This is a genomic window from Shewanella sp. AS16, from assembly GCF_021412365.1.
Lineage (GTDB): Bacteria > Pseudomonadota > Gammaproteobacteria > Enterobacterales > Shewanellaceae > Shewanella > Shewanella salipaludis.
In genome coordinates this window covers 1-57,671 of sequence record NZ_JAKCLK010000013.1, presented here as the reverse complement: position 1 = coordinate 57,671, position 57,671 = coordinate 1, and the positions used below count along the sequence as shown (strand labels likewise).

51 protein-coding genes (1 of these 51 running past the window's edge) are annotated in these 57,671 nt (G+C 54.9%); 18 read left to right on the top strand and 33 right to left on the bottom strand.

Annotated elements, in window-relative coordinates; all coding sequences use genetic code 11:
• The 6 genes from LZP73_RS18115 to LZP73_RS18090 form a co-directional block, all read right to left on the bottom strand.
• Positions 1-117, bottom strand: partial view of a ParB/RepB/Spo0J family partition protein gene (locus LZP73_RS18115; protein ID WP_234236346.1) — the start only. Its footprint begins 762 nt before the window's first position; the window shows 117 of its 879 coding nt (coding positions 1-117); its start codon is at positions 115-117; the stop codon falls past the left edge of the window.
• A gap of 9 nt (positions 118-126) precedes the next feature.
• Positions 127-915: a ParA family protein gene (locus LZP73_RS18110; protein ID WP_234236345.1), complete on the bottom strand. Its 789-nt coding sequence runs from the start codon at positions 913-915 to the stop codon at positions 127-129.
• A 108-nt stretch (positions 916-1,023) separates the two neighbouring features.
• Positions 1,024-1,644: a 16S rRNA (guanine(527)-N(7))-methyltransferase RsmG gene (gene rsmG / locus LZP73_RS18105; RefSeq protein ID WP_234236344.1), complete on the bottom strand. Its 621-nt coding sequence runs from the start codon at positions 1,642-1,644 to the stop codon at positions 1,024-1,026.
• 105 nt (positions 1,645-1,749) lie between these two features.
• Positions 1,750-3,639, bottom strand: coding sequence for a tRNA uridine-5-carboxymethylaminomethyl(34) synthesis enzyme MnmG (gene mnmG / locus LZP73_RS18100; RefSeq protein WP_234236343.1), 1,890 nt, complete (start codon positions 3,637-3,639; stop codon positions 1,750-1,752).
• Between the two features lie 440 nt (positions 3,640-4,079).
• The gene (mioC, locus tag LZP73_RS18095) at positions 4,080-4,526 is read right to left on the bottom strand and encodes an FMN-binding protein MioC (RefSeq protein ID WP_234236342.1); all 447 of its coding nucleotides are present in this window, start codon (positions 4,524-4,526) and stop codon (positions 4,080-4,082) included.
• 498 nt (positions 4,527-5,024) lie between these two features.
• On the bottom strand, positions 5,025-5,366 hold the full coding sequence (locus LZP73_RS18090) for a zinc ribbon domain-containing protein YjdM (protein ID WP_234236341.1): 342 nt from the start codon (positions 5,364-5,366) through the stop codon (positions 5,025-5,027).
• Positions 5,367-5,511: 145 nt separating this feature from the next.
• On the opposite strand from LZP73_RS18090, the gene LZP73_RS18085 reads away from it, so the two are divergent.
• A complete protein-coding gene (locus LZP73_RS18085; protein ID WP_234236340.1) occupies positions 5,512-7,242 on the top strand; it encodes a SulP family inorganic anion transporter in 1,731 nt (576 codons plus the stop codon).
• A 4-nt stretch (positions 7,243-7,246) separates the two neighbouring features.
• On the opposite strand, the gene LZP73_RS18080 is transcribed toward LZP73_RS18085, so the two are convergent.
• The 6 genes from LZP73_RS18080 to rpmH all read right to left on the bottom strand — a co-directional run bounded on the left by LZP73_RS18080 (position 7,247) and on the right by rpmH (position 11,529).
• Positions 7,247-7,435 carry a ribbon-helix-helix domain-containing protein gene (locus LZP73_RS18080; protein WP_234236339.1) on the bottom strand — a complete coding sequence of 63 codons (189 nt, stop codon included), beginning with the start codon at positions 7,433-7,435 and terminating at the stop codon, positions 7,247-7,249.
• Positions 7,436-7,696: 261 nt separating this feature from the next.
• Entirely contained in the window at positions 7,697-9,076 is a 1,380-nt protein-coding gene (mnmE, locus tag LZP73_RS18075) for a tRNA uridine-5-carboxymethylaminomethyl(34) synthesis GTPase MnmE (RefSeq protein WP_234236338.1), read from the bottom strand.
• Positions 9,077-9,169: 93 nt separating this feature from the next.
• On the bottom strand, positions 9,170-10,798 hold the full coding sequence (yidC, locus tag LZP73_RS18070; RefSeq protein ID WP_234236337.1) for a membrane protein insertase YidC: 1,629 nt from the start codon (positions 10,796-10,798) through the stop codon (positions 9,170-9,172).
• Between the two features lie 3 nt (positions 10,799-10,801).
• Positions 10,802-11,056, bottom strand: coding sequence for a membrane protein insertion efficiency factor YidD (yidD, locus tag LZP73_RS18065; protein WP_169565524.1), 255 nt, complete (start codon positions 11,054-11,056; stop codon positions 10,802-10,804).
• Positions 11,023-11,379 carry a ribonuclease P protein component gene (rnpA, locus tag LZP73_RS18060; protein ID WP_234236336.1) on the bottom strand — a complete coding sequence of 119 codons (357 nt, stop codon included), beginning with the start codon at positions 11,377-11,379 and terminating at the stop codon, positions 11,023-11,025. The genes yidD and rnpA overlap by 34 nt, the downstream gene beginning before the upstream one ends.
• A gap of 12 nt (positions 11,380-11,391) precedes the next feature.
• Positions 11,392-11,529, bottom strand: a complete 138-nt coding sequence (gene rpmH, locus LZP73_RS18055; RefSeq protein WP_006083827.1) for a 50S ribosomal protein L34 — start codon at positions 11,527-11,529, stop codon at positions 11,392-11,394.
• Positions 11,530-11,975: 446 nt separating this feature from the next.
• Between rpmH and dnaA the strand changes: the two genes are divergently transcribed.
• The 4 genes from dnaA to gyrB all read left to right on the top strand — a co-directional run bounded on the left by dnaA (position 11,976) and on the right by gyrB (position 18,076).
• Entirely contained in the window at positions 11,976-13,361 is a 1,386-nt protein-coding gene (gene dnaA, locus LZP73_RS18050; protein ID WP_234236335.1) for a chromosomal replication initiator protein DnaA, read from the top strand.
• Between the two features lie 32 nt (positions 13,362-13,393).
• Positions 13,394-14,494, top strand: coding sequence for a DNA polymerase III subunit beta (dnaN, locus tag LZP73_RS18045; RefSeq protein WP_234236334.1), 1,101 nt, complete (start codon positions 13,394-13,396; stop codon positions 14,492-14,494).
• Positions 14,495-14,559: 65 nt separating this feature from the next.
• Entirely contained in the window at positions 14,560-15,642 is a 1,083-nt protein-coding gene (gene recF / locus LZP73_RS18040) for a DNA replication/repair protein RecF (protein WP_234236333.1), read from the top strand.
• 16 nt (positions 15,643-15,658) lie between these two features.
• Complete coding sequence (gyrB, locus tag LZP73_RS18035) at positions 15,659-18,076, top strand: DNA topoisomerase (ATP-hydrolyzing) subunit B (RefSeq protein WP_234236332.1); 2,418 nt, start codon at positions 15,659-15,661, stop codon at positions 18,074-18,076.
• 113 nt (positions 18,077-18,189) lie between these two features.
• On the opposite strand, the gene LZP73_RS18030 is transcribed toward gyrB, so the two are convergent.
• From LZP73_RS18030 to glyQ, 7 genes are all read right to left on the bottom strand, one after another.
• Entirely contained in the window at positions 18,190-19,374 is a 1,185-nt protein-coding gene (locus LZP73_RS18030) for an EAL domain-containing response regulator (protein ID WP_234236331.1), read from the bottom strand.
• Positions 19,355-22,807 carry an ATP-binding protein gene (locus tag LZP73_RS18025; RefSeq protein WP_234236330.1) on the bottom strand — a complete coding sequence of 1,151 codons (3,453 nt, stop codon included), beginning with the start codon at positions 22,805-22,807 and terminating at the stop codon, positions 19,355-19,357. The genes LZP73_RS18030 and LZP73_RS18025 overlap by 20 nt, the downstream gene beginning before the upstream one ends.
• 228 nt (positions 22,808-23,035) lie before the next feature.
• Entirely contained in the window at positions 23,036-23,815 is a 780-nt protein-coding gene (gene pxpA, locus LZP73_RS18020; protein WP_234236329.1) for a 5-oxoprolinase subunit PxpA, read from the bottom strand.
• Entirely contained in the window at positions 23,805-24,734 is a 930-nt protein-coding gene (locus LZP73_RS18015; RefSeq protein ID WP_234236328.1) for a biotin-dependent carboxyltransferase family protein, read from the bottom strand. The genes pxpA and LZP73_RS18015 overlap by 11 nt, the downstream gene beginning before the upstream one ends.
• 1 nt (position 24,735) lies before the next feature.
• Positions 24,736-25,401 carry a 5-oxoprolinase subunit PxpB gene (pxpB, locus tag LZP73_RS18010; RefSeq protein ID WP_234236327.1) on the bottom strand — a complete coding sequence of 222 codons (666 nt, stop codon included), beginning with the start codon at positions 25,399-25,401 and terminating at the stop codon, positions 24,736-24,738.
• A gap of 163 nt (positions 25,402-25,564) precedes the next feature.
• The gene (gene glyS, locus LZP73_RS18005; protein ID WP_234236326.1) at positions 25,565-27,634 is read right to left on the bottom strand and encodes a glycine--tRNA ligase subunit beta; all 2,070 of its coding nucleotides are present in this window, start codon (positions 27,632-27,634) and stop codon (positions 25,565-25,567) included.
• A gap of 13 nt (positions 27,635-27,647) precedes the next feature.
• A complete protein-coding gene (glyQ, locus tag LZP73_RS18000) occupies positions 27,648-28,553 on the bottom strand; it encodes a glycine--tRNA ligase subunit alpha (RefSeq protein ID WP_234236325.1) in 906 nt (301 codons plus the stop codon).
• A gap of 112 nt (positions 28,554-28,665) precedes the next feature.
• Between glyQ and LZP73_RS17995 the strand changes: the two genes are divergently transcribed.
• Positions 28,666-29,262: a DNA-3-methyladenine glycosylase I gene (locus LZP73_RS17995; protein WP_234236324.1), complete on the top strand. Its 597-nt coding sequence runs from the start codon at positions 28,666-28,668 to the stop codon at positions 29,260-29,262.
• A gap of 90 nt (positions 29,263-29,352) precedes the next feature.
• Here the strand turns inward: LZP73_RS17995 and LZP73_RS17990 are convergent, their stop codons facing one another.
• From LZP73_RS17990 to fadB, 5 genes are all read right to left on the bottom strand, one after another.
• Positions 29,353-32,529, bottom strand: coding sequence for an amidohydrolase family protein (locus tag LZP73_RS17990; protein ID WP_234236323.1), 3,177 nt, complete (start codon positions 32,527-32,529; stop codon positions 29,353-29,355).
• A gap of 186 nt (positions 32,530-32,715) precedes the next feature.
• Complete coding sequence (tusA, locus tag LZP73_RS17985) at positions 32,716-32,961, bottom strand: sulfurtransferase TusA (protein WP_169565509.1); 246 nt, start codon at positions 32,959-32,961, stop codon at positions 32,716-32,718.
• Positions 32,962-33,083: 122 nt separating this feature from the next.
• A complete protein-coding gene (locus LZP73_RS17980) occupies positions 33,084-34,244 on the bottom strand; it encodes a winged helix-turn-helix domain-containing protein (RefSeq protein ID WP_234236322.1) in 1,161 nt (386 codons plus the stop codon).
• 183 nt (positions 34,245-34,427) lie between these two features.
• Positions 34,428-35,591 (bottom strand): acetyl-CoA C-acyltransferase FadA, encoded by a 1,164-nt coding sequence (gene fadA, locus LZP73_RS17975; protein ID WP_234236321.1) that lies wholly within the window; start codon positions 35,589-35,591, stop codon positions 34,428-34,430.
• A gap of 20 nt (positions 35,592-35,611) precedes the next feature.
• Positions 35,612-37,762, bottom strand: a complete 2,151-nt coding sequence (gene fadB, locus LZP73_RS17970) for a fatty acid oxidation complex subunit alpha FadB (RefSeq protein ID WP_234236320.1) — start codon at positions 37,760-37,762, stop codon at positions 35,612-35,614.
• Positions 37,763-38,074: 312 nt separating this feature from the next.
• Between fadB and pepQ the strand changes: the two genes are divergently transcribed.
• From pepQ to hemG, 4 genes are all read left to right on the top strand, one after another.
• Positions 38,075-39,397, top strand: a complete 1,323-nt coding sequence (gene pepQ / locus LZP73_RS17965) for a Xaa-Pro dipeptidase (protein WP_234236319.1) — start codon at positions 38,075-38,077, stop codon at positions 39,395-39,397.
• Positions 39,398-39,420: 23 nt separating this feature from the next.
• Complete coding sequence (locus LZP73_RS17960) at positions 39,421-40,041, top strand: YigZ family protein (protein WP_234236318.1); 621 nt, start codon at positions 39,421-39,423, stop codon at positions 40,039-40,041.
• 106 nt (positions 40,042-40,147) lie between these two features.
• On the top strand, positions 40,148-41,605 hold the full coding sequence (locus tag LZP73_RS17955; protein ID WP_234236317.1) for a TrkH family potassium uptake protein: 1,458 nt from the start codon (positions 40,148-40,150) through the stop codon (positions 41,603-41,605).
• Positions 41,605-42,132 (top strand): menaquinone-dependent protoporphyrinogen IX dehydrogenase, encoded by a 528-nt coding sequence (hemG, locus tag LZP73_RS17950; RefSeq protein WP_234236316.1) that lies wholly within the window; start codon positions 41,605-41,607, stop codon positions 42,130-42,132. Before LZP73_RS17955 ends, hemG begins: the two co-directional genes overlap by 1 nt.
• Before the next feature lie 11 nt (positions 42,133-42,143).
• Here hemG and LZP73_RS17945 read toward each other — a convergent pair whose 3' ends face one another.
• The 6 genes from LZP73_RS17945 to def form a co-directional block, all read right to left on the bottom strand.
• Positions 42,144-42,461 carry an ArsR/SmtB family transcription factor gene (locus tag LZP73_RS17945; protein WP_267960242.1) on the bottom strand — a complete coding sequence of 106 codons (318 nt, stop codon included), beginning with the start codon at positions 42,459-42,461 and terminating at the stop codon, positions 42,144-42,146.
• Positions 42,462-42,529: 68 nt separating this feature from the next.
• Positions 42,530-43,972 (bottom strand): TrkH family potassium uptake protein, encoded by a 1,443-nt coding sequence (locus LZP73_RS17940; RefSeq protein WP_234236315.1) that lies wholly within the window; start codon positions 43,970-43,972, stop codon positions 42,530-42,532.
• An 8-nt stretch (positions 43,973-43,980) separates the two neighbouring features.
• Complete coding sequence (gene trkA / locus LZP73_RS17935; RefSeq protein ID WP_234236314.1) at positions 43,981-45,390, bottom strand: Trk system potassium transporter TrkA; 1,410 nt, start codon at positions 45,388-45,390, stop codon at positions 43,981-43,983.
• 15 nt (positions 45,391-45,405) lie between these two features.
• Entirely contained in the window at positions 45,406-46,689 is a 1,284-nt protein-coding gene (gene rsmB / locus LZP73_RS17930) for a 16S rRNA (cytosine(967)-C(5))-methyltransferase RsmB (RefSeq protein WP_234236313.1), read from the bottom strand.
• A 5-nt stretch (positions 46,690-46,694) separates the two neighbouring features.
• Positions 46,695-47,654 carry a methionyl-tRNA formyltransferase gene (gene fmt / locus LZP73_RS17925; protein WP_234236312.1) on the bottom strand — a complete coding sequence of 320 codons (960 nt, stop codon included), beginning with the start codon at positions 47,652-47,654 and terminating at the stop codon, positions 46,695-46,697.
• 8 nt (positions 47,655-47,662) lie between these two features.
• Complete coding sequence (gene def / locus LZP73_RS17920) at positions 47,663-48,175, bottom strand: peptide deformylase (protein WP_169565497.1); 513 nt, start codon at positions 48,173-48,175, stop codon at positions 47,663-47,665.
• Positions 48,176-48,300: 125 nt separating this feature from the next.
• Here def and LZP73_RS17915 point away from each other — a divergent pair, with 125 nt between their 5' ends.
• The 6 genes from LZP73_RS17915 to hemF all read left to right on the top strand — a co-directional run bounded on the left by LZP73_RS17915 (position 48,301) and on the right by hemF (position 53,287).
• A complete protein-coding gene (locus tag LZP73_RS17915) occupies positions 48,301-49,407 on the top strand; it encodes a LysM peptidoglycan-binding domain-containing protein (protein WP_234236311.1) in 1,107 nt (368 codons plus the stop codon).
• Positions 49,408-49,490: 83 nt separating this feature from the next.
• Complete coding sequence (dprA, locus tag LZP73_RS17910; RefSeq protein WP_234236310.1) at positions 49,491-50,510, top strand: DNA-processing protein DprA; 1,020 nt, start codon at positions 49,491-49,493, stop codon at positions 50,508-50,510.
• A gap of 2 nt (positions 50,511-50,512) precedes the next feature.
• On the top strand, positions 50,513-50,986 hold the full coding sequence (locus LZP73_RS17905; RefSeq protein ID WP_169565494.1) for a DUF494 family protein: 474 nt from the start codon (positions 50,513-50,515) through the stop codon (positions 50,984-50,986).
• A gap of 152 nt (positions 50,987-51,138) precedes the next feature.
• Complete coding sequence (locus LZP73_RS17900) at positions 51,139-51,702, top strand: DNA topoisomerase family protein (protein WP_234236309.1); 564 nt, start codon at positions 51,139-51,141, stop codon at positions 51,700-51,702.
• Positions 51,703-51,795: 93 nt separating this feature from the next.
• The gene (locus LZP73_RS17895) at positions 51,796-52,362 is read left to right on the top strand and encodes an L-threonylcarbamoyladenylate synthase (RefSeq protein ID WP_234236308.1); all 567 of its coding nucleotides are present in this window, start codon (positions 51,796-51,798) and stop codon (positions 52,360-52,362) included.
• A 10-nt stretch (positions 52,363-52,372) separates the two neighbouring features.
• Positions 52,373-53,287: an oxygen-dependent coproporphyrinogen oxidase gene (gene hemF / locus LZP73_RS17890; protein ID WP_234236307.1), complete on the top strand. Its 915-nt coding sequence runs from the start codon at positions 52,373-52,375 to the stop codon at positions 53,285-53,287.
• Between the two features lie 93 nt (positions 53,288-53,380).
• On the opposite strand, the gene LZP73_RS17885 is transcribed toward hemF, so the two are convergent.
• Both LZP73_RS17885 and LZP73_RS17880 read right to left on the bottom strand, forming a co-directional pair.
• Positions 53,381-54,994, bottom strand: coding sequence for a methyl-accepting chemotaxis protein (locus tag LZP73_RS17885; protein WP_234236306.1), 1,614 nt, complete (start codon positions 54,992-54,994; stop codon positions 53,381-53,383).
• A 94-nt stretch (positions 54,995-55,088) separates the two neighbouring features.
• Positions 55,089-55,523, bottom strand: a complete 435-nt coding sequence (locus LZP73_RS17880; RefSeq protein WP_234236305.1) for a group II truncated hemoglobin — start codon at positions 55,521-55,523, stop codon at positions 55,089-55,091.
• Positions 55,524-55,652: 129 nt separating this feature from the next.
• Here LZP73_RS17880 and aroE point away from each other — a divergent pair, with 129 nt between their 5' ends.
• Together aroE and LZP73_RS17870 are read left to right on the top strand one after the other, a co-directional pair.
• Positions 55,653-56,477 (top strand): shikimate dehydrogenase, encoded by an 825-nt coding sequence (aroE, locus tag LZP73_RS17875; RefSeq protein ID WP_234236360.1) that lies wholly within the window; start codon positions 55,653-55,655, stop codon positions 56,475-56,477.
• A 30-nt stretch (positions 56,478-56,507) separates the two neighbouring features.
• The gene (locus LZP73_RS17870; protein WP_234236304.1) at positions 56,508-56,774 is read left to right on the top strand and encodes a DUF1488 domain-containing protein; all 267 of its coding nucleotides are present in this window, start codon (positions 56,508-56,510) and stop codon (positions 56,772-56,774) included.
• A 10-nt stretch (positions 56,775-56,784) separates the two neighbouring features.
• Here LZP73_RS17870 and LZP73_RS17865 read toward each other — a convergent pair whose 3' ends face one another.
• Positions 56,785-57,357, bottom strand: a complete 573-nt coding sequence (locus LZP73_RS17865; protein ID WP_234236303.1) for a gamma carbonic anhydrase family protein — start codon at positions 57,355-57,357, stop codon at positions 56,785-56,787.
• Positions 57,358-57,671: the final 314 nt, after the last annotated feature.

Genomic DNA, 57,671 nt, shown 5'->3' with positions numbered 1-57,671 from the left:
CAAATCATCTTTCTTCTCTGTGCTATCGAAAGCCTGATCTTGTTTCTTGCTCGCCGCATGGCTGTTACTCAGGAGTGCGTCCAGGCCCTTGCCCAAACCCCGTTTCTTCAAAGTCATTATTAATCCTTACGCCAACTTGGCCTGGGTTTGTTGTTCCGAGCGCCGAATGATTTCCCCTGCCAGCGCCAGGTAGGCCTTGGCACCCGCGCTGGACTTATCGTAGTACATGGCCGGGGCACCGAAACTGGGCGCTTCGGCCAAACGTATGTTTCTCGGGATCACGGTACGATACACCTTGTCGCCAAAATGCTGTTTAAGCTGATCAGACACATCGTTGGCCAAACGGTTGCGGGGATCGTACATGGTACGCAGTATCCCTTCGATCCCCAGACCTGGATTGACCATGGCCGCCAGCTTGGTGATGGTGTCGATCAAGGCCGTCAGTCCTTCCAGGGCATAATATTCGCACTGCATGGGCACCAGTACTGAGTCGGCGGCCGACATGGCATTGACGGTCAACATGTTGAGGGAGGGAGGGCAATCTATGAAGATAAAATCGTAATCATCCTTGATGGGCGCCAGGGCGTTACGCAGCCGCACCTCGCGGGCGAAGAACTCCATCAGCTTGATTTCGACGGCGGTGACATCGCCATTGCCGGCGATCAGATCATATTTCCCTGTGGTATCCTGGATCACGACGTCGGCGAAAGGTTTCTCTTCGACCAATAATTCATAAGCCGTGTTTTCTACCTGATACTTATCGACACCACTGCCCATGGTCGCGTTGCCTTGGGGATCGAGATCTATCACTAACACACGTCGCTTAGTCGCCGCCAACGAGGCCGCCAAATTGACACATGTTGTTGTTTTTCCTACGCCACCTTTCTGGTTAGCCACGGCAATTACTTTACCCACAATATCATCCTGTATGTAAACTATGCTTGATTGCCCGATACTCAAGGTATCTGTACCAAGTTGCGTCATGAAGCTTGGGATTGCAACCTGATCCCTGGCCGGGAGCTGTTATTCTTCGACTATTTTAAGTAAATGGCGCTGCTCATCGAGTTCAGGCACCTTGAGTTCTATCACTTGCTTGAGCACGAATCCCGCAGGGATCTGAGTCAGTTCCTCCGGATTGAGTTGCCCCTTGAGCGCATAGAAACAGCCATCAGGGGCCGGCAAATGCCGACACCAATTGAGCATATCGGCAACTGAGGCAAAGGCCCTGCTCAAGACACCATCGAAACCCTGTTCGTCTTCGTAGGCTTCGACCCGGCTTTCCACCGAAGTAATGTTCTTAACGCCCAGCTCGAATTGCACCTGCTTCTGGAAACGTATGCGTTTTCCCAAACTGTCGAGCAGCACAAATTCCTTATCCGGATTCATGATAGCCAAGGGGATCCCAGGCAAGCCAGGGCCGGTGCCGACATCGATGAAACGCTGGCCATCCAGATAGGGGGACACCACCAGGCTATCCATCACATGGCGGATCAGCATGGCTTGCGGGTCCCGCACCGAAGTCAGGTTGTACGCCTTGTTCCATTTGTTAAGCATATTAACAAAATCAACAAGTTGTTTCTGCTGCTCAGGTGTTGCCGGCAGTTGTATTTCAGCTAAATATGTCGCTAATTGGGCAGCTAACACTGATTACCCTCGTAAATAGATCCGGTCGATATTATGAAGCCCGGGAAAGACGAAGGGAAGCCTGAAAGCTTCCCTTCTTAACCCTGAAGGCGTTTAAACCTGGTTTCAGGCGCTTTTACGCAACAGGCCGCGTTTTTTCAGGTGAACCAGCAAGATTGAAATAGCTGCCGGCGTAACTCCGGAAATCCGTGAAGCCTGGCCTATGGTTTCAGGTTTATGGTTGTTCAGCTTGGCGATCACTTCATTCGACAGGCCAGGGACCTCCTGGTAATCCAGGCTCAAGGGCAAACCGGTATTCTCGTTGCGCACCGCCTTGTTGATCTCTTCCTGTTGCCTATGGATATAACCCGAATATTTAACCTGGATCTGTACCTGCTCCGCGGCGCGGGGATCTTCGAGTCCAGGACCGAAGCCTTCTATGCCCATGAGCTTGCTGTAATCCATCTCGGGGCGACGCAATAACTCCTCGAAGGAGGCCTCACGGGAGATGGGCGTATTCAGCTCGGGATTCAGGGCCTCGATCAACGGAGAATTTGGATGCACCCACTGACTGCGCAGTCGCTGCAACTCAGTTTCGATCGACTCCATTTTGGCACTGAACTTAGCCCAACGCTCATCGTCCACCAGGCCCAGCTCGCGGCCTTTCTCGGTCAAACGCAGATCCGCATTGTCTTCACGCAACAGCAAACGGTATTCGGCACGGCTGGTGAACATGCGGTAAGGTTCTTTAGTGCCAAGGGTAGAAAGATCGTCGACCAAGACCCCAAGATACGCCTGATCCCTGCGTGGGCTCCAGGCGTCTTTGCCCTGTACCTGCAGCGAGGCATTCATGCCGGCCAGCAGCCCCTGGGCACCGGCTTCTTCGTAACCTGTGGTGCCGTTGATCTGTCCTGCGAAGAAGAGCCCGGCGATTGTCTTGGTTTCCAAAGAGTTTTTAAGATCCCTTGGATCGAAATAATCATATTCGATCGCGTAACCGGGGCGGACGATTTCCGCATTTTCCATGCCCTGGATAGAACGAACCAGATTCAGCTGCACATCGAATGGCAAGCTGGTTGAGATGCCATTGGGGTAGATCTCGTTGGTGCTCAAGCCTTCGGGTTCGATGAAGATCTGATGCGATGCCTTGTCGGCGAAGCGATGGATCTTATCTTCGATCGATGGGCAATATCTCGGGCCTATGCCTTCGATAACCCCAGAATACATGGGACTCCTGTCCAGACCACCACGGATGATCTCGTGTGTGCGCTCATTGGTATGAGTGATATAGCAGGATATTTGCTGTGGATGCTGGCTGACATCTCCGATAAATGACATCACAGGCAAGGGTGAATCGCCTTTCTGTTCAGCCATTTGACTGAAATCTATGCTATTGGCATTGATTCTGGGAGGGGTACCTGTTTTCAAGCGACCGACACGAATAGGCAGTTCACGCAGTCTATGTGCCAGGGCGATCGCCGGTGGATCTCCAGCTCGGCCACCGCTGTAATTTTCCAGGCCTATATGGATCTTGCCGCCCAGGAAGGTCCCGGCTGTCAGCACGACTGCCGGTGCTTCGAAGGCAAGTCCCATCTGGGTCACCACACCAATTACTCTGTTATTTTCAACAACTAAGTCATCAACTGCCTGTTGGAAAATACGGAGGTTTTTTTGGTTTTGCAGTATGTTTTGAATTTTTTGACGATAAAGGGCTCTGTCGGCTTGGGCACGGGTGGCTCGTACCGCCGGGCCCTTGCTTGAATTCAGGGTACGGAATTGAATGCCGGCGAAGTCAGTTGCTATCGCCATTGCACCGCCAAGTGCATCAATTTCTTTGACTAAATGTCCTTTGCCTATGCCGCCGATCGCTGGGTTGCAAGACATTTGTCCCAGGGTATCGATATTGTGAGTCAGCAGCAGGGTCTTGGATCCCATTCTTGCAGCAGCTAATGCGGCTTCCGTCCCGGCATGACCACCACCTACAACAATTACATCAAACCGTTCATGAAAATGCATGACACTACCTTAAGATTGGAAAAGAAACATTCTGTACGAGCCGATCATTTTAGCATTTGCTTTCGACTAGGTGAATGATCATTTTGCTCTGTTCGATCGGGATGGATCCGGACTAATAGATCTTAAGATCTTTATATAGATCCTTTTATTATGTTTACTATTAGGATCGCCATTATCTGTGTGTAAGCCTATAACTCTTTTAAAATCATGAGGTAGCAGAAACTCAAACCTGTGATCTATTGGCGATCAAACTCCAAATAAGATGGGGACAGATCCCTTGGTTATCCACAAGGGGGATCTTTGAGCAGATCCGGAGTGGATCAATACAGAGTTATCAGGGGATAAAATAATAGCTTATCCACACTTTTACAGCTAAAAATACAAAAATGTGGATAAGATGGATCTAATCTGTGGGGCGATCGCAGCTTGCAACAGGATCTCTATGGCTGAAGATCGTTTTGCCAACCGGCTAACCAAGTCAAGGCGGGCTCTTCGGGGATGGGATCATACTGCACATCGATCTGGATCTTATCCACATAGGATTTGGCGCCACAATGTTCGAGTGCCGCTATCAACTTATCCGGCCCCTGGCAGAAAGTGTCATAGCTGGAGTCTCCTATGGCGCATAAGGCGAATTTTAGTCCGCTCAGATCGACCTGCTCTGTGGTCAGCTCATCGCAAAAGGGTTGAATATTGTCCGGCAAATCGCCGGCACCATGGGTGGACGACACTATGAGCCAGAGCGCTTCTCTGTCTAATTCGGACAGCTCGGCCGCCAAATGCACGACCACATGGTGGCCGGCATTCGTCAATTCTGCCGCCATTTCATCGGCCACATACTCGGCACTTCCCAGGGTAGTGCCAACTAAAATATCTATCTTTGCCATGCTAATACTCAACCTTAGAGTTAAATGTCTGTGTAATGGGCTTAAGCCAGGGAAGACACTGAGCCGCTTGTATGGGTTAATCATAAGGGAAAAGCCCAGCAGTCACTATGAGGTTGGTTGCAAATCTGCACTCGCAGTGAGTGTCTAGGCTTTGAGTGTTGAGCCTGGCTGCAGCTTGGCGAGTTATCTTTGAATAGGAAGGAATTGATCGCTTTCACCCAGAGGCTTTCACCCAGAGGCTTTCACCCAGAGGCTTTTACCCAGGGGCTTTTACCCAGGGGCTTTCATCCAGAGCCAATTGCCTGTTTGCTGGCGGATAGGCCGCAGTTATGGGGGCCAGGATTAAAGGCTGGCTGCTTGGGGAGTGGTTTGGGAGGTGGAGCCGATATAGAAGCAGCGCTTGGCCGAACAGACCCCAGGTGGTTACGGAGTCCGTTCGCGGCTCAAGCGCTGTCGCTGTTCTTTGCAGAGCGGGTACTTGCTCTTGAGTCGGGGTGATTATGCTTTTTTAACAAATTCCGACTTCAGCATCATCGCACCTATACCTTCTATTTTGCAGTCGATATTGTGATCGCCATCGACGAGACGGTTGATTTTCACCTTAGTACCAACTTTAGCAACGGTAGAAGAACCTTTAACTTTCAAGTCCTTAATCAGAGTAACTGAGTCGCCGTCTTGCAGGATATTGCCGTTTGCATCTTTAACGATAAATTCGTCTGTGTCTTCCGGCTCGGCACCTGGGGTCCATTCATGTCCGCACTCAGGACAGACTAACAGGTTGCCATCTTCATAGGTGTAAGCCGATTCGCATTGAGGGCAAGGAGGAAGGGTATTGTTCATAGTTGCTCATCTCTATTTAAAAATACATATAAAGTAGGTCATAACAATGTCTTGAAAATGACATCCATCTGCGCCTACATTGCCTTACTATTATAAGGCCATTACAATTCTATTATCACGCCATTTTCACCCTTTGGGACTAATAATGATAGCGCTTAAAGAAGCCTACAAGGCCGGCTTACTCAGACGACAACACTGGATGGGCAACCTGGTCTCGGGTGTGATTGTTGGGGTTGTCGCCTTGCCATTGGCCATGGCTTTCGCCATAGCATCGGGTGCCAAGCCGGAGCAAGGCCTGTATACGGCGATAGTCGCGGGTTTTTTTGTCTCAGTGTTTGGTGGCAGCCGACTGCAGATCGCCGGACCAACCGGAGCCTTTATCGTGGTATTGTCCGGGATCACGGCACAGTATGGTATCGAAGGGCTGCAGATCGCCACTTTCATGGCGGGGATCATGCTGTTATTACTGGGCCTGGCCAAGATGGGCGCCGTCATCAAATTTATTCCCGATCCTGTGATAGTGGGCTTTACCGCCGGAATAGGGGTGATCATCTGGGTTGGCCAATGGCAGTATTTTTTCGGCTTGCCGGAGATCCAGGGAGAACACTTTCACATCAAATTGTTCCATCTTCTGCAGGTCCTTCCGCAACTCCATCCCATGACAAGTGTGTTGGCGTTATTCTCGCTGGGATTGGTGATCTATGGCCCCAGAGTGCCTGGTCTCAAGCGGGTTCCAGGTCCGCTTGTCGCACTTATCCTGGTCACACTGCTCCAAGTTGTGTTTCACTTCGATGGGGTCAGGACCATAGGGACTGCCTTCGGTGGGATACCTCGGGGCTTGCCTGAATTGGCACTTCCTTCTGTGAGTCTGGAGCACATAATCGAACTGATAGGGCCGGCATTTACCATAGCTATGCTGGGGGCCATAGAGTCATTGTTATCTGCGGTCGTCGCCGATGGCATGGCGGGCACACGTCATGACTCCAATCAGGAGCTGATCGGCCAGGGGCTGGCGAATATTGTCGCCCCCTTGTTTGGCGGCTTCGCTGCAACCGGGGCCATTGCCCGCACCGCCACCAATATCCGTAACGGTGGCACAAGTCCGCTGGCTGGCATAGTGCATTCGATCACGCTGTTGGTGATTTTATTGCTGCTGGCCCCCTTGGCCGTGCATATACCTCTCGCCACATTGGCCGCCATTCTGTTTGTCGTGGCCTGGAATATGAGCGAGGCGAAACACTTCGCTAAAATGGTACGGCGCGCTCCCAGGGCTGACGTAGTTATCTTGTTGATTACCTTTGGGTTGACTGTTTTTGCCGATCTTGTGGTGGCGGTCAATATAGGCGTCATTTTGGCTAGCTTTCACTTTCTGCGACGCATGGCGACCAGTGTCGAAGTGAGACAAGCGACAGAGCAAGAACTGACACAAGAATTTGCCCATAAGGGGCTGATACGTTTGCCGCCCGGGGTATTGGTTTTCACTGTGGAGGGGCCATTCTTCTTTGGCGCGGTTGAGAATTTCGAGCGCGCCCTGGCCGGTACCCATGCCGATCCGCATATTCTGATCATTCGTTTGAAGTGGGTGCCCTTCATAGATGTCACAGGGTTGCAGACCTTGGAGGAAGTGATTCGGGATCTGCAGAGGCGTGGGGTAAGAGTCATGCTATCCGGTGCGAATGAACGGGTTACGGTAAAATTGAGAAGAGCCGGCATCCTGGAATTGATTGGCCATGAGCACAATTTCAAGGTGTTCGATGCGGCATTGGTTGCAGCGCAAGCCGGCGTGGGAGAAATGAGTGAGGCGGCGCCTGCGCAGCAGATGGCGATAAGTGATCCCATTCGAGCCTCTGCCGGGCAGAGCCCCCAAGGGGAATGATGGGTTAGCGCTTCACCTGGGGATTGTTAACAGCTTCTTCGCTATAGCTGACATTGTGTTGCTCAAGGTATTCCCGGATCAATTGCCTGACGACCTGCGACGGTGTTAAGTCTTGGGAAGCACATAGCCTTTCGAAAGCCTGCTTTTTACGGGGATCCATCAACACGGTAAAACGGGCAGTCTTGCTTTCCACTGTTATCTTCTCTCTGTCACTATGATAATCAAATTATAATCATATCCGGCAGATGAATAAACATCTTCTTCCGCTCGACTGGTAAAGGCCTGGCTTACCCAGAGGCGTTCCGGGTTGGGGGTCATCATTCAGCAAATGCTGTAAAACCTGGCAAGTAACGCCATGGATCCCGGAATTGGAACCGCCCTGAAAAATGGCTCTGTGCTCACCCGAATGAGCACAGGGCCATGTTATCTATGCTCTGCAGAGGCTTTTTGCCTATTACTTGCCGATACAGAAGGAACTGAAGATCTTGCCCAGCAAGTCGTCCGAGGTGAACTGACCTGTGATTTCAGACAAGGCCAGCTGACACATGCGCAGCTCTTCTGCCAGCAGCTCACCTGCGAGGTAGACTTCCAGTTGCTCCTTGCCTATCAGCAGGTGACTGGCGGCGAGATCCAGGGCCTCCAGGTGGCGTCTGCGGGCGATGAAGCCACCCTCAAGGTTGCTCTGGTAGCCCATCAGACTCTTCAAGTGCTGTTTGAGTGCTTCGACTCCGAGTCCCGTCTTGGCCGAGATGCGGTAGACGCTATGGCCTTGTTCTTCTGTGATATCCAAGGTTTCGCCTGTGAGATCCGCCTTGTTGCGCACCACAGTCACCCCGAGCTTGGATGGCAGGCGATCTATGAAGTCCGGCCAGATATCATGGGGATCGACGGCATTTGTGGTGGTGCCATCGACCATGAAGAGCACGCGATCCGCGCTGTTTATTTCGGCCCAGGCGCGCTCTATGCCTATCTGCTCTACGGTATCGGCCGTGTCACGCAGCCCGGCCGTGTCTATTATGTGCAGCGGCATGCCATCCAGGTGTATGTGTTCCCGCAGCACGTCGCGGGTGGTACCTGCTATTTCGGTGACAATCGCCGATTCCTTGCCAGCCAGGGCGTTGAGCAGGCTGGACTTGCCTGCGTTGGGACGGCCGGCGATGACGACCTTCATGCCTTCGCGAATGATGGCGCCTTGCTTGGCACTGGCCTGTACCTCGTCCAGTTTGGCTATGATGCGATACAGGGCGTTGGCAATCTTGCCGTCGGAGAGGAAATCGACTTCTTCATCGGGAAAGTCTATGGCCGCCTCGACGTACAGGCGCAGGTTGGTGACTTGCTCCACCAGCTGGTGGACCTCGTTGGAGAACTCGCCCTGGAGTGAGTGCAGGGCGCTCTTGGCGGCCTGTTCGCTGGTGGCATCTATGAGATCTGCTATGGCTTCGGCCTGGGTCAAATCCAGTTTGTCGTTCATGAAGGCCTGCTCGCTGAATTCCCCCGGCTTGGCTATGCGCACACCTCCTACCTGCAACACCCGCTTGATCAACATGTCGAGCACCACCTGGCCGCCATGACCCTGCAGCTCGAGTACGTCCTCGCCGGTGAAAGAGTTGGGGCCCTTGAAGAACAGGGCTATGCCTTGATCTATTACCTGGCCATCTTTGTTCTTGAAGTCGCAATAGTCGGCGTAGCGGGTCTTTGGCAGGTGTCCCAGCACGGCCATGGCCACTTCGCTGGCTTTGTCGCCCGAGATACGTATGATGCCGACGCCGCCTCGTCCCGGCGCCGTGGCTTGGGCGACTATGGTGTCGGTCGTAAATCTTGTCTCTGTTGTCACTGGATTTCCTGCCAAACTGTCTATCTAATAAAGGAAAAGGCGGCTTAGTAGCCGCCTTTGTTCATTATGTCTTAGCAAAGTGCTGAGCCAGGCTTATTTTAAGCCTTTTTTGGCCAGACCTGCATAAATAATCTTCTGCTGGGTGATGGCCACCAGGTTACCCATGAGCCAGTACAAGACCAAGCCTGCAGGGAACCAGAGGAAGAACACGGTAAAGAGTACCGGCATCCACTGCATCATCTTGGCCTGCATGGGATCCATGGTCGGTGCCATAGGCTGCATCTTCTGCATGACGAACATGGATAAGCCCATCAACAGCGGCAATATGTAGTAAGGGTCCTGTACCGACAAGTCGTGGATCCACAAGATGAAGGGGGCATGACGCAGCTCGAAGCTTTCCAGCAATACCCAGTAGAGCGCGATGAAGATAGGCATCTGCAGCAGCATGGGCAGACAGCCGCCCATGGGGTTAACCTTCTCCTTCTTGTACAGCTCCATCATAGCCTGACCCATCTTCTGCTTGTCATCACCGAATCTTTCTTTCAGATCGGCGATTTTGGGCTGCAGATTGCGCATCTTGGCCATGGAGGTGTACTGCGCCTTGGTCAGCGGGAACAGCATGCCACGCACCGTCAGGGTGATGAGTATGATTGCCACCCCCCAGTTGGAGACCAAAGACTGGAAGAAGGTGAGTAACTTATAGATAGGTACTGCCAACCACCAGAGGAAACCATAATCGACCACCAGGTTCAGCGATTCTGAAATAGCCGATAATGCCTTCTGATCCTTGGGACCGACATAAAACTGGGAGTCGATTTCCTGAGTGCTGCCGGGGGCTATGTCGTACACAGAACCACGGAAGCCTATGTTGGCCAAGCCACCGGCGCTGATGCTGGTGAATATGGTGTTCTTGTCGTTGGCCTGAGGTATCCAGGCGGAAACGAAGTAGTGCTGCAACATGGCGGCCCAACCACCCAGGGTAGGTTGGTTGAGGTTTTTATCTGCCATGTCATCAAATTTGTACTTCTCATAGCGAATATCCGCCGTTGAGAAGGCACCGCCACGGTAAGTCGGCATCATCATGCTGCTTTTGGATTTCTGTATGGTCTGTTTAATCTGACCGTACATCTGCACCTGCAGCTGGCTGTCTGTGGTGTTGTTGATCTTATAGCCAACATCTACGTTGAACTTGCCGCGGTGGAAGACAAACACCTTGGTGTAAGTCACGCCATTGGCTGCCACATAGGTCAGTGGCACCTCCAGGCTGTCTTGATCTGCTGCCAGCTGGTATTCGGTGTTTTGGGCACTGAAATGGGCGCGGCCCTTGGCACTGCTGTCGATACCGTCACGGCCAATCAAACCACTCTGGGCGATATAGGTGAAGTCTTTGGTCTGTTCGAGCAACACGAAAGGTTGGTCTTTGTCGAGTTCCATCTTATGCGCAACCAGCGCCGCATAGACTATGTCACCGCCAACAGGATTGATTTTCACATCCAGCTGATCTGTCTTCACAGTGATCAGGTCTGTCGAAGCACTCACCACTGCGGGCACACCTGCATCGGCTTCTGGCACATCTGTATTAAGGGTGTTGGATGTGGGCGAAGCAACCTGTGTCGATTGGGCTGCCAATGGTTGAGGAGCTTTGTCTGCCTGCCACTGTTGCCACAGCAAGAAGCTGACAACCAGTAGTCCTATGAGCAATATATTGCGTTGAGATTCCATAGCCTATTTATTACACCTGTCGTTTTTAGGGGGGACGGGATCACTACCGCCGGGATGTAAAGGGTGACATTTTAATATGCGTTTCAATGCAAACCAACAACCTTTCGCCGTTCCATGCACTTTAATTGCATCTATGGCGTAATGGGAGCAGCTGGGATTGAAGCGGCAGCGGGGCCCCAACAAGGGACTGATGAAGATTTGATAGCCACGAATTAACGTGGTGGCTAGCCATTGTAGCGGCGACTGAGTTTGCGCCATAGCTTTTCTATCAGTTTTTTGAGTTCAGCATTTTCCATCTCCAATACGCCATTTCTGACCAGCACCACAATATCGAGCGCGGGTATATTGTGTTGATGTAAACGGAAACTGTCTCTGATGACACGCTTGATACGGTTGCGTTGATTGGCACGTTTTACGTAACGTTTGGCAACAGTAAGCCCCAGACGCGGATGATTTTCCGTGTTAGGTATGGCAAGCAGGGTAATTTCAGCAGAAGATGCTTTGACTGGATTGGAGAATACAGATTTAAATTGCGCGGGAGTTAACAAACGTAACTCCCGCGTAAAGGTATAGCTAGTCACCTAGTTATCTACTTAAGCAGATAAACGAGCGCGACCTTTCGCACGACGACGTGCAAGCACCTTACGGCCGCCTACAGTGGCCATACGAGCGCGGAAGCCGTGAGAACGCTTGCGCTTCAGGTTGCTAGGTTGAAAAGTACGTTTACTCATGATGGCAATCCGTCTTTGTGTTAGTGAACATTCCTTATCTCTGAAATTAGAGGTAAGGGCAAAAAAGAGGCCGAATTGTAATCACTTTAATGGATGCCGTCAACAACGAAAGCCGGTCAGTGATTCTTTTCTGCCTTTAGTCTTACCGAACCAGACTGCCATAGACACCAGAAGATGTGGATAACTCTGTGTATCGACACTACATCTAGTAGTTCAGCGGATCTTGATTGGGATCGTAAGACCGCCATTATAGATCAATCCGGATCGCTTAATAAAGCGGGATTTGCGCTTAATACAGGATAAAAGGATCTAAATGGATCCCTGTGGATCCGGGATATCCACATCAAATGATCTCGCTGGGGATAAATCTATTTTAAGGATAGCGATCATTGAGTTCTCGCTATAGAATACTCCTCCTTTGGAATGATCTTTTTGGGGATAATTAAGTGGCGGTTTCACTTTGGCAACAATGTATCGGACGACTGCAGGATGAGCTTTCGGCTCAGCAGTTCAGCATGTGGATCAGACCGTTACAAGCCGAAATGGATGGTGATACTCTGGTGCTGTATGCGCCAAACCGCTTCGTGCTCGATTGGGTAAGAGACAAATACATCAATATCATCAATCAGTTTTTTACTGAGCAGATGGGCAGCGATGCGCCCAAGCTGCGTTTCGATATTGGCAGCCGTCCCTCGGCCAGCCGACCTGCTCCGGCGCCTGCGGTCAGCCGCAACCCCAGTCCAACGACCTCCAAGGCCAGTGTCGGTACCTCCTTCAATACCGTTGCCGAGCCGATCAACAACCCCAATCATCGCAGCAATATCAATCCTACTTATCAGTTCGATAACTTCGTTGAAGGTAAATCGAACCAGCTGGGTAAGGCGGCGGCGCTGCAGGTGGCCGAAAATCCGGGTGGTGCCTATAACCCACTGTTTTTATATGGCGGAACGGGTCTGGGTAAGACTCACCTGTTGCATGCCGTGGGCAACGGCATCATCAAGAACAATCCCAATGCCAAAGTCGTGTACATGCACTCGGAGCGTTTCGTGCAGGACATGGTGAAGGCATTGCAGAACAATGCGATCGAAGAGTTCAAGCGTTATTACCGCAGCGTCGATGCCCTGTTTATCGATGATATTCAATTCTTCGCCAACAAAGACAGATCCCAGGAAGAGTTCTTCCATACCTTCAACGCCTTGCTCGAGGGCAATCATCAGATCATCCTGACCTCGGACAGGTACCCGAAAGAGATAGATGGGGTCGAAGACAGATTGAAGTCCCGCTTCGGCTGGGGCCTGACGGTGGCGATCGAGCCGCCGGAATTGGAAACCCGGGTAGCAATATTGATGCGCAAGGCCTTGGAGAGTGGCATCAGTTTGCCGGATGAGGTGGCCTTCTTCATCGCCAAACGCTTGCGCTCCAACGTGCGTGAGCTGGAGGGGGCATTGAATAGGGTGATAGCCAACGCTAACTTCACGGGGCGTCCCATCACCATAGATTTCGTCCGTGAAGCCTTGAGAGATCTGTTGGCGCTGCAGGAAAAGTTGGTCACCATAGACAACATTCAGAAAACCGTCGCCGAGTATTACAAGATCAAGATGGCCGATATGCTGTCCAAGCGCCGCTCACGCAGCGTCGCCAGACCCAGGCAGGTGGCTATGGCCCTGTCGAAGGAATTAACCAACCAGAGCCTGCCTGAGATAGGCGATGCCTTTGGTGGTCGTGACCATACCACAGTGCTGCATGCTTGCCGAAAAATTGCCCAGCTGCGTGAGGAAAGTCATGACATTAAAGAAGATTATGCTAATTTAATTAGAACCTTATCTTCTTAATACGTTTGGTATAGTCAGGGAACCAGCACACTATGAAATTTTCAATTGATAGGGACGCCCTATTAAAGCCGCTGCAGTTGGTCTGTGGTGCGGTGGAAAGACGCCATAATTTGCCCATTCTGGCAAACCTTCTCGTAGAAGTGAGTAATAACTCACTCAAGTTGACCGGCACAGACCTGGAGGTCGAGCTGGTCGGTCAGGCGACAGTGCATGGCGATGTGCAGGAAGGCCGTACCACTGTGCCGGCGAAGAAATTATTGGATATCGTCAAGTCACTGCCGGAACAGAGTGAACTCAAGGTGGAACAGCAGGACAACAAATGGTTGTTGCGCTCGGGCCGCAGCCGTTTCTCGCTGGCGACCCTGCCGGCGGAAGAGTATCCCAATGTCGAGGCTTTCCAGGCGGATATCGAATTCAGCCTCAAGCAAGGCACACTCAAGTCGATCATAGACTCGACCCAGTTTTCCATGGCTAACCAGGACGTACGTTATTATCTCAACGGTCTGTTGTTCGAGACCGAAGCCAATGTGCTCAGGGCGATAGCCACAGATGGCCACAGATTGGCCATGAGCCACAGGGTCATAGATGCCAACCTGCCAGAGAAGCAAGTGATAGTCCCGCGCAAGGGCGTGATGGAGATGGCGCGCCTGCTGGAAGCCGAAGATCAGGATATAGGCATAGCCATAGGTGAGAATGCCATTCGAGCCACCACGGCCAATGCCGTCTTCACCAGTAAGCTGGTGGATGGCCGCTTCCCAGATTATCGCCGGGTGTTGCCCAAGGGCGGCGACAAGATAGTGATCGCCAGCCGTCATCAGCTCAAGCAGGCATTGACCCGAGCTTCTATCCTGTCGAACGAAAAGTTTCGCGGCGTGCGGATTCAGCTGGAAAATAACCTGCTGAAGATCACCGCCAACAATCCGGAGCAGGAAGAGGCCGAAGAGATAATAGATGTGGAGTACGCCGCTGCTCCGCTGGAAATAGGTTTCAACGTCAGCTACTTGCTGGATGTGCTCAACAGCCTGCGTAGCGACGATGTGCGTATCACGCTGATCGACGGTAACTCCAGTGCCCTCATCGAAAACCACGTCGAAGAAGATTCCATGTACGTGGTGATGCCGATGCGGTTGTAATTCGGCTCTCGGGCTGGGGGTGATGCCTAGGCATCACCCCCAGCCTGTCCCCACATGAGTAATGCATGAGTCTGACCCGCCTCAATATCCAAGCTTTTCGCAATATCACTTCGGCCCAATTGCTTACCGGCACTGGGCTGAATTTGATCTATGGCCAGAATGGCAGTGGCAAGACCAGCATACTGGAGGCCATCTATTTTCTCGGCATGGGGCGCTCGTTTCGCAGTCACCTGTCGCAGCGGGTGATCAACAACGAGGATGACAAGCTGACCCTGTTCGCCACCCTGACGCTGCCCAGGGGCGAGAGCAAGATAGGCCTGCGGCGTTTTCGCAGCGGGGAAACCGAAGTGAAAATCGACGGCGACAAGGTCAAACGCCTGTCGACTCTGGCGGAAACCTTGCCGATACAGGTGATCACCCCGGAGAGTTTTTCCCTGTTGTTCGAAGGCCCCAAATCCCGCCGGCAGTTTATCGACTGGGGTGCCTTTCATGCCGATCCCGAGTTCTACGGTGCCTGGGTCAATGTGCGGCGTATACTTAAACAACGTAATCAGTTACTTAGGGATGGTGCTGCCTACGCTAACATTCAATATTGGGATCGGGAATTTGTCCGTTATGCCGAGCGGGTAACGGAAATACGAAACCTATATGTAGACTCGTTAAATGAGCTACTTAAGGGTATAATCGAGGAGTTTTTACCGCAGGTGGATGTGAAGGTTTCTTTCACCCGCGGCTGGGACAGCAAAACCGATTTCGCACTCTTGCTCGAAAATCAATATCCCAGAGATCTGGCAACGGGTCATACCGTCAGCGGTCCCCATAAAGCTGACTTGCGACTCAGGGTCGGCAATTTGCCGGTGCAGGATGCACTGTCCCGTGGCCAGTTGAAATTATTAGTCTGTGCACTGCGTATTGCACAGGGAAAGTTGCTAAAACAACAAATAGATAAGCACAGTATTTATCTGGTGGATGATCTTCCATCCGAGTTGGATGCACAGCATAGGCAACTATTGCTTAAGCAATTAGCCGATACAGGTGCACAAGTGTTTGTGACTGCCATCGAGCCAGCTGCAATAGTCGATTCGTTAGACAAGCCGCCCAGCAGGATTTTTCAGGTGGCGCAGGGTTGTGTGACGGTAATTGAATAACCATTGAGAGAATAATATGTCAGAGAATAGTTACGATTCTTCGAGTATCAAGGTACTGAAGGGCCTTGATGCGGTACGTAAGAGACCTGGGATGTATATTGGCGACACCGACGATGGTACGGGTCTGCATCATATGGTATTCGAAGTAGTCGATAACTCCATCGATGAAGCCCTGGCGGGTCACTGCAGCGATATCACCATCACCATCCATGTGGACGGCTCAGTCTCGGTAAAAGATGACGGCCGGGGTATTCCTGTCGAAATCCACGAGGAAGAAGGGGTTTCCGCCGCAGAAGTCATCATGACGGTACTGCACGCTGGTGGCAAGTTCGACGACAATTCTTATAAGGTCTCAGGTGGTCTGCACGGTGTGGGCGTGTCTGTGGTCAACGCCCTGTCGCAGAAACTGCAAATGACCATTCGTCGTGCCGGTAAGGTATACGAGCAGTTTTATACCATGGGTGTGCCTGACTCTCCGATCAAAGAGATTGGCGATGCGGTCAAGACGGGCACGGAAATTCGCTTCTGGCCCAGTGGGGAAACCTTCTCAGATCTCGAATTCCATTTCGACATTCTGGCCAAGCGGGTCCGTGAACTGTCTTTCCTCAACTCGGGCGTAGGCATTCGCCTGGTCGACGAGCGCGACAACAGGGACGAATTCTTCAAATACGAAGGCGGCATCAGTGCCTTCGTCGATTACCTGAACCGCAACAAGACGCCTGTGAATAAAGACGTGTTCCATTTCATGCAGGAACGTGACGACGGCATCACAGTCGAAGTCGCCATGCAGTGGAACGACGGTTACCAGGAAAGCATCTTCTGTTTTACCAACAACATTCCTCAGCGTGACGGCGGGACTCACTTGGCGGGCTTCCGCAGTGCCTTGACCCGTAACCTGAACACTTACATGGAACGTGAAGGCTTTAACAAGAAAGGCAAGACCAGCGCCACAGGTGATGATGCCCGCGAAGGTTTGACCGCCGTTATCTCGGTCAAGGTGCCGGATCCCAAATTCAGTTCCCAGACCAAGGATAAGCTGGTCTCCAGCGAGGTGAAAACAGCGGTCGAACAGACCATGGGTGAACAGCTGAACGACTATCTGCTGGAAAACCCGGCCGATGCCAAGCTGATCGTAGGTAAGATAGTCGATGCGGCCCGTGCCCGTGAAGCGGCCCGTAAGGCCCGTGAGATGACACGTCGTAAAGGCGCCTTGGACTTGGGTGGACTGCCGGGTAAGCTGGCGGATTGCCAGGAGAAAGATCCGGGTCTCTCTGAAATCTACATAGTGGAAGGGGACTCTGCTGGCGGCAGCGCCAAGCAGGGACGTAACCGTAAGAACCAGGCGATTCTGCCGCTCAAGGGCAAGATCCTCAACGTGGAGAAGGCCCGTTTCGACAAGATGCTGTCTTCCCAGGAAGTCGCCACCCTGATCACCGCCCTTGGCTGTGGCATAGGCCGTGACGAATACAACCCGGACAAGACACGTTACCACAACATCATCATAATGACGGATGCCGACGTCGACGGCTCGCACATTCGTACCTTGCTGTTGACCTTCTTCTTCCGTCAGATGCCCGAGCTTATCGAGCGCGGCTATGTGTATATCGCCCAGCCGCCGCTGTTCAAGGTGAAGAAGGGCAAGCAGGAACAGTATCTGAAAGATGAGCCGGCACTGACCCAGTACCTGACGACTCAGGCATTGGAGGGCACCAGCATTTACCCAACCCAGGGTGCCCCCGGCATGTCCGGCGAGCCGCTGGAGCGTCTGGTGACCCAGTACCGCGAAGTGGAAGCCATCATTTCCCGTCTGGAGCAAAGATACCCGACCCACATCACCAACCGCATGTTGTATCACCCTATGGTGGACAACGAGATGTTGGCCGATGAAGCCAAGATGAAAGCCTGGTGTGATGCCTTCATTGCCGATCTGGTCGAACTGGAAAACAGCGGTGTGCTCTATACCGCCGAGCCTATATTGGATCCCGAGCGCAAGGTGTACCTGCCTAAGGTGACTATCCGTAAACACGGCATAGATACCCACTATCTGTTCAGCTATGACTTCTTCCAGTCGAGCGATTACCTGCGCCTGGCCAAGCTGGGAGCGGCACTGGATGGCATGATAGAAGAGGGCGGTTATGTGCAGCGCGGTGAGCGCGTCAAAGAAGTCGGCAGCTTTCTGGAAGCGCTGGACTGGACCATCTCCGAAGCCAAGCGCGGCCTCTACATCCAGCGTTATAAAGGGCTGGGCGAGATGAACCCCGAGCAGCTGTGGGAAACCACCATGGATCCCGAGCAACGCCGCATGTTGCAGGTCACAATCGACGACGCCGTGGGTGCCGATCAGTTGTTTACCTGTTTGATGGGCGATCAGGTCGAGCCGCGTCGTGACTTCATCGAAGCCAACGCCCTGAACGTGGCCAACCTGGACGTCTAGTCGGGTCTGATTTGCCAAGAGATGAAAATGGGCGCCCAGCGGGCGCCCATTTTTTATGCCGGTCCGCCAGTCAGGGCAAAGAGCCAGGGCAAAGCAGGCCGCAAGACTTGAGCCTATTTGCCGAGCCTGCGAGTCCAGAGGGTATGCCAGTCGAGCAGTTCTTCGGCCCGCATGGGTTTGGCAATGTAGAAGCCCTGTACCGTATCGCAGCTGGAGGCGAGCAAGAAATTCCAGTCATCGCTGTCTTCTATGCCCTCGGCCACCGTCTTCATGCCCAGCTTGCGGGCCATTTCCAGGCTGCCTTCGAATATGGCCCTGAGGGAGTTGTCTCGGCAGGCACCATGCACGAAGCCCTTGTCTATCTTGAGTTCATTGAAGGGCAGGTCGTGCAGTTGTACCAGCGAAGAGTGGCCGGTACCGAAATCATCTATCGAGAGGTTGATCCGCTTGAGCCTGAGGCGCGTCAGTATGTCCAGGGTGACCCTTTGGTTGCTCATCAGTTTGCTTTCCGTGACTTCGAGCACCAGTGCCGTCAGTGGAAACCTGGCCTTGTTTGCCGCCGCGACGACGCGATCGGGAAAGGTGACATGGCTGAGGTTGGCCATGGAGACATTGACAGCGACACTGATTTTCAGGCCGGCATCACGCCACTGGCGGGCATGGTGTAAGGCCTGATTGAGCACTACCTGGGTCAGGGCATCTATCAAGCCATACTGTTCCGCCAAGGGGATGAATTGATCCGGGTAGATTAAGCCATCTTCCGGGTGGTGCCAGCGCACCAAGGTTTCGACGCCCATCAGTTTTCCGCTAGTCAGATCCAACTTGGGCTGATAGAAGTTTTCCAGCTCTCCACAGACTATGGCTTGCCGCAATCTGTCGGCCCGATAGCCGTCGTGGCCGGCCAGTACCGAAGGCGTCAGCCGGCATAGGTCCTGCTGAAATACCTGGCGCAGCTGCTGAGGTGAAACCGGCTTGTTGAGGGCGCCGACCACGGCCAGGCCATGGGCCTTGGCCAATAATTCGGCCGTCTGCAGTATGCGCTTGTCCTCTCCAGTCACCAGCACCAGACGACTGACTGAGCCTATTTCTGCCAGGTTGCGTACCAGCTCTATGCCATCCATTTCCGGCATTTGTAAATCACAGAAGATCATATCGAAACAGTGACTGTTGTTCTGCATCAATACCAGGGCATCGGCGGCGCGCTCGGTCTGGGTGACCGCCTTGAATCCAAGCCGGTTCAGTTGCTGTCGCAGTAGCTTGATGGCAAAGGGATCATCGTCAATGATGAGTATATCCATGAACTGTCATCTCCTTCTGGCGATTCAACCTGGGCAAGAGTTCAGCTTCCAGTTTCAGCTGATTTTCCTCCAGCTGCCTCAGTGCCGTGACAACCTCTTGGGTGCTTCCCCGCTTGGCAGCCTGCTCCAGTTGCTCGCAGTTGTCGGCCATGATGAGGGCCCCGACGGCACGCGACGATGACTTGAGCCTGTGGGCGGTAAAGGCTAACTCCTGCATCCCGGCTGGGGGTTTGGCACTGAGCCGGGCCATGTGTTGTTGCAGGGCGTCGTAATAATCCTGGAGAAACCCCTGAACTATGTCGTCGTCATCGCCGACCAGCTTCTGCAGCACAGCGACATCCAGCACAGCCTCCCTGGGCTGGGATTGCGGCTCCGGCTCCAGGGTGACGGCCGCCAGAGTGACGGTCTGGGGTAGCCATTTCTCGAGGGCGGTGCGTAGCCTGGCGAGTGGCAGAGGCTTGGTCAGATAACTGTCCATTCCGGCGGCCATGGCGCGACTCGCTTCGCCGCGCAATGCATTGGCCGTCAGTGCCAGTATGGGTATGTGTTGACCATGGGGTTCTTCCTGGCGTATCGCCCTGGCCAGGGCATAGCCATCCATTTCCGGCATATGCAGATCTGTGATCACCAGAGAGAACTGCTGCTGACGCCAGAGTTCCAGGGCTTGCAGGCCATTGGCCGCGACCTTGCCGGCATAGCCGAGCAGGGCGAATTGTTGCAGTATCACCTTGCGATTTATTTCATCGTCTTCCGCCACCAGGATCAGCCGCCCCTGCGCCTGTGCCGCAGCCTTGCTGGGAACTTCTGCCGGCACTCTGACCTTGGGTTTGTGGGGCTGGACAGTTGCCCGTCCGGCGGCCTTGGCGACCGCATTGAGCAGGCTCCTGCGTCTCAAGGCCTGCCCCTTGGGTGCGGCGATTTCCCCCTGACCGTTGCCGTCTCCCGTCTCTGTTGCCGCGCCGATAAACAGGTAGTGCACCTCGGCTTGGGTGCAGGCCGGCTCGACAGGGAGCGGCGGCAGGTATTCCTGTCCATGAATGATGACGACAGTGCCGCGCAACAGGGTCACGGCGCTGGTGGCCCTGTCCATGTCGGCGAACAGCCGCACCTTGGCACCTGCATGTTCCAGATAGGCGCATAGATCTTTGCTCTCATAGTCGAGACTGTTGAGCAGTATGCAGGTCAGTTCAGTGATATTGGGCAGCGGCTCGCGGGGCTGCTCGGCCGCCAGGTTAAATGGCAAGCCGACCCTAAAGCTGGAGCCCTGTCCCAGAGTGCTGTCGACGTCTATCTTGCCATGCAGCAAGTGGACCAGGCGTTTGCATATGGCCAGTCCCAGCCCTGTGCCGCCGAAACTGCGGGTGGTGGCGGCATCTGCCTGAGAGAAGGGGGTGAAGAGCTTATTCAGCGTTTGTTGCCGCATGCCTATGCCATTGTCTGTGACTGTGAAATTCAGCTGCAATTGAGGTGGAGCACTGACTTCGACCCGCACCCAGACCTGGCTGTCCCTGTCCGGCATGTTGGCGCAAAACTTGATGGCATTCCCGAGCAGGTTATACAGGATCTGCCTCAGACGTACGTCGTCGACGAGAATTCTGGAGGGTATCTGCGGCGAGATGAACAAGTTGAGTCTGACATTCTTGGCGGCGGCGACGGTTGCCAGAGAATCACACAGGCTCTCGACCAAGTCTTCCACCGCGGTCGGCATGAGGGCTATTTCCAGTTGGCCGGCTTCTATCTTGGAGAAATCGAGAATGTCATCTATGAGTGTCAACAGCGTCTTGGCTGACTGTTCTATCGTCTGCGCCAGATCGCTCTGCTGAGGCAACAAGGGGCTGTGGGCCAATATCTCCGCCATGCTGATCACGCCGTTCATCGGGGTGCGGATCTCATGACTCATGGTGGCCAGAAAAGCCGATTTTGCCGCATTGGCGGCATCCGCCTCCTGTCTGGCACGCTCCAATGCCAGCATGATCTGATTATGCTCGGTAATGTCCCAATTGACCCCGACGATACGCTCGGCTCGCGCCGCCTCATCGTATATCACAGTACCCACGGCCCGAATGAAGCGCACTGCACCGTCGGGCCAGATGATGCGATACTCGCTGATGCAGTAGCCGGTGCCTGTGACTGCCTCGGCCAACATGCTCTGCGCCTCGGCCAAGTCGTGGGGATGTACGGCCGCGAGCCAGGCCTTGTGGGCATCCGGATATTGCTCCCGTGTCAGTCGATATATGCTGTACATCTGCTCATCCCAGGTGAGTGCATCCTGGACCAGGTCATAATCCCAGAGGCCGATGGCGCCGGCCCGCGTGGCTTGGGTCAAACGCTCTGCGGTGCGGACTAACTGGAGTTCTCTGGCTTTCCTCTGACTGATATTTTTGACTATGGCGGTAAAACCCGGGGCAGAGGCATCTCCCGTCTCTGCCATGGCCAGTTGCAAAGGAAACACCGAGCCATCCTTATGCCTGGCTTCGACTTCACAATCCAGCTTGGCCTGCGTTTGTCCGGCCGGGGGCAATCCCGCCGGCAACAGCAATGTTAGGTTATTGCCTGTGAGCTCTGCGGCAGCATAGCCAAAAATCTGCTCGGCGGCGCTATTGCAGGCGGTGATTATGCCCAGCTCATCCAGGGTGACTATCCCATCCGGTGCCGAGGCTATTATGGACTCTTGCCTCAGCTTCCCTGTGTGAGCCTGCTTGAACCTGTGTTGCATATCCAGGAGCAGACCACAGCAGATGAGTAAATAGCTGACAGCTATCAAGAGTTGCGCCGCCCCCAGGCCGGCGGTCATTCCCTGTGGATGCAGGAGCATGATGAGTTGGGATATCAGGTTGGCCAGTATCGACAGGGACAGCCAGAATACGACTCTGTGATCCGGTTTTTGGGTGAGGTAAAGGTAGCCCAACAGACTCAGCCCCAGCAGCACCAGTATGCTCAATTCCCCGGGCTGCATCAGCATGGCTGCGAACCCTGAGTCTGAGATACCCACGTCGGCATTGAATAACAGCCAAGTGAGGCCGGCCATCATGGGGTAACTCAACCACAGGAGTCCGTGTATGGGCTTGAGACTGCGCGACTCATAGTGGCAGACGAGCCAGCTGAGCAATAGCATGACGCCAAAGTGCAGGCGGCTGGCCTGCCAGTGGCCTGCGGCCTGTGATAGCCGCAGCTCAGGTTTGAGATTGAATTCATCCAGGCTTACCAGCAGTTGGTGGGCGTCCAGTAAGGCGGTACCCAGGAGGCCCAATCCCAGGAGCAGCAGAAAGCCTCGCTTGTCGTAATAGTAGAAATGGATCAGCGCCAGTATGCCTGCGCCGCAGGCCAGCAGAATGAGCACCAGTTGCAGGTAGGTATGCAACAAGGGACGGCCGAGCCACTCCGACAGGCTGAGTCGCCACAGCAGCAGCACTGTGAGTCCTGTGGTACTCACTATTGCAGCGCTTTTTAACCAAGCCAATGGGCGATTGCGATACAAAATATGACTACTCCCTTAATCAAACAGCCCTGGAGACTCAGCCCAGGGACATAGGGGCGACAACCTGTCGCCGGGACCCAGGACTATCTCAGGCTTCAAGGTATGAATACGGCCGGCCTGAATGCTGTCGCACATACTGTCAAAGTGTAGCAAAGATATGTGCCGGCCAATGCCTGCGGCGGTCTATTTAACCCGGGGTTTTACGCCGCTTTTGGGCATGGGCCCGATGGCAATTCCCTGGTCTGCCAACAGCAGTACCAGCGCCTGCACCAACGCCAGCGCTTGGGGATTATCGCCGTGGACGCAGAGGCTATCGGCATGCAGGTGGATCTCCCGACCGTCGAGACAGGTGACCTTGCCTTGTTTGACCAGCCTAAGGGCCTGGTGCAGCGCCTTCGACTCTTCAATTATCAGGGCACCCGGCATGGCTCTGGGCACCAAAGTGCCATCTGGCAGATAGGCCCGGTCGACAAAGGCCTCATGAATCGCCCTCAGACCCGCTGCCGCTGCCATCCTGGGGAGTTCGGTCCCCGCCAATCCCATGACAGCCAAACCTGGGTCGACCGCCTGGATGGCGGCAACTATCAGCCGCGCGAGGTGAGTATCCTGAGTCGCCTGATTATATAGGGCACCGTGGGGTTTCACGTGAAACATGGGCGCCCCTTCGGCGCGGCATACCCGCTGCAGCGCAGTTATTTGTGCCACCAGGGTATCGAAGAGCTGGTCATCCTCGAGGCGCATCTTATGCCTGCCGAAATGTTTCCTGTCGGGAAAGCTGGGGTGGGCCCCTATGCTGACGCCATGCTTCAATGCCAGGCGCACCGCCAGATGCATGCTCCGCTCATCTCCGGCATGGCCGCCACAGGCGATGCTGGCCGAACTGACATAGGCCAATATGGCCTCGTCCTGACCACAGCCTTCCCCCAGGTCGGCATTGAGATCTATCCGGGTTTTAGTTTGCATCTATGCCTCTGGTGAGTCGGTGGAAACAGCTCTGCCAGCGGGCCGTGGCGGCCTGCGCCTCCTGCTGAGTCACTCGATGAAAATAGACTGCTTGCCCAGGGCGGGCCTGCGCCAGTTTCCAGAGATCGGCTTCGATCACCACGGCGATTTTAGGGTAACCCCCTGTGGTCTGGGCATCGGCCAACAGGACTATCGGCTGGCCGGATGGCGGCACCTGGATCACCCCTGGCATCACGGCATGGGATAGCATCTCCAGTGGTTGTTCGAGTCGCAACGCATTTCCCTCCAGCCTGACGCCCATGCGATTGCTCCGGGGGGAGACTCGCCAGGCCTGGGTCCAGAAGGCTTGCCTGGACTCTGGGGTAAAGAATAGGGTTTCCTGGGTCGTCAACACGCGGACATGGGGCGACCAGGAGGGGAGTTTCGCGCCGAGTCGGGTCGTGATACCTGCGCCGGTTTCCCCCAGGGGCAGATTGTCGCCGGCACTCAAGGCCCGCCCCAAATGGCCGCCCATGACGGCATTAAGATCTGTGGCCGCCGAGCCCATGACCAGGGGCACACAAATGCCGCCATCGACGGCCAAATAGCCACGCATCCCCCTGTGACAGCCTCTCAAGTTGAGTCGCTGTCCGGCGTTTATCTTGCTGCGCCAGCCACACCAAGCGGCTTGGCCATCGATAGTGGCAGCGAAATCGGCCCCTGTGAGTGAAATCCAGCTGTCACGCTGAAAGCCCAGGCTCACAGGTCCTGTGCTGAACTCCAGTACGGGCGCATTGTCCGGATTGGCCAGCAGTCGATTGGCCAGCAGCAGCGCTTGCCTGTCCAGGGCGCCGCATAGCGGCACCCCGAGATGACGGTAGCCGACCCGGCCAAGATCTTGCACAGTGGTGAGCAAGCCGGCTTCTATGACGCTGAGCATCTTATGTTCCGTCCTCGACAGGGCTGAAAGTCACGCAGTCACCCGGCATCAAGAGGCTGGGTGGGTCTGAGGTCGGATCGAACAGGGGGATTTGGGTGTGGCCGAGGAGCTGCCAGCCGCCGGGGGCGGCACTGGGGTAGATGCCCGTCATTTGCCCGCCTATGCCGACGGAGCCGGCCGGCACCATCAGCCTGGGATTGGCGTGTCTCGGGGTATGGAGTCGGGAGGGCAGTCCGCCAAGGTAGGCGAAACCGGGCAAGAAACCGAGGAAATAGACCCTATATTCGGCGCCGCTATGCAGGGCTATGAGCTGGGCCCGGGTCAGAGCATGGTATTTGGCGACCGAGTCCAGGTCCGGTCCCGAGTTGCCCCCATAGATGACCGGAATGACTATGCGTTTCCTGTCGGGTTCCCGGTATTTCGCCTGTTGCCAGAGTCGTTGCAGGCGTGATTCCCAATCGGATAGATCAAAATCCCGAGCCAGAAACAGGGTGAGGTTATTCATTCCCGGCACTATGTCGTCGAAGTCGCCGCTGTGGCGGCATTCGGTGGCGAGCCACCAGAGCTTGCCTTGGAGGGCTAAGCTTTGTTGCTGCGTGTCCATGCTGGGGAAGCTCAGTACTATCGCCCGCTCTCCCAGCCTGCTTATCTGTGGCACTAGTGTCATGGCTGTCGGTATCGCTGAAACCAGGTTCTTCTTTGAAGCTAGGAAAGCAGCAGTGCAAAGTCAAACCAGGACCCTGGATACAGTTGATAGGGAGATGATATATCTGGTTGAATTAAAACAAAAAACGCGCCGAAAGGCGCGTTTTTTATCCTAGGGCAAGAGCCTATTGCAGCACAGAGATATCCGCCACATGCAGGAATTGTTCACGCAGGCTGTTAAGCAATGCCAAGCGGTTGTTTTTCAAGTCCTGATCGTCGGCCATCACCATGACATCTTCGAAGAAGAGATCCACACTCTCACGCAGGCCAGACAAGAGGGTCAAGGCTTGCTGATAGTCGGCATTGGCAAACAGAGGTGCCAGTTGCGGCGCCAGTTCATCCAGTTTGGCCGCCAGTGCCTGTTCGGCGCTTTCGGTCAACAGGCCTGGTTGGATGGTGTCAGGCAAGGCGCCTTCCACCTTGGCCAGGATGTTGGAGACCCGCTTGTTGGCCGCGGCCAGGGCTATGGCGGCATCCAGGCTGCGGAAATGCGCTACCGCATTGATGCGGCTGTCGAAGTCGGCAGGTCGGGTCGGGCGGCGGGCCAATACCGCCAGTATGACGTCGACGCTGATGCCCTTGTCCTGATACCAGGCACGGAAACGCGCCATCAGGAATTCGAGCACTTCGTCGGCGGCATTGGCATTGCTCAGGTTACTGCCATGCAGCTCCTGGGCTTTGGCAATCAAATCGACCAGATCCAGCGGCAACTTGTTTTCGACTATGATGCGCAAGATGCCGATGGCGGCACGGCGCAGGGCGAAAGGATCGGCTGCGCCCTTGGGGGCTTGACCTATGCCGAAGATGCCGACCAGGGTATCGAGCTTTTCCGCCAGGGCGACGGTGCAGGATACGCCTGCCGTAGGCACAGTATCACCGGAGAACTTGGGCTTGTACTGTTCTTCCTGAGCCAGGGCCACGGCTTCGCTTTCCCCATCCAGGCGGGCGTAGTGCATGCCCATGGTGCCCTGGGTATCGGTAAATTCCATCACCATATTGGTCATGAGATCGGTTTTCGACAGCAGGCCGGCACGGGCCGCATCGACGGCATCGGCGCCTATGCTGGTGGCGATAAAGCCGGCGAGGGCGGAGATGCGCTCGACCCTGGCCTTCAAGGTGCCTAATTGTTTTTGGAATACCACGGTATCCAGGCTGGGCAGGCGTGACTCCAGGCTATGCTTCTTGTCTGTATTGAAGAAGAACTCGGCATCGGCCAGACGCGGGCGGACGACTTTCTCGTTACCCGAGATGATCTGCGCCGGATCTTTGGATTCTATATTGGTGACGAAGATGAAGTTTGGCAGCAACTTATTGGCGGCATCGAATACCGGGAAGTATTTCTGATCGCCTTTCATGGTGTACACCAGCGCCTCGGAAGGCACGGCGAGGAACTTATCTTCGAAGCTGGCGGTCAGCACTATCGGCCATTCGACCAATGAGGTCACTTCTTCCAGCAGGCTATCTTGGATATCTGCACTGCCACCCAACTGCGCCGCGGCTTTCTCAGCATCGGCCTTGATGATGGCCTTACGGGCATGATAGTCGGCCAAAACCTTGCCTTTTTCCTGCAGGCTGGTGAGGTAGTTGTCCGCATGATCCAGCTCGAAGCTCGCCTGGCCCATGAAGCGATGGCCACGAATGGTGCGTGCCGATGTGATGCCCAACAATTCGCCTGGCACCAGCTCCCTGCCCAGCAGCATGGTGACTGTGTGTACCGGACGGATAAACTGCGTCTTGTTGCTACCCCAACGCATAGGCTTAGGGATAGGCAGTTTGTCCAGTGCCCGCTGCGCCATGCCGGCGATTAGGCTCTTGGTGTCGACACCCTGGATCTTGGCGTTGTACACCAACCATTCGCCCTTATCCGTGACCAAACGCTCGGCTTGCTCGACACTTATGCCGTTGCCCCGAGCCCAGCCCTGGGCGGCCTTGGTGGGATGACCGTTGGCATCGAAGGCCGACGCTATGGCTGGGCCGCGCTTCTCGACGACTTTGTCGGCCTGGGCCTGAGCCAGCTGTAAGACATTGATGGCCAAACGACGCGGTGAGGCGAACCAGAGTGCAGAACCGAAGGGTAAGTCTGCCTTGTTCAGTTCTTCAATGAAGTTGGCCAGGAAAGATTCGGCCAGCTTGCGCAATGACTTAGGTGGCAGCTCTTCGGTGCCAATCTCTATGAGTAAGTTTTCAAAATTCATGTGTTTACCTCTACTACTTACACATAGGGAAGCCGAGGGCTTCACGTGCCTGATAATAAGATTCAGCGACCGCTTTGGCCATGGTGCGAACCCGCAAGATATAACGCTGACGTTCGGTGACCGAAATAGCGTGGCGGGCATCGAGCAGGTTGAAGGCGTGCGAGGCCTTCATCACTTGCTCGTAAGCGGGCAGGGGCAGAGGTTGTTCAAGCGAGAGTAAATGCTGACACATTTTTTCGCACTGATCGAAAAGGGTGAACATGAAGTCGACATCTGCGTGTTCGAAGTTATAGGTAGATTGCTCGACTTCATTCTGGTGGAACACATCACCATAGGTGATGCGCCCCATGGGGCCGTCAGTCCACACCAAGTCATAGACGCTATCGACGCCTTGAATGTACATGGCCAGACGTTCCAGACCATAGGTGATTTCACCCGTGACCGGGCTACATTCTATGCCGCCCACTTGCTGGAAGTAGGTAAACTGGGTCACTTCCATGCCGTTTAACCAGACTTCCCAGCCCAGACCCCAGGCACCCAAGGTGGGAGATTCCCAGTTATCTTCCACGAAGCGAATGTCGTGAACTTGAGTGTCGACCCCCAGGGCTTCGAGTGAGCCCAAATAGAGCTCCTGAATATTGTCAGGTGAGGGCTTTAATACAACCTGAAACTGGTAGTAGTGTTGCAGACGGTTAGGGTTTTCACCGTAACGACCATCTGTTGGACGGCGACATGGCTGAACATAGGCGCTGCTCATTGGCTCTGGGCCTAATGAACGCAGGAAGGTTTGCGGGTGGAAAGTCCCGGCTCCTACTTCCATGTCCAGAGGTTGAACGATGGCGCAACCTTGCTGCGCCCAGTATTCCTGCAGGGTCAGGATAAAACCCTGGAATGTTTTTACGTCGTGTTTCGTCGTCATGTCTACTGCTGTCAGGCCTTAATAGAAAATGGTTTTGATTATACCTTGTAGATCTGAGCTTATGTAGGTTATTTTTTAACGGATTTACTAATCATAAGAGGGGGAGTGTTTGATGGATGTGATCCGTTGTGGCTGGGTGAGTGATGACCCTTTGTATCAGGAATACCATGATAAAGTGTGGGGCAGGCCCGTCTATGACGCCAAGGAACTCTTCGCCAAGCTCTGTCTCGACGGCCAGCAGGCGGGCCTCTCCTGGCTGACCATACTGAAAAAGCAGACAAGCTATGCCGCCGCCTTCGCCAATTTCGAACCCGAGCTGATTGCCCAATTCGATGACGCCAAGGTCGAAGCTTTGCTGCAGGATCCCGGCATAGTGCGCAACAGATTGAAGGTCAACTCCATCATACGCAATGCCAAGGGGTATCTGGCATATACGGCAGAGGGCAAGGATTTTGCCGAGTTCCTGTGGAGCTTTGTCGGCGGCGAACCGCGTGTGAATCATTTCACGTCTCTTTCTCAGGTTCCGGCGCAGACGCCTGAGTCCGAGGCCATGTCCAAGGCATTGAAGAAGCTGGGCTTCAACTTCGTAGGCCCAACCATATGCTACGCCTTCATGCAGGCCGTCGGCATGGTGAATGATCATCTGGTCGATTGCTGCTGTTATGAAAGCTGCAATGCGTCAGGGGAGATGAGTTTAATTACCGGCTAGAGGTGAATCTCTGAGTGAAAAGGGAGTGTTCCACGTGGAACACTCCCTTTTTTTGGTGCAGCTAAGCGGCTGGCCGAGTTGCAAACGACCTCATATCTTCTCGAAGAAGAAAGGCTTACGCCGGCGTTTGTCGCCATTGAGTTGGTTCATTGTCTCGGCGTCGAATAGCTTGCCATTGACCATGGTATGAGTGACCCTGTCTGTGACTCGTATATCCGCCAAGGGATCACCGTCTATGACTATCAGGTCGGCCAGCTTGCCAGTCTTGATCGACCCCAACTGATGATCCATACCGAAGGTTTTGGCCGGATTTAGGGTTGCCGTCTTAAGCACTTCCATATTGCTCATGCCGCCTTGGGCAAACATCCACATCTCCCAATGCGCCGCCAATCCCTCGCGCTGGCCATGGGCACCCATATTTGGGTGTACTCCCAGGTTATTCAGCTCATTGGCGACTCGCGCCACATTGAAATGGTTATACTGCCCATCCGGTGCCTTGGGGCGACGCATGGCTCTGGCCTTCAGAATATCCGCTGGCACATATTTCGACAGCCTTGGATGCGCCCAGACATCCGTCTTGTCGTACCAATAGTTTTCGCCGGAAATGCCACCATAGGCGACCACTAAGGTTGGGGTATAACCTACCCGGGTTTGGCTCCAAAACTGTTTGATGTCATTGTAGATGGCCGCCACCGGCAAGGAGTGTTCCACCGTGGTGTGGCCATCGGCGACCATGCTCAGGTTATGCTGCAGCAGACTGCCGCCCTCGGGCACTACCATCATTTCCAGTTCACGGGCGGCGGCTATTATCTCCTGTCGCTGGTTGCGGCGGGGTTGATTGTAGCTCTTGACGCTGAAGGCGCCGACTTTCTTGAGTCGCTCCAGGTGGAATTTGGCATCCTCGAGCGAATCTATGTGCGCCGTATAGCCGGGGGCGTTGGCGCCATAGAGTATGGTGCCTGTGGAGAAAATCCGTGGCCCTACCAGCTCGCCGGCCTTCTGTTGTTCCGAGGCGGCGAAGATTTCCGTGGTGTCGTTGGAAGGGTCGTGAATTGTGGTGACCCCCAAGGCGAGCCCGGCATAGAGCTTCCAGTTTTGTTGCGGAATGATCTCATTTTCGGCCTGGGAGCCATGGGCATGGGCATCGAACAGGCCTGGCATCAGGGTTTTGCCCTTTATGTTTATCACTTGTGCCCCCGCGGGGATGGCTATGCCGGCGTCGCCAACGGCGATTATGTGGTTGCCTTCGACCAATACCACGCCATTCTCTATCACTCGATCATCTTCCATTGTGATGACCTTGCCGCCAACGAAGGCCACGGTTCCACGTGGAACATCGGCTTTCTCTGTGAAGCCTATGTTGGTTATCACAGGGTCGACTTTCTGCTGTGCTGCTTGATAATGGCTATCCACAGCCGCCTGGTACAGTTCCGGGCCCAGGGTCCAATAGAGCTGGTCGCTCTTGCTATTCCAGCTTAAGCTTTCGCCGGCGCGGATGCTGAGTTGGCTGACGGGCAGGTTGCCGGCCTTGGGGCCTATCTCTATGGTCTCGGCGTGTTTGGCGAACGGTGTCACCCATACCTTGAAGCGTTCGGCAAAGGCCAGTTGTTTACCGTCCGGGGATACCCTGAACTCTGTGGCCTGCTTGCTGGTGTAATGCACTCGCTTGTCGAAACCATCCAGGTTGACAGAGGCCAGCTGCGGGATTTCGTCGCTCTCCATGAAGAACACGCGTTCAGAATCGGCACCGAACTGGGGCTGATAACCCGAGTGACTTATCTTGGTATGCCGTTTGCTCTTGATATCCACCTTGTAGAGGCCGGGTTCCTGGGACCAAGTCTTGGGCAGCAGCTCGCCACCCTGGATCTTATGGTAGACCACAACTTTGCCATCGGGGGAGAAGGTAGGTTCGACGTATTTTCCCGGCTCAGAGGTCAAGTCTGAGGTGCCGCCACCGTGGGCGGCTATGATTTTAACGCTGCCTTGGCGTTGATCGTTCCAGGTGGTAAATACAATATGTTTGCCATTCCGTGACCATTGCGGATAGAGCTCCTCTATGTCGTCGGCCAAGCGGGTGAGTCTGGTTTGCTTGCCATTATGCAGGGAGCGTATCCATAGTTTGCCGAGGGCTTCGAATACCACTTTGTTGCCATCCGGTGATACCTGCGCCATGCGCAGCATCTTCACATCGAATACGTCTTTGTCTATGTCTTGCTTGAAATGCAATGCGGGTTGCACATCCAGTGCGGTTTTGACTTCGAAGGGGATCTGACTGACATGCTTGTCTTCTATGCTGAGCCGGTTAATTTTTCCTTTGGCCCAGAATACTATCTCCTTGTTGTCGGCAGTCCAGGCCATGTGTGGATAGACCCCATGTATGGCCCAGGTCTCCTGCATGTCTCTGTCTAAATGGTCGTAGAGCTTAGTGGTTTCACCCGATTCGAGGTCGAAAAGGTAGAGACAAGACTGGAAACCGTCGCGCTTGATATAGGCCAGCTTAGTGCCATCCGGACTCGGGGTCGGCCTGATGGCACCGCCTGTGCCTTCTATCAGTACCTCTATTTCACCGGTTTGAGTGTCATAGCGCTTGATCTTATAGATGCCTTTCACCGAATCCTTGGAATAGTGGAAGGTCTTGCCCGGGGTTGCATCCTGGCTGAAGTAGATGTAACGCCCATCCGGAGAGTAGGCGGGTTCCCCCAGATCTTTTTCTTCGTTGGGCCGCTCTGTGAGTTTAACCCCTTCTCCACCCGCGACATGATAGAGCCAGACTTCGCCGGCACCCAGGCTGCGGCTGGCGGTGAAGTGTTTGCGGGCCACCAGATACTGGGAGTCTGGGCTCCAGGCCGGACTATTCAACAGGCGGAAAGTTTCCTTGGTCACCGCTCTGGGATGACTGCCATCGGCATTCATTACCCAGATGTTGTCGCCGCCGTCTTGATCCGAGGTGAAGGCTATGTATTTGCCATCCGGACTGTACACGGGCTGCATTTGCCAGGCGATCCCCTGGGCCAGGGGTTTGGCCTCACCACCGGAAATCGGCATCTGGTAGATATCACCCAGCAGGTCGAACACCAGCTGCTTGCCATCCGGACTGACACTCAGGTTCATCCAGGTGCCTTCGTGCACATCTATCTGCACTTTCTCTAATGGGGCATTGCTTGGGGCATTCACGTCCCAAGTGTTTTCATCTTTTTCATCGGCAAAGGCCGAGCCTAGGCTCAGCACCATGGCGGCATAGAGGGGCGCAAGTCTGATTTTATGCATGTGAGTTCCGTCATTTTTATTGTCGTCAGCGGTCGGCGTTTACAGAGGCCGTCAGCTTTTATCTCATAAAAATGTTAACGAAAACACTTATATTCTGTATCAAATGGTTATCCGGCGAACGGGGGGAAATAGAGACCTGGGTGAGGCCAAGACGGCGTCCGGATGTAGAACTGCCAGGCCGTCGGTTTAGAGGCCTTTCTTGATCAGGTATTGATAAGGGGTCACATCTGTCTTGCTGGCGATCAGGGTATGGTCCATAAACTGACAAAAACTGGGAATGTCACGGGTCGTCGCAGGATCATCGGCGATGATCAGCAAGGTTTCACCTTCGTCCATGTGGCGCACCGTCTTGCGTACCATCATCACAGGCTCGGGACAGCGTAAGCCTAAGGCATCGAGTCTATGTTGGGCGTTGGTGAAGTGATCTTTCATGGGGCCTCGCTAAGCTGAAATACGGGCCAATATTACTCCTGTCGTTCCTTGATGCCAAGTTCGCGGGCGCTTATTGCCGCTCTATGAGGCAGTTTTCTCCCTTGTTCCACGTGGAACAAACCTCAATGGCTGCCGGAAAAGCATTTGATTAATCGCTTATGCTTACAGCTCAGCAGTTGCCAGCTATCACAGTTGTTGAAGCCGGCATAGCCTCCTATGGCCCGTTGCAGCGCCCCGATGAAAGCCTCATCCGGAATGAAGTCTTCATTCAGGCTGAGACGCGGCAATTGCAACAGCCGCTGCTGCCTGTCGGCCTTCACGTCCAGGCGGCCGACAAATTGGTCGCGCCAGAGTATGGGCAGGGCGTAATAGCCGTATCTGCGCTTCTCTGCGGGCAGATAGAATTCGACCTGGAAGTCGAAGCCGAAACACTGCGCCAGCCTTTGCCTCTGGATCAGCAGGTTATCGAATGGGTTGAGCAGGCTGACATTGTCTGGGATCTGCTGCTGCAGCGACAGGCGCAGATCCACATAGTAGCTCTGTTGTCCCAATGAGAATTCGCGGATGGCGCCAGCCTCACACATATGTTGCAGTTCGGTCTTGACCGCCGCTCTGATGCCTTTGCGTTGATAGCAGATCTGCGCCAGGCTGCCGAAACCGTTGGCCTGGAGAAAACCTTCTATCAGATGGCGGGCGAACTCGGCACTGGTGGGGGTACGGGTGTCGGTTGTGGATGGCAGCACCCGCTCTGCGAGATCGAATACTTTCTGGAACTTGTCGCGTCTGACGACCATCAACTGGCCTTGCATGAAGAGTTGCTCCAATGCCTTCTTCGCCGGTTTCCAGTCCCACCAACCCGAGGTCTGGGCGCCCTTATGGTTGAAGTCGCTGGCCTTCAGCGGACCTTCGGCCGAGATACGGGCCATGACGTCACGCATCGCCTGGTGATCCGGCTCGAACCAATGCTTGTCACCCTGTTGCAGTTGCTGTTTGCGAAACAGGCTGAAGCGAAAGGCTTCCATAGGCAAGAAGGCGGCGGCGTGAGACCAATACTCAAACACTTGCTTGTCGGCCATCAGGTTCGCCAACATCTGGGGTTGATACTTGGGCATGCGGCTGAACATCACATGATGATGGGCCCGCTCGACCACGTTGATCGAGTCTATCTGCACATAGCCAAGGTGGCGCACTACGGCCAAGGGATCTGTCGCATCCTGGCATAAGAGCTGTTGCTGCAGGGCCAGTTGTTGGAGTTCGGCCGGGCTGTAAGGTGAATCTTTCATAGGGCGTTCATGCAAGTTGCAGAGTGAGTCTAAGTACTGAATTCGATGTTAGCGCGTCTTTGGACATAACAACATAGGCAAGGGGTAATAGGCAAGGGGGTACAGGGTTGGAAATAATGGTTTGAGGCATAAAAAACCGGGCCAGGCCCGGTTTTTTTATGAGTTGATATCGAACGTCAGGGATCAGACGCGCTCGAATACCGTCGCTATCCCTTGTCCCAAACCGATACACATGGTTGCCAGACCCAGAGTGGCGTCTTTGCTTTCCATCAGGTTGATAAGGGTAGTGGAAATACGGGCACCCGAACAACCCAGGGGATGACCCAGGGCGATCGCGCCGCCGTTGAGGTTAACCTTCTCATCCACTAGATCCATGAGTCCCAGATCTTTGACACAGGGCAGAGATTGGGCGGCAAAGGCCTCGTTCAACTCGATAACGTCCAGATCTGCCACTGTGATGCCGGCGCGGCTCAGGGCTTTCTGGGTCGCAGGCACTGGGCCGTAACCCATGATGGCGGGATCGCAACCGGCAACGCCCATGGAGCGGATGCGGGCACGGATCGGCAGACCCAGGGCGCGGGCCTTGGCTTCTTCCATCACCAGCATGGCGGAAGCGCCGTCAGACAGGGCCGATGAGGTCCCGGCTGTGACAGTGCCATTGGCCGGATCGAACACGGGTCTCAGGCCTGCCAAGGATTCCATCGAGGTCTCGGGGCGGATCACTTCGTCGTGAGCTATCTTGATCAGCGCGCCATTGGCATCGTGACCTTCCATCGCCCAGATTTCATTGGCGAAACGACCCTCGACCGTGGCTGCATGAGCGCGCTGGTGTGAGCGCACGGCAAAGGCATCTTGTTGTTCGCGGCTGATGCCATGCATCTTGCCCAGCATCTCGGCGGTTAAGCCCATCATGCCCGAGGCCTTGGCGACGCGGTTCGCCATGCCGGGGTGGAAGTCTACGCCGTGGTTCATGGGCACATGACCCATGTGCTCGACGCCACCTATGATGAAGGTGTCGCCCATGCCTGTCATGATGGCACGCGCCGCCTGGTGTATGGCTTCCATGGAAGAACCGCACAGGCGGTTAACTGTCACGGCACCGGCAGATTTCGGAATGCCGGCCAGCAGGGAGGCGTTACGGGCTATGTTGAAGCCTTGCTCCAGGGTTTGCTGTACACAACCCCAGATAACATCTTCTATGGTGTCTGGGTTCAGCTGTGGATTGCGCAGCAGCAGGGCTTTCATCAATTCGGCAGACAGTGTCTCTGCGCGTACATTTCTGAATACTCCGGCCTTGGAACGGCCCATGGGAGTACGGATACAGTCTACGATAACGGCTTGTTTCATGATTAATTCCTTTCCCGCAATTAGGCCTGGTAGTAACTGGCGTTGGTGGCTGCCATGTCACGCATGGTATCTGTGACCCGATACAGACCACCCAAGTGCGCATATTTGTCGGCTAAGGCGACGAAGTTGGCGATACCCAGGGTATCCAGGTAACGGAACACGCCGCCTCTGAAGGGGGGGAAGCCCAGGCCATAGACCAGGCCCATATCTGCTTCGGCCGGTGAGGCTATTATGCCTTCTTCCAGGCAGCGAACCGTCTCTATGATCATGGGGATCATGGTGCGGGCTATGATGTCATCGGCCTCGAAATGCTTGAGTTCGCCGAAGGCATTCTTCAGCAATTCATAGCTGACGGGATCCAAATCTTTCTTTGGCTTGCCACGGCGATCGACCGAGTATTGATAGAAACCTTTGGCATTCTTCTGTCCCAGGCGTTTGTTGTCGAACATCACATCTATGGCATCTACGCCGGACTTGCCCATGCGATCAGGGAAGCCTTCGGCCATGACCGCCTGCGCATGATGACCCGTATCCAGGCCGACCACATCCAACAGGTAAGCCGGGCCCATGGGCCAGCCGAATTGCTTCTCCATGACCTTGTCTATGGCGGCAAAGTCGGCGCCTTCGGCCAGCAGGCCGTTGAAGCCGGCGAAGTAAGGGAAGAGCACGCGGTTAACGAAGAAGCCCGGGCAGTCGTTGACCACGATCGGCGTCTTGCCCATCTTGCTGGCATAGGCCACCACAGAGGCGATAGTTTCTTCCGAGCTATGCTCGCCGCGGATCACTTCCACCAGCGGCATCTTATGTACCGGATTGAAGAAGTGCATGCCGCAGAAACGCTCTGGCTTCTGCATGCTCTTGGCCAACAGGTTGATGGAAATGGTCGAAGTATTCGAGGCTATGATGGCATCGGCGCCGACATACTGCTCGACTTCGGCCAGCACCTGGGCCTTGATCTTCGGGTGTTCGACCACGGCTTCGACCACCACATCTGCGTGGCTAACAGGAGCATAGTCCAATGCCGGGGTGATGTTGTTCAGCACCTTGGCCATCTTCTCCGGGGTAGAGCGGCCACGTTGTACCTGGGCAGTCAGCAGCTTGGCAGCTTCATTCAGACCCAGGTCCAGCGCCGGCTGGGCTATGTCCTTCATGACTATGGGGGTGCCCTTGCTGGCACTCTGATAGGCGATGCCGCCACCCATGATGCCTGCGCCCAGTACGGCGGCGCTGTTGACCTGTTTGGCCAGCTTGCCTGCCTTCTTGGCTTTGCCCTTGACGAATTGATCGTTGAGGAAGATGCCTATCAGTGCCTTGGCGACGTCTGTCTTGGCCAGCTTGATGAAGGCCTGGTGCTCTATTGCCAGGGCTTCGCTGCGTCCACATTTGGCCGCCTGCTCCACCACATTGACCGCCGCCATGGGCGCAGGGTAATGCTTGCCCGCTACCGCAAACACCATGCCTTTCGCCGTGGTGAACGACATCAGGGCTTCGAGCTTGGGCAATGTCAGGGGAGAGAGCTTGCGATTGCGGCGTGCCTGCCAATCCAGCTTGCCGGCGACGGCATCCTGGAGCATCTGCACTGCAGCGGCTTCGAGGTTTTCCGGGGCCACCACGGCATCCAAGGCACCAATTTTCAATGCATCCTCGGGACGTTGATCTTTGCCTGTGGTGATCCACTCCAGGGCGTTATCCGCGCCTATTATCCGTGGCAGACGTACAGTGCCGCCGAAGCCTGGGATGATCCCCAGCTTGGTTTCCGGCAGACCTATGCGGGCCGTGGTGTCGGCAACACGGAAGTCGGTCGCCAATACGGTTTCACAGCCGCCGCCGAGGGCGAAGCCCTTGATGGCTGAAATAGTCGGGAAGGGTAAGTCTTCCAGCTTGTTGAACACGACGTTTGCCTGTTCAATCCAGGAGAGCAAGACTGCATCATCCTGGGCGAACAGCCCGAGAAATTCTGTGATATCTGCACCGACGATGAAAGCATCCTTGGCCGAAGTCAGGACCAATGCCCGGATATCTTTGTGTTGCTTGATGCTATCCAGTGCGGCATCGAGCGAATCTAAGGTTTCTTTGTCGAATTTGTTTACCGAGCCGGGCGCGTTAAAGCACAACTTGGCAATATTATCCTCAAGTAACTCAACCTGGATCGTAGGACTTTGGTAGATCATTGCTTGCTTCCTTTTTGCTAAGGAGTGATACCCACCTTGTTGTTTTATAAGGTGTTAGTATGACTGTCTATCTCACAGCAGCTTAGGCCATCATTTGACCACTTGTGTTCAGTGTGCGTCGAAATCAAAAAAATTACAACACCCAATTTAAACGACCGTTTAATAACTGGCTGGCTAGGGTGAATTTTCACCTTTGTGATACACTGCACAGAGTTTAGAACAGTCCTATCGAGTTGAAAGCGCCGCCATTTAATTTATGCCAAGCGGCGTCGCCGGGCTGTTTTTCAATGAATCAACCACAGGAAATGACCAATGGATCAGTTAGCAGCACACTATCATGCCCATATTACAGAGTTGAATCGCCGGGTAGCTGAAATCTTGTCCCGTGAGGAACTCTCGGGTCTGGTGATCCATTCGGGTCAGGCCCACAGGCAATTTCTCGATGACATGAATTACCCCTTCAAGGTGAATCCGCACTTCAAGGCCTGGTTGCCCGTGCTGGACAATCCCAATTGTTGGTTGCTGGTCAATGGACATGACAAGCCGCAGCTGATCTTCTATCGCCCGGTGGACTTCTGGCATAAGGTCGCCGACGTCCCTGACGCTTTCTGGACCGAGCATGTCGAGATCAAGTTATTGACCCAGGCCGACAAGGTCGCCGAGCTGTTGCCCCAAGACATAGAGAACTGGGCCTACATAGGCGAGCACCTGGATGTGGCCCAGGTGCTCGGCTTCAAGACCCGGAATCCCGATGCCGTGATGAACTACCTGCATTACCATAGGGCCAGCAAGACGCCATATGAGCTGGAGTGCCTGCGCCGGGCCAACCAGATAGCGGTGCAGGGGCATTTGGCGGCCAAGAACGCCTTCTATAACGGAGGCAGCGAGTTTGAAATCCAACAGGTCTACCTGTCTGCCGTGGGCCAGGGTGAGAACGAAGTGCCCTATGGCAATATCATCGCCCTGAACCAGAATGCCGCCATACTGCATTACACTGCGCTCGAGCATCAGAGTCCGGCCCAGCGTTTGTCGTTTCTTATCGATGCCGGGGCGAATTATTGCGGTTATGCCTCCGACATCACCCGCACCTATGCATTCGAGAAGAATCACTTTTATGAACTGATAGTCGCCCTGAACAAGGCGCAGCTGGAACTGGTCGACATGATGCGCCCCGGGGTGCGTTACACAGATCTGCACCTGGCGACCCACGCCAAGGTGGCGCAGTTGCTGCTGGACTTCAACCTCGCCAGCGGCGATGCCCAGGGCTTGGTCGAGCAGGGCATCACCGGCGCCTTCTTCCCCCATGGCCTGGGCCATATGTTGGGACTGCAGGTGCATGACATGGGCGGCTTCGCCCATGATGAACGTGGCACTCAGGTCGCGGCGCCGGCGGAACATCCCTTCCTGCGGTGCACCCGTACCCTGGCGGTGAATCAGGTGCTGACCATGGAACCGGGTTTATACATAATAGATACCCTGCTGGCCGAGCTGAAACAGGACAGCCGCAAGGCGCAGATCAACTGGCAGACGGTAGCCGAGTTTCGGCCTTACGGCGGCATACGCATCGAAGATAATGTGATAGTGCATCAAGACAGAAACGAAAACATGACCCGGGAATTGGGTCTGAACGACTGAAATGCACCGAGCGGGAACCTGAGTTGATCGACAGCTACGAGATACCTGCCTGTGAGTTGGTGATAGAGGAGGAGATAAAACATAGCCGTTTTATCTCTTTTCTATTTCAGTGTGACTCCGAACTGGCATTGAAGTGTGCGCTCACTGACATCAAGGCGCGCTACCCTGGCGCCAGCCACTATTGTTACGCCTATATCGGCGCCGATCCCGGCAACGACAGATTGATGGGCTCGAGTGACGACGGTGAGCCGGCGGGCAGTGCCGGCCGCCCCATGCTGGCAAGTCTGCAGGGGGCAAATCTGGGAGAGGTCGCCGCCGTGGTGGTGCGTTATTACGGCGGCACCAAGTTGGGTGTGGGTGGCCTGGTCAGGGCCTATACCTCGGGCCTCAAGCAAGGCTTGAGTCGACTCGACAGGCAGTTGAAGCAAGTGCGCCACCCCGGCAGCTTGAATTGCAATTATGCCCAGTTGCGGGACATAGAACATCTGCTGACACAGTACGATGCGCTGATCGAAGCGCGGGCATTCGAGGCGCGCATCACGCTCAGGTTTCAACTGGCTAAGGGCCACAGGCAAGCCGTCAATGCCGCGCTGGCCACTCTGACCCAGGGCGAGTGTCGGGCCAATTTCGACCCCAGTGACTGATGCCGCCATAGGTTTGCGTATTAAGTGATTGAATTGAATAATTGTGCGAAAATAGCCGCCGTAATGACCGGGCATACCGCCACCATGGGATGATAGCGACTGCTTAATGCGATATAGAACCATAATAAGAATTACCGGTCTGTTGATGGGGCTGTTTTCCATCACCATGCTGCCTCCGGCCCTGGTCGCCATCTTCTACAAAGATGGTGGCGGTACTGCATTTCTCCAGGCATTCGCCGTCAGCCTGTCTCTGGGCTTGCTGCTCTGGTATCCCAATCGCCAGTATCATGCCGACTTGCGTACCCGCGAAGGCTTCCTCATAGTGGTGCTGTTCTGGACAGTGCTGGGTTCCATAGGGGCGCTGCCCTTTATCTTTTCCAATCAGCCGGATCTCAGCTGGACCGACAGTTTCTTCGAGTCATTTTCGGCCCTGACGACCACGGGAGCGACCGTGATAGTCGGCCTGGACTCCCTGCCCAAGGCCATCTTGTTTTACCGCCATCTGCTGCAATGGATGGGGGGCATGGGGATCATTGTCTTGGCCGTGGCTATCTTGCCCGTGCTGGGCATAGGTGGCATGCAGCTGTATCGGGCCGAGATCCCGGGGCCTGTGAAAGACAGCAAGATGACCCCAAGGATAGCCGAGACAGCCAAGGCGCTCTGGTACATCTATCTCTTGTTGACCCTGGCCTGCGCCGGCGCCTACTGGCTGGCGGGCATGAGCCTGTTCGATGCCATCTGCCACTCCTTTTCCACCATAGCCATAGGGGGCTTCTCGACCCATGATGCCAGCATGGGGCATTTCGACAGCCCGCTGATCAACATGATCTGCGTCTTCTTCCTGTTGATCGCCGCAGTCAATTTCAGTGTCCACTTCGCGGCCTTCTCCCGTCGGGGCATAGACTTGCGGATCTATTTCAAGGATGCCGAATTCAGGATGCTGATCATGATCCAGGTGGTGCTGATCGCCATCTGTTTCGCGACCCTGTTGCATTCGGGGATCTATGACTCGCCGGAAGAAACCCTGGATTACGCCCTGTTCCAGGCCGTTTCCGTGTCGACCACGGCGGGCTTTGGTACCGAGAGTTTCCATCTCTGGCCACTGTTTCTGCCCATGCTGCTGATATTTTCGAGTTTTGTCGGTGGTTGCGGTGGTTCCACCGCCGGGGGCATCAAGGTGATACGTGTCATACTGCTGCTGTTGCAGGGATCTCGTGAGCTCAAGCGGCTGGTGCATCCCAGGGCCATGTTCTCTATCCGTATAGGGAATAAGGCGTTGCCTGACCGTATCGTCGATGCCGTGTGGGGCTTCTTCTCCGCCTATGCCCTGGTCTTCGTTATCAGCATGTTGATCTTGATGGCCATGGGGCTGGACGACATCACGGCCTTCAGCGCCACCGCGGCGTGCTTGAATAACCTGGGACCTGGCCTGGGCGAGGTTGCCAGCAACTATGCCAGCATCAGTGACGGTGCCAAGTGGGTGCTGTTGGTGACCATGTTGTTCGGTCGTCTCGAGGTCTTTACCTTGCTGGTGCTCTTCACTCCCACTTTCTGGAAAACCTGATGACAAATACGCTGATCCTCTATTCCACGGTCGATGGCCAGACGCTGGCCATTTGCCGGCATTTGCAACAAGTGTTGGAAAAAAACGGTGCCCGGGTGACTCTGGCCTCTCTGGCGCAGACGGACAATCTGGTATTGGCCGAGTTCGATAAGATCTTGATCGGCGCCAGCATCAGGTATGGCAAGCATAGGCCCGAGCTCTATGCCTTCGTTAATCGCCATAAGACATTGCTGGACAGTAAGCCGAATGGTTTTTTCAGTGTTAACGTAGTGGCCCGTAAACCGGAGAAAAACACGCCGGAAACCAACCCTTACATACAGAAGTTCCTGCAGTTATCCCAATGGCAGCCACAGATGTTGGGGGTCTTCGCCGGCAAGATAGATTATCCAAGGTACGGTTTCTTCGACCGGCAGATGATACGTTTCATCATGTGGATGACCAAGGGGCCGACGGATATCGGCGGCACCTTCGAATTTACCGATTGGGCCAAGGTGACCGACTTCGGCGAGGCCTTCGGTCGTCAATAAGCCTGACTCGATCAGGCGCAGTAACGTCGGTAGAGAATCGAGATGATGTCGGCGACCTCGGCGTTTTTCAGCCTGTAGTAAACCGTCTGGGAACTCTTGCGGGTTGCCACCAGGTTTTCGGCCCTCAGCACTGCCAAGTGCTGGGAGAGTGCCGACTGGCTCAGGGGCACAGTCTCATTCAAGGCGGTGACACTGAGTTCATTGTCCAGCAGCCGGCACAAGATCATCAGGCGGTAGGGGTTGGCGATGGCCTTCAGCCATTTGGCCGCGCTTTCGGCATTGGTCATCATGGTTTCAACCTCTATCTCTTTCTGCACTCTGATACCCATGCCTCGATTCTATTCATGCCCAGATTCTAGTTGAATCCCCCGATCCAGACAATCTTGCTGCCACACCGTCAGTAGCGCCAGAAGTTGGGGTGGAACATCACAGCCACTGTGAGAATTTCCAGGCGCCCCAACAACATTCCCAATGCCAGCGCCCATTTGGCGGTATCGGGAAGGTTGGCGAAATTGCCCGCCGGCCCTATTTCCGGCCCCAGGCCCGGGCCCACATTGGTCACAGCCGTGATCGCCGCCGACAGGCTGGTGGTGGGTTCCAGACCCGTCAGGACCAAGATCAGCGACAGGCCGACAATCACCATGATAAACAGCAACACGAAGGTGATGATGGAGCGGATGATATCCTCGCTGATCACCCTGTTGTTGTAGCGTTCGCGGAAAATACCATTGGGATGGAACTGTTGTTTCAATTGCTCGCGCATGATGGCACCGGCAATCTGGAAGCGGAAAATCTTGATCCCACCCGACGTCGAGCCGGAGCAACTGCCGACAAACATCAAAAACAGGAAGGCGACATTGGCGACCGCCCCCCAGGCCGAGTAATCCGTCAGGCCGTACCCCGTGGTGGTCACTACCGACACCACGTTGAAGCTTGCCAGCCGCAGTGCATCCAGCGGTGCTATCTCCCGACTGCTCCATAGCCAGAGGGCCAGGCTGCAGGAGGCCAGTACCAGGAACAGCAGGAAACCCCTAACCTGGGCGTCTTTCCAGACGCTTAAGGAGCGCTGTTGTATGCTCTGGACAAACATCAGCAAGGGCAGGCCGCCGGCGGCCATGAAGATGACCCCCACCCAATGGGCCTGGTTGGAGAAGGCGGCCATGGAGCTGTCCGAAGTCGAATAGCCGCCGGTCGACAGGGTGGTCATGGCGTGGTTTATCGCTTGAAACCAATTCATTCCCGCCAGGTGGTAGGCCAGGCTGCAACAGAAGGTCAGAAAGATGTAGGTGAGAAACAGGTATTTGGCCATGCTCTGGGTGCGCGGCACCGCCTTGTCGCTCCAGTCGGAGGATTCGGTGCGAAACAGCCGCATACCACCTACGTTGAGGAAGGGCAGTACCGCCACCGCCATGACGATGAAGCCTATGCCCCCCAACCATTGCAACAAGGAGCGCCAGATGAGGATGCTGTGATCCATGGTATCCAGGCCAGAGAGCACGGTCGAACCTGTGGTGGTGATGCCGGACATGGTCTCGAAGAAGGCATCTGTATAACCCATGCCGTGATAGAGGGTGAAGGGCATGGCGGCGAACAGACTGACTATGACCCAGGTCAAACTGGTCAGCAGAAACATGTCGCGAATATTCAGGTTCAGTTTCTTGCTCTGGCCGCTATGGATGCAAAGACTCGCGACGACACCCGTGAGCAGGGCCGATAACATGAAGGAGCCTACCGTCTCTTCGCCATGGATCAGGGCAAAAAACAACGGCAACAGCATGAAGCTCGTCAGTACCGACAAGAAGAGCCCGAGGATAAACAGCAGGGGTTTGAAATTCAGCATGTCGGGACTTAAAAGAAGAAAGCACTGGGCTGGAATAGTTTCTCTACTTCACCGATGAATTTCTTGTTCACCAGGAAGAGAATGACGTGATCCCCTTGTTCTATCACAGTCTTGTCGTGGGCCATCAGCACTTCTTCATCCCTGACTATGGCGCCTATTGTGGTGCCGGGCGGCAGCTTGATGTCACCTATGGCCTTGCCCACCACCTTGGAGGTGCTGGGGTCACCATGGGCTATGGCTTCTATGGCCTCGGCGGCCCCGCGCCGCAGCGAATAGACATTGCAGATGTCGCCCTGACGTATGTGCGTCAGCAGCGCCGAAATCGTCGCTTGCTGCGGCGAAATGGCGATGTCTATGTTGGCTTCCTGCACTATGTCTACATAGGCTTCGCGTTGGATCAGCACCATCACCTTCTTGGCGCCCATGCGCTTGGCCAGCAAGGCCGACATTATGTTGGCTTCGTCATCGTTGGTCACAGCGATGAACACATCCGTCTGATCTATGTGTTCCTCGAGCAGTAATTCCTGATCCGAGGCGTCACCGCAGAAGACAGTGGTGTTTTCCAGCCTTTCCGACAGGGCTTCGGCTCTTTCCTGCCTATGCTCTATCAGCTTGACCGAGTGGTTGCGCTCCAGATTCTTCGCCAGCCCCAGGCCTATGTTGCCGCCGCCGGCGATCATCACGTTGCGATAGGTGTTATCCAGCTTCTGCATCTCGCTCATCACGGCACGGATATGGCGACTGTCGGCGACGAAGAAGACTTCGTCGTCGGCCTCTATTATGGTGGTGCCGCGGGGCATTATGGGGCGGCCCTGGCGGAAAATAGCGGCAACCCGGGTATCGATATTCGGCATATGATCCCGCAGGGCGGCCAGTGCGTTGCCGACCAGGGGACCCCCATAATAGGCACGCACCGCCACCAGGCTCAAACGACCTTCGGCGAACTCCAACACCTGCAAGGCCCCCGGATATTCGACCAGACGCTGTATGTAAGTGGTCACTAATTGTTCTGGGGCGATCAACTCATCGATCACGAAACCACCACGGGGCCGGCTCTCGCCTTGCTTGGTTTCGCTGTCGATAAACAGCTTCTCACGCATATGCAGGTATTGCTCGGAACGTATCCTGGCGATCTTGGTCGGGGTGCCGAACAGGGTATAGGCTATCTGGCAGGCGGACATGTTGCACTCATCGCTGTTGGTCACGGCGATCAACATGTCGGCATCTTCCGCTCCGGCTTCCCTGAGCACATCCGGGTGGGCGCCATGACCCACAACGACGCGAAGATCATACTTATCCTGCAGGGTGCGCAAGCGGTTCTTGTCGCTGTCGACTATGGTGATGTCGTTGTTTTCACCGACCAGGTTTTCCGCCAGTGTTCCCCCGACTTGGCCCGCACCCAATATGATAATTTTCATTGCCTTGGCTAACCCCTAAAGTGTCGCTTTATGTAGACGGGCGTAATAGAAGCCGTCCATATTCTCTTGTCCAGGTACTATCTGCCAGCCTATGTCCTCGGGCGCCTGCCGGGCTAAGGTGTCCAGCTTGGCATCGGGTGTACGTGCCAGAAATGCCTGAATTTGCTGCTTGTTTTCCTGAGGTAAGATGGAACAGGTCGCGTATAAGAGTGTGCCACCTGGCTTGAGCCACTGCCAGCAATGATCGAGAATTTGTTGCTGTAGCGCTGCAAGCTCTTCGATATCTTGGCTTTTTCTAAGCCATTTGATGTCCGGGTGACGGCGTATCACCCCTGTGGCCGAACAGGGGGCGTCCAGCAGTATGCGGTCAAACTTATCGCCTTGCCACCAGGAGTCTATATTGGCGGCATCGCCATGTATCAGCTCGGCCGTTAATGACAGACGTTGGAGATTCTGTTGCACCCGCTCCAGACGTTTGGCATCGAAATCCACCGCCACCAGTTTGATGTCCGGTGCCAGCTCCAACAGATGGCAGCTCTTGCCACCGGGTGCCGCACAGGCATCGAGGATAAGTTCATTTGCCTGGGGAGCCAACAGGGTCGCCGCCCACTGAGCCGCGCCATCCTGTACCGAGGCTGCACCCTGGTGGAAACCGGGTAATAAGGACACGTCTTTGGGGCTCGCCAGCAGTATGGCATCCGGACTTTCGCCGGCGCCTGCGTCTATGTCCGCCGCTTGCAGCCGGGCCAGATATACGTCCCGGGTTTGAGACAGACGATTGTTGCGCAGCCACATGGGCGGGCGTTCGTGACTGTGAGTGATCACCTGTTGCCAATTTTCCGGGTAGGCTTCCTTGAGGCGCTTGATGAGCCAGGCCGGGGTGTTGTATTTGAGGGTATCCGAGTCTGTGCTCAGCGGCAGCTCCTGGCGCTGAATGTTGCGCAGCACGCCGTTGACCACTTTGACCATGCCTTCGAACTTCAGCTGACGGCAGGCTTCGGCGGTTTCCGAGATGGCGGCATGGCCCGGAATGCGGGTGAAGTACAATTGATAACAACCTACGATCAGCAACTGGTGCACAATTCTCTGCTTGCCCTTGAGGGGCTTGCTCAGGCAATCGCCTATGCGTTTTTCCAGTTGTGGCAAGTGCCGCATCACCCCATAGCAAAGTTCGGCCAACAAGGCCTTGTCCTTACCGCTGGCGAGGTGCTGCTGTTGCTCAGGCAATGCCACCGACAGTGAGACACCCTTTTCCAATACCTCGAAGACGGCTCTTGCCGCCAGCGCACGTAAATTCATGTCTGTTATTCCGCCTCTGGCATGCCGATGAGAGTGCCAGGGGTGAACCAGTCGGCCCTGGAATTGAGAATGTCCGCGGCGCTGAGGGGCTTCTTGCCTGGGAGCTGCAGCATCTTCAGGCGCAGCACGCCTTGCGCGGTGGCAACATCTATGCCCTGCTTGTTGGCACAGATGATGGTGCCCGGCGCCTGGTTGCTCTGGCTTGGCTCGAATTCCGTTTGCCATACCTTGATGCTATTGCCCTGGTGTTCGAAGTAGCTCACAGGCCAGGGATTGAAGGCCCGGACTTCCTGCCATAGCTGTTGTGCCGGCTTATGCCAATCGAGGCGCGCTTCTTCCTTGCTGAGTTTCTCGGCATAGCTGGCCTGGGATTCGTCCTGCTTCTCGGCTGTGAGTTTACCCTCAGCCAAGCCTGCCAATGCCTGCAGCAGGGCTTCTGGGCCCTGTTGGGCCAATTTTTCGTACAGACTGGCTGAGGTATCCGAGTCTTCTATGGGCAACCGGGTCTTGAGCAGCATGTCACCGGTATCCAGGCCTATGTCCATCTGCATTATGGTGACGCCTGTGGCTTTATCGCCGGCCCAGAGCGCGCGTTGGATAGGCGCGGCCCCACGCCAACGCGGCAATATGGAACCATGGACATTGATACACCCGAGTCGCGGGGTATCCAGCACCACCTTGGGCAAGATGAGGCCATAGGCAACCACCACCATGATATCCGCATCCAGGGCGGCCAGTTGCTGCTGGGCTTCTTCCTTGCGCAGGGAAGGGGGTTGATAGACGGGGATCTGGTGCTCGAGTGCCAGGGTCTTAACCGGGCTGGCGCTGAGCTTCTTACCTCGGCCGGCGGGCCTGTCGGGTTGGGTGTAGACGCCAATCACTTGGTGTTCCGAATCCAGCAGGGCCTGCAAGTGTCTGGCGGCAAAATCCGGAGTGCCGGCGAAGATAATTTTTAATGGTTTCAAATCGTGTCCTATGCTTCTTTAGCTTCCTGGCGAGCGGCTTTTTCCAGTTTCTGTCTGATGCGTTGGCGCTTGAGTGGCGACAGGTAATCGACAAACAACTTGCCTTTCAGGTGATCTATTTCATGCTGGATGCAAACGGCAAAGAGTTCATCTGCCTCTACCGTGAATGGGTTACCCTCTCTGTCCAGTGCCTTGACTGTGACAAATTCGGCCCTTTCGACCTTGGCGAAGATCCCAGGTACCGACAGGCAGCCTTCCTCGTTACAGAAATCGCCACTGCTGGCGATGATCTCCGGATTGATGAAGACCTTGGGTCTGTCGACCTCATCCTGCAGATCCATGACGATGAGTTGTCGGTGAAAATCGACCTGAGTCGCCGCCAGGCCTATGCCTTTTTCCTGGTACATGGTATCGAACATGTCGTCTATCTGGGTCTGCAAAGCCGGGGTGAATTCGGTTACGGGTTGGGCTAGCGTCCGCAATCGCTCATCCGGGTAACGTAAAACTGTTAACAATGCCATACATAAACTCTTAACAGATCTGTCAAATAAAAATCAGTTGGTTATACTGACCCATGCTATAGCAGTAATTTTAATCCTTAGCGGCATTCAATAACAGCAAAAGCTCAATTTAAGGGCTAAACAACATGGACACCACCATGAAAAGGTTAATTTTCCTCGCGTTACTGACATTCAGTTCTTCATTTTTATTGGCAGACACTCTCACGCTCAAGCCTGGGCACCCAAACAGTTATGTGGTCAAGAAGGGGGATACCCTCTGGGATATTGCGGCGCATTTCCTGCAGGACCCCTGGCGCTGGCCCAAGTTATGGGGGGCCAATCCCCAGATTGCCAACCCGCATCTCATCTACCCCGGCGACCAGCTTACCCTGGAATTTGTCGATGGTGAGCCGCGCCTGGTTCGCAAACCCCATATGCGCAAGGGCCCCCAGGGACGAATCGTTTCCAAGGATGCGGCGATTCCGGCGATCGATTTGGCGTTGATCCAACCTTACCTGGTCAACAACAGGGTGGTCGATGCCGAATGGCTGGCGCAGCAACCCATGGTTCTGGGCGGCGAAAGCCCATCCAGGCACCATATTGGCGGCGATGTCATCTATATCAACGCCGAACTGCCGGTAGGGCAGGAATATGGGATTTATGCCCAGGGGCGGGAATTTTTCGACAAGGCGTCGGGCGATCCCCTGGGACAGGAGGTGATCTTGACCGCCAGCAGCCGGGTGATAGCCTCAGGGCCTGTCTCCAAGATCCAGCTCCTGAGTAACCTGAGGGAAACCAAGGCGGGTTACCGGGTATTGGCTATCGAAGATGAGGCGTTAACCTCGGCCTACTTCACCCCGCAAGCGGCAACGCTGGAGAGTCAGGCCCATGTGCTGGCCTCGGAGAAGAATATCCGTGAAATGGGCAAGCTGGATATCGCCTATCTGGATAAGGGCAGCGACGACGGAGTGTTGCCTGGGCAGGTATTTTCCATCCTGCGTGAAGGTGACGAGATAGTGTTCGACAAGGATGGCACTCCTATCTCCTCGAGTGAGCGTTCGACCTACGATAATCTGGTGGCCGGTCTTTCATTCGATAACGGCATCAAGGTTCCGGATGTGCATCAAGGAAAGCTCATGGTCTTTAAGGTCTTCGACAAGACCAGCATGGGACTTATCCTGGTCGCGGATCATACCGTCAGGGTAGATGATAAGCTGGTGACGCCTGAGTCCTTGGCGCTGAGAGGTGACTGATCCGAGATGAGCTGGTCGATTGGCTGGTTGTTTGTGCAGTATCCGGGCTAGGACCGGCCCGGATCCAACAATTATTGACCCGGATGGGGGTTGGCGAACTCAGGTTGCGGCTGGAGCATGAGCAAGCTGCCTTGCCCTTCTCCGAGACCCAGCTTGCCCGGCTTAAGCCCGACTATGCCAGAGTGGAGCAAGCGCTCGAGTGGCAACAGCAAGCGTCTAACCACAGCATCATCAGCTTCTCAGATCCCCTGTATCCGCCTCTGTTGAGGCAGATCCCAGATCCCCCTCCGATACTCTTCGTCAAAGGCCAGGCCGAAACGCTGTTGCTGCCGAGCCTGGCCGTGGTCGGCAGTCGCAATGCCTCTCCCGCCGGGTTGCAACTGAGCCGGAGGCTCGCCGCCGAACTGGTGGAGCAAGGTCTGGCGATTTGCAGTGGCATGGCGACGGGTATAGATGGCGCCGCCCATAAGGCGGCGCTGGCCCAGGGGGGCACCACTATTGCCGTTTTAGGGACGGGGATAGAGAATGTCTATCCCAAGCGCCATCAGCAACTTTATCAGGATATTCAGCAGCAAGGCTGTGTCATCAGCGAATTCTGGCCGGATACTGCACCCTTTGCCGGCAATTTTCCGAAACGTAATCGCATCATCAGCGGTCTATCTCTGGGAGTCTTGGTGGTGGAAGCCTGCCGTAAGAGTGGCTCATTGATTACCGCCAGACTGGCGTCTGAGCAGGGGCGTGAAGTGTTCGCCGTGCCTGGCTCGGTAGTGGGCGGCCATAGTCAGGGATGTCATGATTTGTTACGAAATGGAGCAAGCCTGGTAGAGACGGGCGCGGATATCATACAAGAACTGGCAAGTTTGTATCAGTTTCACCTTGAAGACGTTAGAATGCGTCACCATATAACGGAGGAGTGCAGAATGTGTGATTTGCCATTTGCATCCCTGTTGGCTAGTGTAGGTTATGAGACCACATCCCTGGATGCTGTGGTTGAGCATAGTGGAAAAACGATAGATCTGGTATTGGAGCAAATGCTTGAACTCGAGTTGCAAGGCTGGGTTGCTGCTGTCCCCGGCGGATATGTCAGACTTAAGAGGAAATAGCCATGTTTGATATTCTCATGTATCTATTTGAAAACTATGTTCATAGTGAGATTGAGCTCCTGGTTGATGAAGACGAACTCACCAAGGAACTCACGCGTGCGGGTTTTCATCAATCAGCCATCCTCAAGGCCCTGTCCTGGCTGGAGCGTTTGGCCGAATTGCAGGAAGGCGACACGCCTTATCTGTGCAATCATGCGCAGCATTCCTTCCGTATCTACACCAAAGATGAGATGGATAAACTGGATGTGGAGTCCCGTGGTTTCCTGTTGTTCTTGGAGCAGGTCAAGGTGCTCAGTGTCGAGACGCGGGAAATGGTGATCGACAGGGTCATGGAGCTGGATGAACCGGCTTTGATATTGGAAGATCTTAAGTGGGTGATCCTCATGGTATTATTCAATGCCCCAGGCAATGAATCCGCCTATGAGCAGATGGAAGATCTCATCTTTGAGCAACCCGAAGGTCGCTTGCACTCTTAGCCGCCTGCTTGATGCATCCCATGCTGCGTTATTATGGAAGGAGGTCGATGGGCCTCCTTTTTTGATCTTATTTTCCAAGCTGTGAGCATAGGCATTTCCCTGCCGGGTCTGAGCTTGGTAAAATATCGCCACCTATTGTCGCCGAGAACCCCATGTCCAAGATAGATCAACAGCTGTTCAACGCCCACGAGCATGCGCTGGAAAAAGAGTACGAACTCTGTCCCGAGTGCGGCAGTGAACTGTCTGTGAAACACAGTAAACATGGGAGTTTCCTCGGTTGCAACAACTACCCGGCCTGTGGCTATAGCCGGCCATTGGTGCAGCACGAGTCTATCGAGAGTCAGTTGATAGCCGGCTCCGAGTGCCCAGAATGCGGCCATGAATTGGCGGTAAAGTCGGGCCGCTTCGGCATTTTCATCGGCTGCTCCCAGTATCCTGCCTGCACTCATATAGAAAAACCGGATCAGCCCAGCGACATCTCGATCATTGGCTGTCCCTCGTGCAAGCAAGGACACCTGGAGCATAGGACCAGCCGTTTCGGCAAGAGTTTCTATGCTTGTAATGCCTATCCCAAGTGCAAGTTCTTGGTGAACTATCCGCCCAGAGCCGAGTCCTGCCCGGATTGCGGCTTCGGTATTCTGGTTGAGCGCAAGGGGGCCGCCGGCGCCCGCCTTGAATGCCCGCAAAAAACCTGTAAGTACAAGCGGCCACTATGAAGCTGACATCCTGGCCGGACTTGTTCGTATCATTTTTCGCTTTCATCATAGCAACATGAGTGTATTCAGACTCATGTCAGTAAGGTATTAGAAATGTTGCAGTTGCTTCCGACTGAAACCTCAGCCGTGCTCCAGCAGGGAGGGGTGATAGCCTACCCCACCGAGGCCGTTTACGGCCTGGGGTGTGATCCCGATAACCTGGAGGCGGTGCAGCAGTTACTCACGCTGAAACAGCGGCCCTGGCAGAAGGGCTTGATCTTGGTGGCCAGCGACTACCGTCAGCTGCAGCCTTATATAGATGAGTCCAGGTTGACTCGGGCCCAGCTCGCCTTCGCCTTCAGCAAGTGGCCGGGTCCTTTCACCTTGGTGATGCCGGCGCAGCCGCAAGTGTCTCAGTTGCTGCGGGGCTCGTTCGATTCTATCGCCGTCAGGGTATCTGCCCATGCAGGCATACGTGCCATCTGTGACACCACAGGCAGGGCCCTGGTGTCGACCAGTGCCAATCTCGCCGGGGAGCCTCCGGCGCTCAGTGCCGAGACGATCCTGACGAATTTTAACCAACACATTGCTGCGCTTGTGCTCGGTGAACTTGGCGAAGAGCGTCAACCATCGACCATAATAGATGCCCGCAGCGGCCAGATTTTACGAAACGGACAATAAGGAACACAACATGTTGCCAGATGCATCGGTGGTTAAGGCCTTTTTACTCGAGCTGCAGAGCCAAATCTGTGATGGGCTCGAAGTGTTGGACGCCGAGGCCAAGTTTGTTGCCGACAGCTGGACCCGGGCCGAGGGCGGTGGCGGAACCAGCAAGGTATTGACCGGCGGGGCTGTGTTCGAACAGGCCGGGGTTAACTTCTCCCATGTGACAGGTGCCGCCATGCCGGCATCCGCCACGGCCCACAGGCCCGAACTGGCCGGCCGCAGCTTCGAGGCTATGGGGGTATCCCTGGTGATACACCCGAAAAACCCTTATGTGCCTACCACACATGCCAATGTGCGTTTCTTTATCGCCCACAAAGAGGGTGCCGATCCCGTCTGGTGGTTCGGTGGCGGTTTCGACCTGACGCCTTACTATCCGTTCGAGGAGGATGTGCTGCATTGGCACCGGACCGCCAAAGACATTTGTGATCCCTTCGGCGAAGCGGTCTACCCCAAGTATAAGAAGTGGTGTGATGAATACTTCTTCCTGCCCCATCGCAACGAGACCCGCGGCGTCGGCGGCCTCTTCTTCGATGATTTGAATCAAGGTGGGTTCGATGCCTGCTTCGACTTCACCCGGGCGGTGGGCAATGGCTTCCTCAGCGCCTATGCCCCTATAGTCAAGCGCCGGCAGGACACTGCTTATGGCGAACGTGAACGTGAGTTCCAGCTCTATCGCCGTGGCCGCTATGTCGAATTCAATCTTGTGTATGACAGAGGCACACTATTCGGGCTGCAAACCGGTGGACGCACCGAGTCTATCCTCATGTCCATGCCTCCCCTGGTGCGTTGGCAATACGCCTACAGCCCGGAAGCCGGCAGTCCCGAGGCCGAGCTGTACGACAAGTACCTGCAACCCAGAGACTGGCTGGCTGTCGGTTAACCCGGTTAGGACTATAACTGAGCACTAATTGGCTATGGCGGGGATGCCATGGCCAAGTCCATGGCATTTTTGCCTGCAGTCTCGTCGAATGTGCTAACCCTGATTGAGTTTAAAGCTGCGTACCTGTTCATCCAGCTCCCTTGCCAGGCTGAGCAGCTGTTCACTGACCTGTTTGCTGCCATGGGCATCCTGCAGCGATTGTTCGGCATTGTCCCTTATGCTGGTGACACTCTGGTTGATCTCCTCCGCCGCTAAATTTTGCTGCTCGGTCGCATCGGCAATCTGCACATTCAGCTGGTTTATTTCATGCATTTGTCCGGATATTTCTTTCAAGGCCAAGGCCACATCCTGAACCTGGCGCGCGCGTTCGTCGGCCTCGGCACAGGAATCATTCATCGCTGTGACCGTTTGTTGTGCCTCGGTTTGCAGCTTCTCTATGGTGCGCTTGATTTCGTCGGTCGAGTCGTGGGTGCGGGTTGCCAGTATGCGCACCTCGTCCGCGACCACGGCAAATCCGCGCCCGGCTTCACCGGCGCGCGCCGCTTCTATTGCGGCATTCAATGCCAAGAGGTTAGTCTGCTCGGCAATGGCACTGATGACCTCCAATACCTTGCCGACTTCCAGCGTCTGCGCCTGCAGCTGGCTGACCTGAGTGGTCGCCGCCCTGACATCATTTGCCAGTCGGTTGATGCTCTGCTCCGTCTGTTGGGCAATGGCCATACTCTTTTCAGCGACCAGATTGCTGGCATCGGATTTAGCCGAGGCATAATGGGTGGTATTTTTCACTTCCGCCGATGAAGACTCCAGCTCATTGATCGCGGCGGCTACCGAATCTGTGCCGAGTTTCTGCTGCATTATCGCCTGCTCCGTGGCTTCGGCCGAGCTGTAGATGGTTTCGGCCGAGTGGATGAGCACCTTGGATGACCTGGATACCTGGGTAATATTGTCTTTGAATGCCGCCATCATCTTGTTGAAGTTATCGGCGAGCAGCCCCAGTTCATCCTGGCTCTTATCCGTGATGGTCAGGCTCAAGTCTTTATTCTGGGTCGCCTGGCGCATGGTCCGGCCCAATTGTTTCAGGCGCTTGATGAACAATTTGCGAAATACCATGCCAAGAAAGACGAAGGCGACGATGAAGATGGCGCTCAGCAATGCCGTGCTGAACCAAGTATTGCGGGTGACGGTAGCGTCTATCTGGGCCAGAGAGTAGCTGATCTTCACCGCCCCCAGCACTTCCCCTTCCTTGGCCTGATGGCAGCCCAGACAGTTGGTGCCCTTGTAGTTTTCGCGGGCGGTCATGGGTTTCAGATAGGTCAAAACACGCTTATCGCCGCGTTGCTCTATGAACAAGGACTCTTTTCCCTGTAGCGCCGCCAGTTCTGCCGCCCCCTTGGCCTGCTCATTGGGGTTACCCGGACCATAGACTTGCTGGACTCTTTGGCCACGTATGATGTGAGCGTCTTCTATATTGGCTTGGCTGCGGATCTTGTCACTGAAGATGTTGCGATTCGCCATGGTGCCAGTGAGCATCATGGTGTTGATGGAATCGAAATAGTTATCCGCCAGCAGGCGGATATTGTTCTCGACTGTCTCCTGGGCCAGGCTTTGTTGCTGATTCGAGCCGGTAATCAGGCTGGCAGCCAAGACCAGGATGCCGGTCACCGCCAGCAGCGCATATATTTTATGTTGAATCGAGTGCAGACGCATAATATCCCAGCCCTAAATGTGAAGGGCATATTATGCGGCCAGCCGCCGGAGAGGGGCTTTGATTTGGCGCAATAAAAGGCCAGATTTCGCCAGGCTAGCGGTTGCGCATATGATCTGCCAGTGTGCTGATGGCCTGGTAGATGACATCTCTATGTTGGGCGTCCGCAATCGTTTCCTCTATGGCGTGTTTCATGCAGAGCAGCCATTGATCCCGCATGGCTTCATCTATGGCGAATGACATGTGTCTCGCCCTCAATGCCGGGTGACCATACTTCTGTTGATAGAGCTGCGGCCCACCCAACCAACCACTGAGAAATTCGAACAGTTTCTGCTCCGACTGGGCCAACGGTGCCCTGTGAATCGCCAGGAGTTCGGCACTGGCGCTCTGGCGTTGCATTTGCAGGTAAAATTGCTGGGCCAGGGCGCGGATCACTGGCTCACCGCCGATCAGCTCATAGGCATTGGATTGCTTGGGATCTCTGTCATCTTTAGATGTCTGACGCTTGAAAAGTTTGCTGAACCAGTTCATTTCATATCCAGTGTGGCGGGGTTGGCGCCATTATAGCCCCAAGCAGGGTGAAAATAACTCGCAGATAAAGAATTGCAATGGGACCCGGGCGCAGTAGACTGAATGCCTCACACTGACGATAGGCTCAAGATGACAGACAGATATGCGGTTTTCGGCAACCCCATAGGGCATAGCAAGTCGCCCTTCATTCACCGACTCTTTGCCCGCAATACGGCGCAGGCGCTGACCTATGAGGCCATACTGGCCCCGGTTGACGGTTTCGAGCCGGCATTGCAGCGTTTCTTCGCCGAGGGCGGCAAGGGCGCCAATGTGACTGTGCCCTTCAAGGAGCAGGCATTCGCCCTGTGTGACAGCATGAGCGAGGAAGCCAGATTGGCGGGGGCCGTCAATACCCTGATATGCCAGGCCGACGGCAGCATACGTGGCGAGAATACCGATGGTTTGGGGCTGGTGGCCGATCTCGAGGCTAACCTTGGCAGCCTCACGGGCAAGACAGTGCTGTTGCTGGGGGCCGGTGGCGCGGCCAGAGGCTGTATCCTGCCGCTGCTCAATGCCGGTATTGGCGAACTTTGCATCACCAACCGCACCCAATCCAAGGCAGACATGCTCGCCGGGCAATTCGCCGGTCATGGTAAGGTGACGGCGATAGCCATGCCGGAGCTCAACCAAGCCTACGACATCATAATTAATTCAACGTCCGCGAGTTTATCCAACGAGCTGCCGCTTGTGCCTGCCAGGGTGATTGGCAGTCATAGCGTCTGCTACGACATGATGTATGGCAAAGAGGCCACGGCTTTCAATCTCTGGGCCAAGGCCCAGGGGGCGGCGCAGGTGATGGATGGCTTGGGCATGTTGGTAGGGCAGGCGGCCAAGAGTTTCGCCCTATGGCGTGGGGTCGAGCCTGAAACGGCAACTGTGCAACAGGCGCTCAGGGCCTCGTTAGCCTCAAGCTAATACTGGACTAATAGAAAAACAGGGCAGCCAATGAATCAAAGTATCCTTTTCCCCGATCTGCAGCAGTGGGACAGTGAACGGCAGAGAGTGCACTTCCCGGTGCAGGTTCAGGGGGCCACACTCGATTGTTATATAGGTATTCAAGCCTTGGCCAAGTTGGCCGAATGTGAATGCTTGTCAGACTCACAGGTGCTGCAGGTGTTCGAGGAGCATCGCTTCGACATCGAAGACTGGGTGGAAACGCTCATCGAACGGGAAGCCTTCGATGAGCATGGCGCCATACAGTTACAGCCTTAGGCTTGACTAGCTAAACAGCGGGGGAGGAGATTCCCTGCTGCGCCTGTCTGTCCGCCAGGTATTCATTCTTCAATACCACATAGTTGTCGGCCGACTGTGGCAGGAAAGCCAGTTCGGCTTGGGTCAAAGGCCTGGCTTGCTTGGCTGGGCTGCCGACATACAAATAACCGCTCTGCAATACCTTGCCTGGCGGCACCAGAGAACCGGCACCCAAGATCACATCGTCTTCGATCACTGCACCATCGAGAATGATGGCACCCATGCCGACCAACACCCTGTTGCCCACCTGGCAGCCATGCAGCATCGCCTTATGGCCTATAGTGACATCGTCGCCTATGAGCAGTGGATGCCCGTCTGGCTTGGCTGGCGATTTGCGGGTGACGTGCAGAATGGTGCCATCCTGCACATTGCTGCGTTTGCCTATGCGTATATGGTTTACATCACCGCGAGCCGCGACCAAGGGCCAGACACTGGCATCAGTATCTAAGGCGATGTCACCAACCAAGATTGCAGCTTCGTCTACATAGACAGCTTCTGCCAATTGTGGACTGATGCCCTGGTAAGTACGTAAAGAAGTTGACATGAAAGGTCCTGAATTAGGGGTTTTCAGCATTATAAAGCTTAAAAAGTGGCTGGTCAGGTCAAATTTCAGACGAACGACAATAAAACTGCAATTATCTCAGAATAAGGGGTTGCGCACTTTCTCAATCTCCCTATAATGCGCATCCACTGACACGGCAGACAGCGAAACGCGAGGCGTTAAGCGAATGGCGGTGACAGTTCATCGACTGATGTATATCAAGTAGATGGGCGGAAAAGAAGTTGAAAAAACTCCTTGACGCCAACCGGGAAATGCGTAAAATGCACGACCCTGAGCTGATGAAGCATCAGCCCCGA

What these genes read in the sequence shown, in the direction of transcription:
- tusA (WP_169565509.1), bottom strand. Translation starts at nt 32,961, where the DNA reads ATGAAAGATCACTTCACCAACGCCCAACATAGACTCGATGCCTTAGGC.
- LZP73_RS18015 (WP_234236328.1), bottom strand. Translation starts at nt 24,734, where the DNA reads ATGCTCAGCGTCATAGAAGCCGGCTTGCTCACCACTGTGCAAGATCTT.
- LZP73_RS17880 (WP_234236305.1), bottom strand. Translation starts at nt 55,523, where the DNA reads ATGAACTGGTTCAGCAAACTTTTCAAGCGTCAGACATCTAAAGATGAC.
- LZP73_RS17955 (WP_234236317.1), top strand. Translation starts at nt 40,148, where the DNA reads ATGCGATATAGAACCATAATAAGAATTACCGGTCTGTTGATGGGGCTG.
- dnaN (WP_234236334.1), top strand. Translation starts at nt 13,394, where the DNA reads ATGAAATTTTCAATTGATAGGGACGCCCTATTAAAGCCGCTGCAGTTG.
- LZP73_RS18085 (WP_234236340.1), top strand. Translation starts at nt 5,512, where the DNA reads ATGATAGCGCTTAAAGAAGCCTACAAGGCCGGCTTACTCAGACGACAA.
- LZP73_RS17870 (WP_234236304.1), top strand. Translation starts at nt 56,508, where the DNA reads ATGAATCAAAGTATCCTTTTCCCCGATCTGCAGCAGTGGGACAGTGAA.
- LZP73_RS18030 (WP_234236331.1), bottom strand. Translation starts at nt 19,374, where the DNA reads ATGGATATACTCATCATTGACGATGATCCCTTTGCCATCAAGCTACTG.
- def (WP_169565497.1), bottom strand. Translation starts at nt 48,175, where the DNA reads ATGGCATTGTTAACAGTTTTACGTTACCCGGATGAGCGATTGCGGACG.
- fadB (WP_234236320.1), bottom strand. Translation starts at nt 37,762, where the DNA reads ATGATCTACCAAAGTCCTACGATCCAGGTTGAGTTACTTGAGGATAAT.
- hemF (WP_234236307.1), top strand. Translation starts at nt 52,373, where the DNA reads ATGTTGCCAGATGCATCGGTGGTTAAGGCCTTTTTACTCGAGCTGCAG.
- LZP73_RS17995 (WP_234236324.1), top strand. Translation starts at nt 28,666, where the DNA reads ATGGATGTGATCCGTTGTGGCTGGGTGAGTGATGACCCTTTGTATCAG.
- dprA (WP_234236310.1), top strand. Translation starts at nt 49,491, where the DNA reads ATGGGGGTTGGCGAACTCAGGTTGCGGCTGGAGCATGAGCAAGCTGCC.
- LZP73_RS17865 (WP_234236303.1), bottom strand. Translation starts at nt 57,357, where the DNA reads ATGTCAACTTCTTTACGTACTTACCAGGGCATCAGTCCACAATTGGCA.
- LZP73_RS17885 (WP_234236306.1), bottom strand. Translation starts at nt 54,994, where the DNA reads ATGCGTCTGCACTCGATTCAACATAAAATATATGCGCTGCTGGCGGTG.
- hemG (WP_234236316.1), top strand. Translation starts at nt 41,605, where the DNA reads ATGACAAATACGCTGATCCTCTATTCCACGGTCGATGGCCAGACGCTG.
- LZP73_RS17990 (WP_234236323.1), bottom strand. Translation starts at nt 32,529, where the DNA reads ATGCATAAAATCAGACTTGCGCCCCTCTATGCCGCCATGGTGCTGAGC.
- fadA (WP_234236321.1), bottom strand. Translation starts at nt 35,591, where the DNA reads ATGAAACAAGCCGTTATCGTAGACTGTATCCGTACTCCCATGGGCCGT.
- glyQ (WP_234236325.1), bottom strand. Translation starts at nt 28,553, where the DNA reads ATGACGACGAAACACGACGTAAAAACATTCCAGGGTTTTATCCTGACC.
- yidC (WP_234236337.1), bottom strand. Translation starts at nt 10,798, where the DNA reads ATGGAATCTCAACGCAATATATTGCTCATAGGACTACTGGTTGTCAGC.
- rsmB (WP_234236313.1), bottom strand. Translation starts at nt 46,689, where the DNA reads ATGAATTTACGTGCGCTGGCGGCAAGAGCCGTCTTCGAGGTATTGGAA.
- LZP73_RS17940 (WP_234236315.1), bottom strand. Translation starts at nt 43,972, where the DNA reads ATGCTGAATTTCAAACCCCTGCTGTTTATCCTCGGGCTCTTCTTGTCG.
- pxpA (WP_234236329.1), bottom strand. Translation starts at nt 23,815, where the DNA reads ATGCAAACTAAAACCCGGATAGATCTCAATGCCGACCTGGGGGAAGGC.
- mnmG (WP_234236343.1), bottom strand. Translation starts at nt 3,639, where the DNA reads ATGCATTTTCATGAACGGTTTGATGTAATTGTTGTAGGTGGTGGTCAT.
- rpmH (WP_006083827.1), bottom strand. Translation starts at nt 11,529, where the DNA reads ATGAGTAAACGTACTTTTCAACCTAGCAACCTGAAGCGCAAGCGTTCT.
- LZP73_RS18090 (WP_234236341.1), bottom strand. Translation starts at nt 5,366, where the DNA reads ATGAACAATACCCTTCCTCCTTGCCCTCAATGCGAATCGGCTTACACC.
- aroE (WP_234236360.1), top strand. Translation starts at nt 55,653, where the DNA reads ATGACAGACAGATATGCGGTTTTCGGCAACCCCATAGGGCATAGCAAG.
- LZP73_RS17980 (WP_234236322.1), bottom strand. Translation starts at nt 34,244, where the DNA reads ATGAAAGATTCACCTTACAGCCCGGCCGAACTCCAACAACTGGCCCTG.
- gyrB (WP_234236332.1), top strand. Translation starts at nt 15,659, where the DNA reads ATGTCAGAGAATAGTTACGATTCTTCGAGTATCAAGGTACTGAAGGGC.
- mioC (WP_234236342.1), bottom strand. Translation starts at nt 4,526, where the DNA reads ATGGCAAAGATAGATATTTTAGTTGGCACTACCCTGGGAAGTGCCGAG.
- LZP73_RS17905 (WP_169565494.1), top strand. Translation starts at nt 50,513, where the DNA reads ATGTTTGATATTCTCATGTATCTATTTGAAAACTATGTTCATAGTGAG.
- yidD (WP_169565524.1), bottom strand. Translation starts at nt 11,056, where the DNA reads ATGGCGCAAACTCAGTCGCCGCTACAATGGCTAGCCACCACGTTAATT.
- trkA (WP_234236314.1), bottom strand. Translation starts at nt 45,390, where the DNA reads ATGAAAATTATCATATTGGGTGCGGGCCAAGTCGGGGGAACACTGGCG.
- LZP73_RS17915 (WP_234236311.1), top strand. Translation starts at nt 48,301, where the DNA reads ATGGACACCACCATGAAAAGGTTAATTTTCCTCGCGTTACTGACATTC.
- recF (WP_234236333.1), top strand. Translation starts at nt 14,560, where the DNA reads ATGAGTCTGACCCGCCTCAATATCCAAGCTTTTCGCAATATCACTTCG.
- LZP73_RS17945 (WP_267960242.1), bottom strand. Translation starts at nt 42,461, where the DNA reads ATGGGTATCAGAGTGCAGAAAGAGATAGAGGTTGAAACCATGATGACC.
- LZP73_RS17900 (WP_234236309.1), top strand. Translation starts at nt 51,139, where the DNA reads ATGTCCAAGATAGATCAACAGCTGTTCAACGCCCACGAGCATGCGCTG.
- pxpB (WP_234236327.1), bottom strand. Translation starts at nt 25,401, where the DNA reads ATGACACTAGTGCCACAGATAAGCAGGCTGGGAGAGCGGGCGATAGTA.
- LZP73_RS17895 (WP_234236308.1), top strand. Translation starts at nt 51,796, where the DNA reads ATGTTGCAGTTGCTTCCGACTGAAACCTCAGCCGTGCTCCAGCAGGGA.
- glyS (WP_234236326.1), bottom strand. Translation starts at nt 27,634, where the DNA reads ATGAATTTTGAAAACTTACTCATAGAGATTGGCACCGAAGAGCTGCCA.
- pepQ (WP_234236319.1), top strand. Translation starts at nt 38,075, where the DNA reads ATGGATCAGTTAGCAGCACACTATCATGCCCATATTACAGAGTTGAAT.